Source organism: Pseudomonas spirodelae (assembly GCF_034653255.1).
Classification (GTDB): domain Bacteria; phylum Pseudomonadota; class Gammaproteobacteria; order Pseudomonadales; family Pseudomonadaceae; genus Aquipseudomonas; species Aquipseudomonas spirodelae.
Map to the genome: position 1 here is coordinate 1 of NZ_JAYEET010000033.1, position 48140 is coordinate 48140.

General features: G+C 57.9%; 32 protein-coding genes. 15 read left to right on the plus strand and 17 right to left on the minus strand.

Translation table 11 applies throughout. From position 1 onward, the window contains the following. A partial coding sequence (ppsA, locus tag SOP97_RS09580; RefSeq protein WP_322949070.1) for a phosphoenolpyruvate synthase occupies positions 1 to 1352 on the minus strand: 1352 nt, incomplete at its 3' end. Between the two features lie 180 nt (positions 1353 to 1532). Here ppsA and ppsR point away from each other — a divergent pair. After that, the gene (gene ppsR / locus SOP97_RS09585) at positions 1533 to 2351 is read left to right on the plus strand and encodes a posphoenolpyruvate synthetase regulatory kinase/phosphorylase PpsR (protein ID WP_274086702.1); all 819 of its coding nucleotides are present in this window, start codon (positions 1533 to 1535) and stop codon (positions 2349 to 2351) included. 67 nt (positions 2352 to 2418) lie between these two features. On the opposite strand, the gene prpF is transcribed toward ppsR, so the two are convergent. The 5 genes from prpF to SOP97_RS09610 all read right to left on the minus strand — a co-directional run bounded on the left by prpF (position 2419) and on the right by SOP97_RS09610 (position 9215). Further along, positions 2419 to 3606 (minus strand): 2-methylaconitate cis-trans isomerase PrpF, encoded by a 1188-nt coding sequence (prpF, locus tag SOP97_RS09590; protein ID WP_274086703.1) that lies wholly within the window; start codon positions 3604 to 3606, stop codon positions 2419 to 2421. Between the two features lie 131 nt (positions 3607 to 3737). Further along, a complete protein-coding gene (gene acnD, locus SOP97_RS09595) occupies positions 3738 to 6359 on the minus strand; it encodes a Fe/S-dependent 2-methylisocitrate dehydratase AcnD (protein WP_274086704.1) in 2622 nt (873 codons plus the stop codon). 2 nt (positions 6360 to 6361) lie between these two features. Beyond that, positions 6362 to 7525, minus strand: a complete 1164-nt coding sequence (gene prpC, locus SOP97_RS09600) for a bifunctional 2-methylcitrate synthase/citrate synthase (protein WP_274086705.1) — start codon at positions 7523 to 7525, stop codon at positions 6362 to 6364. A gap of 71 nt (positions 7526 to 7596) precedes the next feature. Beyond that, entirely contained in the window at positions 7597 to 8481 is an 885-nt protein-coding gene (prpB, locus tag SOP97_RS09605; protein ID WP_274086706.1) for a methylisocitrate lyase, read from the minus strand. Further along, positions 8478 to 9215 carry a GntR family transcriptional regulator gene (locus SOP97_RS09610; RefSeq protein ID WP_274086707.1) on the minus strand — a complete coding sequence of 246 codons (738 nt, stop codon included), beginning with the start codon at positions 9213 to 9215 and terminating at the stop codon, positions 8478 to 8480. Before SOP97_RS09610 ends, prpB begins: the two co-directional genes overlap by 4 nt. A 301-nt stretch (positions 9216 to 9516) precedes the next feature. Between SOP97_RS09610 and rloA the strand changes: the two genes are divergently transcribed. The 4 genes from rloA to pabB all read left to right on the plus strand — a co-directional run bounded on the left by rloA (position 9517) and on the right by pabB (position 14175). Further along, positions 9517 to 10053: a retropepsin-like aspartic peptidase RloA gene (rloA, locus tag SOP97_RS09615; RefSeq protein WP_274086708.1), complete on the plus strand. Its 537-nt coding sequence runs from the start codon at positions 9517 to 9519 to the stop codon at positions 10051 to 10053. Positions 10054 to 10058: 5 nt separating this feature from the next. Beyond that, positions 10059 to 11585 (plus strand): osmotic stress tolerance membrane protein RloB, encoded by a 1527-nt coding sequence (gene rloB / locus SOP97_RS09620; RefSeq protein ID WP_274086709.1) that lies wholly within the window; start codon positions 10059 to 10061, stop codon positions 11583 to 11585. Between the two features lie 4 nt (positions 11586 to 11589). Then, positions 11590 to 12576: an alpha-L-glutamate ligase-like protein gene (locus tag SOP97_RS09625; protein WP_274086710.1), complete on the plus strand. Its 987-nt coding sequence runs from the start codon at positions 11590 to 11592 to the stop codon at positions 12574 to 12576. Positions 12577 to 12819: 243 nt separating this feature from the next. Next, a complete protein-coding gene (gene pabB / locus SOP97_RS09630; protein ID WP_274086711.1) occupies positions 12820 to 14175 on the plus strand; it encodes an aminodeoxychorismate synthase component I in 1356 nt (451 codons plus the stop codon). A 186-nt stretch (positions 14176 to 14361) separates the two neighbouring features. Here pabB and SOP97_RS09635 read toward each other — a convergent pair whose 3' ends face one another. The 3 genes from SOP97_RS09635 to SOP97_RS09645 form a co-directional block, all read right to left on the minus strand. After that, positions 14362 to 15315 (minus strand): L,D-transpeptidase family protein, encoded by a 954-nt coding sequence (locus SOP97_RS09635; RefSeq protein WP_274086712.1) that lies wholly within the window; start codon positions 15313 to 15315, stop codon positions 14362 to 14364. A gap of 75 nt (positions 15316 to 15390) precedes the next feature. Beyond that, the gene (locus SOP97_RS09640) at positions 15391 to 15672 is read right to left on the minus strand and encodes a hypothetical protein (protein ID WP_274086713.1); all 282 of its coding nucleotides are present in this window, start codon (positions 15670 to 15672) and stop codon (positions 15391 to 15393) included. A 195-nt stretch (positions 15673 to 15867) separates the two neighbouring features. Next, a complete protein-coding gene (locus SOP97_RS09645) occupies positions 15868 to 16473 on the minus strand; it encodes an arylesterase (protein WP_274086714.1) in 606 nt (201 codons plus the stop codon). A gap of 10 nt (positions 16474 to 16483) precedes the next feature. Between SOP97_RS09645 and SOP97_RS09650 the strand changes: the two genes are divergently transcribed. The 4 genes from SOP97_RS09650 to mnmC all read left to right on the plus strand — a co-directional run bounded on the left by SOP97_RS09650 (position 16484) and on the right by mnmC (position 22241). Then, entirely contained in the window at positions 16484 to 17167 is a 684-nt protein-coding gene (locus SOP97_RS09650; protein WP_322949071.1) for an ABC transporter ATP-binding protein, read from the plus strand. Further along, entirely contained in the window at positions 17167 to 19665 is a 2499-nt protein-coding gene (locus tag SOP97_RS09655) for an ABC transporter permease (RefSeq protein WP_322949072.1), read from the plus strand. The genes SOP97_RS09650 and SOP97_RS09655 overlap by 1 nt, the downstream gene beginning before the upstream one ends. 87 nt (positions 19666 to 19752) lie before the next feature. Then, the gene (greB, locus tag SOP97_RS09660; RefSeq protein ID WP_322949073.1) at positions 19753 to 20250 is read left to right on the plus strand and encodes a transcription elongation factor GreB; all 498 of its coding nucleotides are present in this window, start codon (positions 19753 to 19755) and stop codon (positions 20248 to 20250) included. 11 nt (positions 20251 to 20261) lie between these two features. Next, positions 20262 to 22241: a bifunctional tRNA (5-methylaminomethyl-2-thiouridine)(34)-methyltransferase MnmD/FAD-dependent 5-carboxymethylaminomethyl-2-thiouridine(34) oxidoreductase MnmC gene (gene mnmC / locus SOP97_RS09665; RefSeq protein ID WP_322949074.1), complete on the plus strand. Its 1980-nt coding sequence runs from the start codon at positions 20262 to 20264 to the stop codon at positions 22239 to 22241. 33 nt (positions 22242 to 22274) lie between these two features. Here the strand turns inward: mnmC and rlmKL are convergent, their stop codons facing one another. Then, positions 22275 to 24548, minus strand: a complete 2274-nt coding sequence (gene rlmKL, locus SOP97_RS09670) for a bifunctional 23S rRNA (guanine(2069)-N(7))-methyltransferase RlmK/23S rRNA (guanine(2445)-N(2))-methyltransferase RlmL (protein WP_322949075.1) — start codon at positions 24546 to 24548, stop codon at positions 22275 to 22277. A 425-nt stretch (positions 24549 to 24973) separates the two neighbouring features. Here rlmKL and rmf point away from each other — a divergent pair, with 425 nt between their 5' ends. Continuing rightward, a complete protein-coding gene (gene rmf, locus SOP97_RS09675) occupies positions 24974 to 25189 on the plus strand; it encodes a ribosome modulation factor (protein WP_274086720.1) in 216 nt (71 codons plus the stop codon). A 95-nt stretch (positions 25190 to 25284) separates the two neighbouring features. Here the strand turns inward: rmf and SOP97_RS09680 are convergent, their stop codons facing one another. Further along, positions 25285 to 26319, minus strand: coding sequence for a quinone-dependent dihydroorotate dehydrogenase (locus SOP97_RS09680; protein WP_322949076.1), 1035 nt, complete (start codon positions 26317 to 26319; stop codon positions 25285 to 25287). A gap of 81 nt (positions 26320 to 26400) precedes the next feature. Further along, positions 26401 to 26622, minus strand: coding sequence for a DUF2835 domain-containing protein (locus tag SOP97_RS09685; RefSeq protein WP_274086722.1), 222 nt, complete (start codon positions 26620 to 26622; stop codon positions 26401 to 26403). A 150-nt stretch (positions 26623 to 26772) separates the two neighbouring features. On the opposite strand from SOP97_RS09685, the gene SOP97_RS09690 reads away from it, so the two are divergent. Continuing rightward, entirely contained in the window at positions 26773 to 27660 is an 888-nt protein-coding gene (locus SOP97_RS09690) for a DUF6685 family protein (protein WP_322949077.1), read from the plus strand. Between the two features lie 84 nt (positions 27661 to 27744). On the opposite strand, the gene SOP97_RS09695 is transcribed toward SOP97_RS09690, so the two are convergent. After that, entirely contained in the window at positions 27745 to 38217 is a 10473-nt protein-coding gene (locus SOP97_RS09695; RefSeq protein ID WP_322949078.1) for a retention module-containing protein, read from the minus strand. 426 nt (positions 38218 to 38643) lie between these two features. On the opposite strand from SOP97_RS09695, the gene SOP97_RS09700 reads away from it, so the two are divergent. From SOP97_RS09700 to SOP97_RS09710, 3 genes are read left to right on the plus strand one after another with little or no spacing between them, the layout of a single operon-like run. Continuing rightward, positions 38644 to 39999 (plus strand): TolC family outer membrane protein, encoded by a 1356-nt coding sequence (locus tag SOP97_RS09700; RefSeq protein ID WP_322949079.1) that lies wholly within the window; start codon positions 38644 to 38646, stop codon positions 39997 to 39999. 24 nt (positions 40000 to 40023) lie between these two features. Beyond that, positions 40024 to 42183 carry a type I secretion system permease/ATPase gene (locus tag SOP97_RS09705; protein WP_322949080.1) on the plus strand — a complete coding sequence of 720 codons (2160 nt, stop codon included), beginning with the start codon at positions 40024 to 40026 and terminating at the stop codon, positions 42181 to 42183. 8 nt (positions 42184 to 42191) lie between these two features. Continuing rightward, on the plus strand, positions 42192 to 43550 hold the full coding sequence (locus SOP97_RS09710) for an HlyD family type I secretion periplasmic adaptor subunit (RefSeq protein WP_322949081.1): 1359 nt from the start codon (positions 42192 to 42194) through the stop codon (positions 43548 to 43550). Positions 43551 to 43576: 26 nt separating this feature from the next. Here SOP97_RS09710 and SOP97_RS09715 read toward each other — a convergent pair whose 3' ends face one another. The 4 genes from SOP97_RS09715 to SOP97_RS09730 all read right to left on the minus strand — a co-directional run bounded on the left by SOP97_RS09715 (position 43577) and on the right by SOP97_RS09730 (position 47819). Continuing rightward, the gene (locus SOP97_RS09715; protein ID WP_322949082.1) at positions 43577 to 44191 is read right to left on the minus strand and encodes a tRNA-uridine aminocarboxypropyltransferase; all 615 of its coding nucleotides are present in this window, start codon (positions 44189 to 44191) and stop codon (positions 43577 to 43579) included. 92 nt (positions 44192 to 44283) lie between these two features. Beyond that, entirely contained in the window at positions 44284 to 45849 is a 1566-nt protein-coding gene (locus SOP97_RS09720) for a methyl-accepting chemotaxis protein (RefSeq protein WP_322949083.1), read from the minus strand. Between the two features lie 237 nt (positions 45850 to 46086). After that, positions 46087 to 46245: a PA1414 family protein gene (locus SOP97_RS09725; RefSeq protein WP_411912048.1), complete on the minus strand. Its 159-nt coding sequence runs from the start codon at positions 46243 to 46245 to the stop codon at positions 46087 to 46089. A gap of 74 nt (positions 46246 to 46319) precedes the next feature. Further along, the gene (locus SOP97_RS09730) at positions 46320 to 47819 is read right to left on the minus strand and encodes a TonB-dependent receptor family protein (protein ID WP_322949085.1); all 1500 of its coding nucleotides are present in this window, start codon (positions 47817 to 47819) and stop codon (positions 46320 to 46322) included. A gap of 79 nt (positions 47820 to 47898) precedes the next feature. On the opposite strand from SOP97_RS09730, the gene tnpA reads away from it, so the two are divergent. Further along, on the plus strand, positions 47899 to 48140 hold a 242-nt coding region (gene tnpA, locus SOP97_RS09735), incomplete at its 3' end, for an IS66-like element accessory protein TnpA (protein ID WP_322949086.1).

Sequence of the window (48140 nt, forward strand, 5' to 3'; positions counted from 1 at the left end):
CAGGATACGGTGACGCCCATGCCGTCTTTCAGCACCTGGGTGGCGTTGCCGCAGCCGACGACTGCAGGAATACCCAGTTCGCGGGCAATAATCGCAGCGTGACAGGTACGCCCGCCACGGTTGGTGACAATGGCGCTGGCGCGCTTCATCACCGGCTCCCAGTCTGGGTCGGTCATGTCGGAAACTAACACGTCGCCTGGCTGGACCTTGTCCATCTCAGAAACGTCATGGATCACCCGTACGCGACCCGCACCGATCTTCTGCCCGATCGCGCGACCCTCAACCAGCACGGTGCCGGTTTCCTTGAGCAGGTAACGCTCCATTACATTGATGTTAGAGCGGCTCTTCACGGTTTCAGGGCGCGCTTGAACGATGTACAGCTTGCCGTCGTCACCGTCTTTAGCCCATTCGATGTCCATCGGACGACCGTAGTGCTTCTCGATGATCATGGCTTGTTTGGCCAGCTCGCTGACCTCAGCATCGCTCAGGCAGAAGCGCGCACGTTCGGCGCGATCAACGTCGACGACCTTGACCGACTTACCGGCCTTGGCTTCGTCGCCATAGATCATCTTGATGGCTTTGCTGCCCAGGTTGCGACGCAGAATCGCTGGGCGACCGGCTTCCAGGGTCTGCTTGTGCACGTAGAACTCATCGGGGTTCACAGCGCCCTGCACCACGGTTTCGCCAAGGCCATAGGCGCCGGTGATAAACACCACGTCACGGAAGCCGGATTCTGTATCCAAGGTGAACATCACCCCGGCGGTACCGGTTTCCGAGCGCACCATGCGCTGCACGCCGGCAGACAGAGCGACCAATTTATGATCAAAGCCCTGGTGTACGCGGTAGGCGATGGCGCGGTCGTTGAACAGCGAGGCAAATACCTCTTTAGCAGCACGGATCACATTGTCCACGCCACGGATGTTCAGGAAGGTTTCTTGCTGACCGGCAAACGAAGCGTCTGGCAGGTCTTCGGCGGTGGCCGAGGAGCGCACGGCTACGGCCATGTTGTCGTTGCCACCGGCCATTTCGGCGAAGGCAATACGAATCTGCTTGTCCAACTCGGCGGGGAACGGTGCATCCATGACCCACTGACGGATCTGCGCGCCAGTCTTGGCCAAGGTGTTGACGTCATCAACATCAAGGGCATCAAGGGCCGCATGAATCTGCGCGTTCAGGCCGCTCTGCTCGAGAAAGTCTCGGTAAGCCTGGGCTGTTGTGGCGAAACCACCGGGCACTGAAACACCGGCACCAGCAAGGTTGCTGATCATCTCGCCCAGGGAGGCGTTCTTGCCCCCTACGTGCTCAACATCGTGATTGCCGAGCTTATCGAGGGAAACTACGTACTCTACCAAGGTGATCTCTCCACTAAGGTGTTGGAAAAGCTCAAGGGGCTGGGGAAACTCGCCGGCATACATGCCCGCACGATTGTGGCCTGGCCCTGGAAAATAAGTAACAATGCCGGCCAGATCGGCCCTGCAAAGGCGGGCCTATGATAGCCAAGATTCGTCCTCAGCTTAAGGCCCATGGCACAAATGAAACGAACCGCTTTTTTCATCTCCGATGGCACCGGCATCACTGCCGAAACCCTGGGCCAAAGTCTGCTAGCCCAATTTGAAACTATCGACTTCACCAAACTCACGCGACCCTACATCGATAGCGTGGAAAAAGCGCGCGCAATGGTACAACAAATCAACAGCGCAGCCGAGAAGGACGGCTCTAGACCGATCATTTTCGACACCATCGTCAATCAGGACATACGCGACATCCTGGCTGAGTCCGAAGGTTTTATGATCGATATCTTCTCGAGTTTTCTGGCCCCTCTGGAACAGGAACTGACCTCACATTCCTCTTACTCCGTCGGCAAGTCACACTCCATCGGCCACAACTCCAACTACATGGAGCGTATTGAAGCGGTCAACTTCGCCTTGGATAACGACGACGGTGCACGCACTCATTACTACGACAAAGCTGATTTGATCCTGGTCGGCGTATCACGCTGCGGTAAAACCCCAACCTGCCTATATATGGCCATGCAATATGGCATCCGCGCCGCCAACTACCCGCTGACCGAAGACGACATGGAGCGTTTGCAGCTGTCGCCGGCCTTGAAAAAGTACAAGGACAAGCTGTTCGGCCTGACCATCGATCCGGATCGCCTCACCGCCATTCGCAACGAGCGCAAACCCAACAGCCGCTACGCCAGTTATGCCCAGTGCGAATTTGAAGTACGCGAAGTGGAAAACCTGTTCCGCCGCGAAAACATCAATTTCATCAATTCCACGCATTTCTCGGTAGAAGAAATATCGGCCAAGATCCTGGTGGAAAAAGGTGTTGAGCGCCGCTTTAAGTAAACGCTATAAACACTTGATATAAAAGAAAAAGGCCCGACAACTTCGAGCCTTTTCTCAGGCTGCTGATTTAGATCGAGTCGCCAGGAACCCGCACCCAACCTTCCATCAGAATCCGCGCACTACGCGACATAATCGCCTTAGTCACCGTCCACTGGCCGTCAACCAGCGCCGCCTGAGCGCCAACGCGCAATGTCCCGGATGGATGACCAAAGCGCACCGCTTCGCGTGCACTGCCACCCGCAGCCAAATTAACCAGCGTGCCCGGAATCGCCGCCGCCGTGCCGATAGCCACAGCACAGGTGCCCATCATCGCGTGGTGCAGCTTGCCCATCGACAGCGCGCGCACCAGTAAATCGACATCAGCCTCCTGCACTGTTTTGCCGCTGGACGAGAGGTAATCCTTGGGCTTGGCGACGAAGGCGATCTTCGGCGTGTGCTGCCGGGTAGCCGCTTCTTCTGCAGTTTTGATCAGGCCCATGCGCAAGGCACCTGCCACACGAATCTTCTCGAAGCGCGCCAATTGCTCCGGATCACCGTTGATCTGCTCGCGCAGCTCGCTGCCGCTGTAGCCAATGTCTTCGGCGTTGACGAACACGGTGGGGATACCGGCCGTGATCATGGTCGCTTTGAAAGTACCGACGCCCGGCACGTCCAGATCATCGATCAGGTTACCGGTGGGGAACATCGAACCGCCTTCCTCACCATCGTCAGACGGATCAAGGAACTCCAGCACAATCTCGGCAGCGGGAAAGGTCACCCCATCCAGCTCGAAGTCGCCGGTTTCCTGCACCTGGCCATTGCTAACCGGCACATGGGCAATGATGGTTTTCTGGATATTTGCCTGCCAGATACGCACCTCGCACATACCGTTCTGCGGAATGCGCGACGGGTCAACCAGGCCGGCGTGCAGGGCAAACGCGCCAGCGCCCGTGGACAGATTGCCGCAGTTACCGCTCCAATCGACGAAGGCCTTGTCGATCGACACCTGGCCGTAGAGGTAGTCGACATCGTGATCCGGCTGGCTGCTCTTCGACAGAATCACGCATTTCGAGGTCGAGGATGTCGCCCCACCCATGCCATCAATTTGCGCGGCATAAGGATCGGGGCTGCCAATCACCCGCATAAACAGCTTATCGCGCGCCGCTCCTGGCACTTGGCAGCTCTGCGGCAGGTCTTGCAGGCGGAAGAACACGCCCTTACTGGTACCGCCACGCATATAGGTGGCGGGGATTTTGATCTGGGGTAACTGAGACATGGTGATTACCTGGCCTTATAAACCCTAGGGTGGATAGTGTTTTTCCATCCACCGCTCAACGTTGTCATGGTGGATCGGTGAAACGTGATCCACCCTACGAAAGACCGGGGCGTTAACGCCCCGGTGGTCAATCAGCCCTTGGTGGACTCCAGGAAGTCCTGAGCAAAGCGCTGCAGCACACCGCCCGCCTCGTAGATCAAGACTTCTTCGTTGCTGTCCAGGCGACAGGTCATCGGCACTTCAACGCGCTCGCCATTGCGACGTGTGATCACCAACGTCATGGTTGCGCGCGGCTTGCGCTCACCGATCACGTCATACACTTCAGTGCCGTCGATACCCAGGGTCAGGCGTGTAGTGCCTGGTTTGAACTCCAGCGGTAGCACGCCCATGCCGATCAAGTTAGTGCGGTGAATACGCTCGAAACCTTCGGCGGCAATCACCTCAACACCGGCCAAGCGTGGCCCCTTGGCGGCCCAGTCACGCGAGCTGCCCTGGCCATAGTCGGCGCCGGCAATGATGATCAGATTCTGCTTGCGCCCCATATAGGTTTCGATGGCTTCCCACATGCGCATGACCTGGCCTTCCGGCTCAACCCGCGCCAGCGAACCCTTCTTCACCTGCCCATCCACCACGGCCATTTCGTTGACCAGTTGCGGGTTGGCGAACGTGGCGCGCTGCGCGGTCAGGTGATCGCCGCGGTGGGTGGCGTAAGAGTTGAAGTCCTCTTCCGGCAAGCCCATTTTGTGCAGGTACTCGCCCGCTGCCGAGTTCAGCAGAATGGCGTTGGAGGGCGACAGGTGGTCGGTGGTGATGTTGTCCGGCAGCACCGCCAACGGCCGCATGCCCTTGAGCGTGCGCTCACCGGCCAGCGCACCTTCCCAATACGGCGGACGACGAATGTAGGTCGACATCGGGCGCCAGTCGTACAACGGGCTTTCAGCCTCCTGCACAGCACCCAGGTCAAACATCGGGATGTAAACCTGACGGAACTGCTCCGGCTTGACGCTGGCCGCGACGATGGCATCGATCTCTTCGTCGCTCGGCCACAGGTCTTTCAGGGTGACCGGATTGCCCTGCTGGTCATGCCCGAGCACGTCTTGCTCGATGTCGAAACGCATGGTGCCGGCAATGGCATACGCCACCACCAACGGCGGTGAAGCGAGGAACGCCTGCTTGGCGTAAGGGTGAATACGCCCGTCGAAGTTGCGGTTGCCCGACAGTACGGCGGTGGCGTACAGATCACGGTCGATGATCTCCTGCTGGATCAGCGGATCCAGCGCACCGGACATGCCATTACAGGTGGTGCAGGCGTAGCCAACAATGCCGAAACCGAGTTGTTCCAACTCGGACAGCAGGCCTGCGTCCTCCAGATACAGCTTGGCGACCTTGGAGCCTGGTGCGAACGAGGTCTTGACCCAAGGTTTGCGCAGCAAGCCGAGCGCATTGGCCTTCTTCGCCAGCAAGCCCGCAGCCACCACATTGCGCGGGTTGGAGGTGTTGGTGCAGCTGGTGATGGCCGCGATAATCACCGCGCCGTCGGGCATCAAACCGTCAGCTTCCTCAACCTTGCCGGATGCCAGCTTGGCTTCGTCTGCAATGCCGCGCTCGTGCAGTGCCGAGGTTGGCAGGCGGCGATGCGGGTTGCTCGGTCCGGCCATATTGCGCACCACAGACGACAGGTCGAAGCTCAGCACCCGCTCGTATTCGGCAGTAACCAGCGCATCAGCCCAGAGACCGGTGGTCTTGGCGTAATGCTCGACCAACGCCACCTGCTCCGGTTCGCGGCCGGTGAGTTTGAGGTAATCGATGGTCTGCTGGTCGATGTAGAACATCGAAGCAGTGGCACCGTATTCCGGGCACATATTGGAAATGGTCGCACGATCGCCAATGGTCAGGCTGTTGGCACCCTCACCGTAGAACTCAACCCAGGCACCGACCACGCGCTCAGCACGCAGGAACTCGGTGATGGCCAGGACGATGTCGGTAGCGGTAATACCGGGCTGACGCTTGCCGGTCAGCTCGACACCGACGATATCCGGCAGGCGCATCATCGATGCGCGGCCCAGCATCACCGTCTCAGCTTCCAGGCCACCAACACCCACGGCGATTACGCCCAGGGCATCGACGTGCGGAGTGTGGCTGTCCGTGCCGACGCAGGTGTCCGGGAAGGCCACGCCGCCACGCGCCTGAATCACCGGGCTCATTTTCTCCAGGTTGATCTGGTGCATGATGCCGTTGCCGGCCGGGATCACGTCGACGTTCTTGAATGCAGTCTTGGTCCACTCGATAAAGTGGAAGCGGTCTTCGTTGCGACGGTCCTCGATGGCGCGGTTCTTATCGAACGCGTCCGGGTCGAAGCCCGGCGCTTCGACAGCCAGCGAGTGATCGACGATCAGCTGAGTCGGCACCACCGGATTAACCTTGGCCGGGTCACCGCCCTGCTCGGCAATCGCATCACGCAGGCCAGCCAGGTCGACCAACGCGGTCTGGCCAAGAATGTCGTGGCACACCACGCGGGCCGGGTACCAGGGGAAATCCAGGTCGCGCTTACGTTCAATCAGCTGCTTCAGCGACTCAGTCAAGATCGCCGGATCACAGCGCCGCACCAACTGCTCGGCCAGCACGCGCGAGCTATACGGCAGCTTGGCGTAGGCACCGGGCGCGATAGCATCCACCGCCTCGCGGGTGTCGAAGTAGTCCAACACGGTGCCGGGCAACGGCTTACGGTGTTGGCTGTTGAGGGTAATGGTCATGGTTATGGACGCTCCTTGAGCGGCACGAACTTGACGTCTTCCGGGCCCACGTAGTTAGCGCTCGGGCGGATAATCTTGCCGTCGATGCGCTGCTCAATCACGTGGCTGGACCAGCCTGAGGTGCGCGCGATGACGAACAATGGGGTGAACATCGCGGTCGGCACACCCATCATGTGGTAGCTGACGGCGCTGAACCAATCGAGGTTGGGGAACATCTTCTTGATTTCCCACATGGTCGATTCCAGGCGCTCGGCAATGTCGTACATCTTCATGTTGCCCTGTTCGGCAGACAGCTCGCGCGCAACGTCCTTGATCACCTTGTTACGTGGATCGCTGACGGTGTAGACCGGGTGACCGAAGCCGATCACCACTTCCTTCTTCTCGACGCGCGCACGGATATCGGCCTCGGCCTCATCCGGATTGTCGTAGCGCTTCTGAATTTCAAATGCCACTTCGTTGGCGCCGCCGTGCTTCGGCCCGCGCAACGCACCAATACCGCCCGCGATGCACGAGTACATGTCCGAACCGGTGCCGGCGATTACCCGCGAGGTGAAGGTGGAGGCATTGAACTCATGCTCGGCATACAGGTTGAGCGAGGTGTGCATGGCACGCACCCAGGACTCGCGCGGCTTTTCACCGTGCAACAGGTGCAGGAAATGGCCGCCGATGGAGTCATCGTCGGTTTCCACCTCGATGCGCTTGCCGTTGTGGCTGAAGTGATACCAATACAGCAGCGCGCTGCCCAAGGAAGCCATCAGCTTGTCGGCAATATCACGGGCACCCGGGTGGTTGTGGTCGTCTTTCTCCGGCGACACACAACCGAGCACCGACACCGCGGTGCGCATCACGTCCATCGGGTGCGCCGACGGCGGCAGCTGCTCAAGACTGACCTTGAGGCTTGCCGGCAAGCCACGCAGGGCCTTGAGTTTGGCTTTGTAGCCTGCCAGTTCAGCGACGTTAGGCAGTTTGCCGTGCACCAGCAGGTGAGCGATCTCTTCGAAGTCGCAGCGATTGGCAAAATCGAGCACATCATAGCCACGGTAATGCAGGTCGTTACCGGTACGGCCAACGGTGCACAGGGCGGTATTACCGGCGGCGGTGCCGCTCAGTGCCACTGACTTCTTCGGCTTGAAGCCCGGGGTGGTGGTTTCTGGGGTCGCACTCATCGCTTCTATCTCCTCATCCGATCCGGTCGGGTGGTTCTTTTTATTGGCAGGCGCGCTGGCCCGCATTCCGGTTATTTCTTGGCGGCGAACAACGCATCCAGACTCTGCTCGAACGCGTGGTAGTTGATGCGATCGTAGAGCTCCATACGCGTCTGCATGGTGCCGACCACATTCTTCTGCGTGCCGTCGCGGCGCACGGCCATGTAGACGTTTTCAGCCGCCTTGTTCATCGCACGGAAAGCCGACAGCGGGTACAGCACCAGGCCGACATCCACCGAGGCCAGCTCTTCAGTGGTGTACAACGGCGTGGCACCAAACTCGGTGATGTTGGCCAGAATCGGTGCCTTGACCCGATCGGCGAAAGTTTTGTACATCGCCAGCTCGGTGATCGCTTCGGGGAAGATCATGTCGGCACCGGCCTCGACACAGGCGGCGGCGCGGTCCAGCGCCGAGTTCAAGCCTTCAACCGCCAGCGCATCGGTGCGCGCCATGATCACGAAGCTGTCGTCGGTACGCGCATCAACGGCAGCCTTAATACGGTCGACCATCTCCTGCTGGGAAACGATTTCCTTATTAGGGCGATGGCCGCAACGCTTGGCACCGACCTGGTCTTCGATATGAATCGCCGCGGCGCCGAACTTGATCATCGATTTGACCGTACGCGCGACGTTAAAGGCCGAGCTGCCAAAACCGGTGTCGACATCAACCAACAGCGGCAAGTCGCACACATCGGTAATGCGCCGTACATCGGTGAGCACGTCATCCAGGCCGGTGATGCCCAGGTCCGGCAAGCCGAGTGAACCCGCCGCCACGCCACCGCCAGACAGGTAGATCGCCTTGAAACCGGCACGCTTGGCCAGCAATGCATGGTTGGCATTGATGGCGCCGATAACTTGCAGCGGATGCTCTTCGGCAACCGCATCGCGGAAACGCTGACCGGGACTTTTCATGCTCATGACTCACCTCGGGTTTTGGCTGTTTGGGTGGGTGCGCCCTGCTCTTTGCTGATAGCAAAGTGGCGCTCGATATTACGTTTGGAGGCGCTGATATGGCGGCGCATCAATAACTCGGCCAGCTCACCATCACGCTCGGCAATGGCATCGAGAATACGGTGGTGCTCGGCAAACGCCTGCCGTGGCCGATTGGGCGTTGCGGAAAACTGCAGGCGGTACATGCGCACCAACTGGTACAGCTCACCACAGAGCATCTGGGTCAGGGTCTTGTTGCCACTGCCCTGGATGATCCGGTAGTGAAAGTCAAAATCGCCTTCCTGCTGGTAGTAGCCGACACCGGCCTTGAAAGCCGCGTCCTGCTCATGCAGGTCCAGAACGCGGCGCAGCTCGTCGATTTCGGCAGCGCTCATGCGCTCGGCCGCCAGTCGACAGGCCATGCCTTCCAGGGACTCGCGAATTTCGTAAAGCTCAATCAACTCAGCGTGACTGAGGGACACCACCCGCGCGCCAACATGCGGAATGCGTACCAACAAACGCTGGCCTTCGAGGCGGTGAATGGCTTCACGCAGCGGCCCACGGCTGATGCCATAGGTGCGCGCCAGCTCCGGCTCGGAGATCTTGCTACCGGGGGCAATCTCACCTTTGACGATCGCAGCCTGAATACGCCGAAAAACCTGCTCGGAGAGGGTTTCAGAATCTTCCTGACTGGACTCGGGCGACTCAATCACATCAGTCATATTGTCGACACTGTTTAAATTAACTGCCGTAAAACTAACTATATACCCCATAAATGTCAAACACGCCCGCAGATTGTTGACAGTTGCTCATCAGCCTTTAGTCGATAACCGCCGCGACCTTACTTGCATAAACGTCTATAAGCGCCTGTGCTGACTGAAAAAGCGCATGGTAGAATGCCGCCCGCTTAGCACCCGCAAAGGAATTTTGCCGGCCTACCAGACTCCAAGCGCAAGCTCGCTCACGGCGATACGCGTTACACGCTTTTATTTACCCCCTATCAACAGCACACCGCCCGGACTTATGACACTCAAGCCCTTCCTTCTATTGTTATGCCTGTTACTGACTCCCGGCCTGAGTCTCGCCGCGGAGAAGACGGTTTATGGGCTTAATGAGTACGTGCGTTTATTCGACCTCGACCTCAAGCTCGCCGCCAAACTCGATACCGGCGCAAAAACCGCATCGCTGAGCGCCCGCGACATCGAACGCTTCAAGCGTGATGGCGAAACGTGGGTGCGCTTCTACCTGGCCATCGATGAGGCACATAACAGCCCGATCGAACGCCCCCTGGCACGCATCAGCAAAATCAAACGGCGCGCGGGCGACTATGATCCAGAGGAAGAAAAAACTTACACAGCTCGCCCGGTGATCGAAATGGACGTCTGCATGGGCCATGCCCTGCGCACTATTGAAGTGAACTTGACCGATCGTAGTGCATTCCAATACCCGTTATTGATAGGCTCCGAAGCACTCAAACGCTTTTCGGCGCTGGTCGATCCGAGTCTTAAATACGCAGCAGGCAAACCTGCTTGCACCCCTGACGCAAACCCTGGCGAGTAATTCCCATGCGCTCTCTTACGCTCCATCTGAAAGTCCTAGTCACGCTCCTTGTGAGCCTGGGCATTCTGATTACGGCTTATCAGATTTTCATCCTCGGCATCCCCATGACCGAAGACGAGACTGACGATCTGTGGAACATCGACGCCAAAGTCGAGTTCCTGGCCAACCCGCGCGAGCCGGTTAAACTGCAGATGTTTGTACCGCCACTGGCTCAGGATTACGTCAGCCTGAACGAGAGCTTTATCTCCAATAACTACGGCGTGAGCATCAACCGCACTGACGGCAACCGCAAAGTCACCTGGTCCGCACGTCGCGCCAGCGGCAAGCAAACCCTCTACTACCGCCTGGTGCTGACCAAGCGTTACAGCGGCGAGCAAACCAAGGCCAAAGGCCCCATTTTCCGTGACAGCATCCCGGTAGAAGGTGCCGAGAAAATTGCCGCTGAAGCGCTGCTCGCACCGATTCGCCAACACTCGGCAGACGTCGAAACCTTCATCAGTGAAACCATCAAACGCGTCAACAACAGCAACGACGACAACGTCAAACTGCTGCTGAGCGGCGACACCTCCACTGCCAACAAAGCCACGGCGATCGAGCTACTGCTGTCCATCGCCCACGTGCCGATGCAGCGCGTTCACACCATCCGCCTCGCCAGCGAAATCCAGCAAAGCCCAGAGCTGTGGCTGCGCAGCTTCAACGGCGAAAAATGGCTGTACTTCAACCCGGAAAGTGGCGAGCAAGGCCTGCCGGCTGATCGGCTGGTCTGGTGGACCGGTGATGAAAGCTTGGTCACCCTCGAAGGCGGCAAACAGGCGCAAGTCAGCTTCAGCCTGAACAACAGCGAAATGAACGCCATTCGCCTGGCCAAGCTGACCGACGAAAACACTGACGCCGACTTCCTCGAATACACCCTGTATGGCCTGCCGCTGCAAACCCAGCAGACCTTTATGATCATGGTCATGATCCCGATTGGCGTGCTGGTGATTCTGATCCTGCGTAACCTCGGCGGCCTGCAGACACTCGGTACCTTTACCCCGGTACTGATCGCCCTGGCCTTCCGCGAAACCCAACTGGGCTTCGGCATTATCCTGTTTACCGTGATTACCGCTCTTGGCCTGTCGCTGCGCTCTTATCTGGAACACTTGAAACTGCAGATGCTGCCTAGGCTTTCGGTAGTACTGACCTTCGTCGTGGTACTGATCGCGGTGATCAGCCTGTTCAGCCATAAACTTGGCCTGGAGCGCGGCTTGTCGGTAGCGCTGTTCCCGATGGTGATTCTGACCATGACCATCGAACGCCTGTCGATCACCTGGGAAGAGCGCGGCGGCGGCCATGCCTTCAAAGTGGCCATCGGTACCCTGTTCGCCGCAACCTTGGCGCATCTGCTGATGAGCGTACCGGAGCTGAACTACTTCATCTTCACCTTCCCGGCCGTGCTGATGATTCTGGTGGGCTTCATGTTGGCGATGGGTCGCTACCGCGGTTACCGCTTGACCGAACTGTTCCGCTTCAAAGCCTTCCTCAAGGACTAATGCCATGTTCGGTCTGATCAAGACGTGGAAAGCCCTTGAAGCCAAAGGCATCATGGGCATCAACCGACGCAACGCGGACTACGTGCTGAAGTACAACAAACGGCACCTGTACCCGATCGTCGATGACAAGATCATCACCAAGCAGCGCGCGATCGAAGCGGGCATCGATGTGCCGGAAATGTACGGCGTTATCGAGACCGAGAAAGGCATCGACAAGCTGCGCGAGATTATTGGTGACCGTCCGGACTTCGTGGTCAAGCCAGCGCAAGGCGCTGGCGGTGACGGCATCCTGGTGATTGCCGATCGCTTCGAAGACAAATACAGAACCGTCTCGGGCAAAATCATCAGCCACGAAGAGATCGAGCATCAGATCTCCAGCATTCTCACCGGCCTCTACTCCCTCGGCGGCCACCGTGACCGTGCGCTGATCGAATACCGCGTGACCCCGGACCAGATCTTCAAAAGCATCAGCTATGAAGGTGTACCGGACATTCGCATCATCGTACTGATGGGCTACCCAGTGATGGCCATGTTGCGCCTGCCCACCCGTCAATCCGGCGGCAAGGCCAACCTGCACCAAGGCGCCATCGGCGTTGGTGTGGACATGGCCACCGGGGTGACCTTGCGCGGCACCTGGCTGAACAACAAAATCAGCAAGCACCCGGACACCACCAACGCGGTGGACGGCGTGCAACTGCCAAACTGGGACGGCTTTATGAAGCTCGCTGCCGGCTGCTATGAGCTGTGCGGGCTGGGCTATATCGGCGTGGACATGGTGCTGGACCAGGACAAAGGCCCGTTGATTCTTGAACTCAACGCCCGCCCAGGCCTGAATATCCAGATTGCTAACGACTGCGGGCTCACTCACCGCGCCCATGCGGTTGAAGCACGTATCGCCGAGCTGAAAAAGAAAGGCATTGTGGAAACACCTGAAGAGCGCATGCGCTTCTCGCAAGGGCTGTTTGGTCACATAGCACCGGTCAAGGGCTGATCGACAACAGATGAGTCCGGACATTCCGGGCTTATCAAATAGCGACCCAACACCCTGCCAGGGCTTTGTTCTGGCGGGGTGTTTTGTTTTCAACCCTGCCTGGCCGTATGTTGTTTGAGACACATCGCACCACCCGACGATGCGCCCACTAAACCTCTCAGTAACAGAGCAAAGCAATGCACTGCTCTAGGACGAATACCGGCGACGCTCTACAATCGCCATCCGCGCACTCGAAGCTGTCATATGCCTACTTGCCTTGTACTGCCACTGCCCTATCAAGCAGACCCTTCTCACTATTTCAGCAGCATCCTGGATGCCCCGGGCGCCGTGCTGCTGGATGCCGGACGGCCGACCGCACAACGCGGGCGCTACGACCTTATGAGTGCCTGGCCACTGGCTGAATTGCTGCCAACGCCTGACGAAACGGCCGAGGCCTTCCTACAACGCCTGCGCCAGAGCCTCAACGCGCTGGGTAAAGCCGAAGCACCCGCCGACACGCCCCTGCCATTCGTTGGTGGGCTAATCGGCTACTTGAGTTATGACTTCGGCCGCCGACTGGAGCACCTCCCGAGCGAAGCTTTCGATGACCTCGACCTGGCCGACGCCCGCTTTGGTGTTTATGCCTGGGCCCTGGTGACCGATCACCAACAGCAGCGCAGCCAATTGGTATTTCACCCAAACCTGCCGGCAGCCGAACACCAGCGCCTGAGCCTGTTGTTCACCCAGCCATCAGCGCCGACACCCGAGCCGCAACCGTTCAAGCTGCTGCAACGCTTCCAGCACGACATCACCGAAGAGCAGTACCTGCAGCGCCTGGCGCGAATTCAGGCCTACATCCAGGCTGGCGACTGCTACCAGGTGAACCTTACCCAGCGTTTTCGGGCGAACTACCAGGGCTCGACGTGGACTGCCTACCAGGCACTGCGCGCCGCCTGCCCGACACCGTTCTCGGGCTATCAAACGCTGCCGAACGGTGGGGCAATCATCAGCCTGTCACCGGAGCGCTTCTTGCGCCTCAGCGAAGGCCAGGTCGAAACCCGCCCCATCAAGGGCACCCGCCCTCGCCATACAGATCCGCAGCAGGACCAAGCCGAGGCCGACGCCCTGCTCGACAGCAGCAAAGACCGCGCAGAGAACCTGATGATTGTCGACCTGCTGCGTAATGACCTGGGGCGCAGCTGCAAAGTCGGCTCGGTGCGAGTGCCGGAACTCTTCGCCTTGGAGAGCTACCCCAACGTGCACCATTTGGTCAGCGCCGTCACCGGCGAACTGGCACCGGATAAAGATGCGCTGGACCTGATCGCCGGCAGCTTCCCCGGCGGTTCGATTACCGGCGCGCCAAAGATTCGCGCAATGCAGATCATCGATGAGCTCGAGCCCACGCGCCGTGCACTGTATTGCGGCTCACTGCTGTACCTGGATGTGCGCGGCGAAATGGACAGTTCCATCGCCATCCGCAGCCTGCTGGCCAAAGACGGTCAGATCAGCTGCTGGGGCGGCGGCGGCATCGTCGCTGACTCTGACGGCCACGCCGAATATCAGGAGTCCATCACCAAGGTCAAAGTGCTGCTGCAAACCTTGGAGCGTTTCTGCGATTGAACGCAATACAGGACAGGCTTTTGCTTGCCGAGTCTTTGCCGATAGCAGTCGTTCGCCACAGAAGCGCGCCGATGATGCCCAGCAAAAACTAAACACCCTGCGAAGGCCTAGCCCTCGCAGGGTGTTTGGGTATCCGCCTAATTAACCCGCCAGCGCGCGGCATGGCGGGCTTTTGAATGCAGTCGATTAGATTGCCGGCTCGCCAGCCACGACAGCCTCACCAGGCTGGGCGATCTCAACCGGCAGGCCATCTTCCGCAGCAACCACTTCACGCAGCACTTCCCAATCCAGACGCAGATCGGCAAATTCGTCGTTTTTCAGCAGCGCATTGATCACCGCGGTGTGCTTATCGACGACCGAAACCTCTCCAGTCTCATCCAGCGGCGCGTGCGCCTCCAGATAGACCTTGCCGCCACTGCGGCCAAACTTGTAAGGCTCGTTGATGATGCGCACCGGCGTACCGACCGACACCATCGACGCCAGTTTCAGCACGTTATGGTTAAGCATGCGGAAACAACCGTGGCTGACGCGCATACCGATACCGAACTTTTTGTTCGAGCCGTGGATCAGATAGCCCGGCACCGACAGGCCCAGTTTATAGGGGCCCAGCGGGTTATCTGGTCCAGGCGGCACATAGGCCGGCAGCGGGTCACCTGCTGCCGCATGCTCTGCCAGAATCGACTTGGGTGGCGTCCAGCCCGGGTTCGGCGTTTTGGCTGTAATGCGCGCATCAGCCACCGGCGAACTCCAGCCCTCGCGACCAATACCCAGCGGATAGGTGTGCACCACATTGCCGCCTTTGGGGTAGTAGTACAGACGGTACTCAGCCAAGTTGATCACCACACCTTCACGCGGGCCTGGCGGCAGGATAAAACGCGTCGGCAGAATGATCTCAGTCCCTTCACCCGGCAACCAGGCGTCAACACCCGGGTTGGCGATCACCATTTCCAGATAACCCAGGTCATTGACCACACCTAAATCGGCAAAGGTGTCCTCATATTTGGCCTTGATGACCTGCACCTCGCCAACGATGTCCTCGCCAGGCGGCGGCAAAGGAAGCTCAAGCGCATTGGCAGACGCTACCGCGAAGACAGCAGCGAGAGGCAGGCAGCGGGTAACGGCAAAAGCACGCGACAACATCCGAGAATTCCTGACGAAAATAGTGGGTGAAGGTAAATGGCGAGTGTACACCGGTTGATCAACTGCCGGGATACCTCAGCTCACGGGCAACGCAGGACGATCACCGCGCTTCTGCGCATCCAGCCTCGCGCGACAAGCCGGGCACAAGCGTTTATCACGCAGCACGGCTTTGCTCAGATCACGCCATAACGGCTGCGCAGGCAGTAAACCACCACACAGCGTTCGGTCGGCGAACTCGCCTAATTCAAGCTGACGCGCGAGCAGGTGCACGCGCGCCTCTCGGCAGGCGAACAAGTCGAGCTGCTCGTCAGGTTCGATCAGTTGATAGGCATGCAAGGACCAGGCAGGACGCGGCATTGAGGGCTCCAGTGCGGGGGCGCCACATTAGCCGAAAGGCAGCCTACAGAAAAGCCTCTCAGACAAAGGTTTTAGGGCTAACCAGGCTTATTCAGCCGCGTGAAGTAGAGCCCAGGTAACTGGATGACATGATTTAGCATCGCGGCATGCCCACTCAGTACAATCGGGCCTTCCTGATCCTCTCTAGGGTGTACGTCAAAGCATCGGTTTTAGCAGCGGCCAGACGTTATCTAACAGTCGAGGCTGGGCTTCAGCGGTCGGGTGAATACCATCACTCTGCACCATGGAAGGCACGCCACCGATGCCCTCCAGCACAAAAGGCACCAACTCAGCACCAGTCTCAGCGGCGACTTGGGGAAACACCTCAGCGAACGCCGTGGTGTAGCGCACACCGTAATTAGGTGGTAAGCGCATGCCCAAAATCAGCACTTTGGCTCCTACCTTTTGTGATTGCTCAACCATGGCCGCAAGGTTTTGTTGCAATTGCATCGGCGGCTGACCACGCAGGCCATCGTTCCCCCCCAGCTCGATAATCACCAGCTCCGGCTGATGCTCTGTAAGTAGCGCAGGCAGCCGCGCGGCACCGCCTGCACTGGTATCGCCACTGATCGAGGCATTGACCACTCGATGGTCAAAACCCTGCTCAACCAGGCGTTTTTCCAGCAAAGCGACCCAGCCCTGGCGGGTATCCAGGCCAAAAGCCGCGCTGATACTATCGCCGACGACCAGTACGGTATCCGCGAACGCCGCCGGCCCCCAAAGCAGCAGGCTCAGGGCAGTACCGATCAACCACTTACGCATTGGATTCTCCATGAGCTCAAGTATTCTCACCGCGCGAAACCTTAGCAAAGTGGTCCCCAGCACGGAAGGCGAACTCACCATACTCCATGACCTGTCACTGGAGCTTGCCTCTGGTGACAGCTTGGCGATTGTTGGCAGCTCTGGCTCGGGTAAATCCACCCTACTCGGCCTACTTGCCGGCCTTGACCTGCCCAGCAGCGGCAGCGTTGTGTTGGCCGGTAACGACCTCGCTAGCCTCGACGAAGACCAGCGCGCCCGCGTGCGCGCCGAGCACGTCGGCTTTGTCTTCCAGTCTTTCCAGTTGCTCGACAGCCTTAATGCCCTGGAAAACGTCATGTTGCCGCTCGAACTCGAAGGCCGTGCCGATGCCCGCCAGCGCGCGCGAACCCTGCTGGAACGGGTTGGTCTGGGCCAGCGCCTGACTCACTACCCACGTCAACTCTCGGGGGGGGAACAACAGCGTGTGGCCATCGCCCGCGCCTTCGCCGCAGAACCGGCGGTGCTGTTTGCCGACGAACCCACCGGCAACCTCGACAGCCATACCGGTGAACGCATTAGCGATTTGTTGTTCGAGCTGAACAAGGAGCGCGGCGCGACCCTGGTCCTGGTCACTCATGACGAGCGTCTGGCGCACCGCTGCCATCGCCTGATCCGTCTTGAAGGCGGCCACTTGGTCGACCACGTGGAACCCTGATGAACCACCTGCCGTTTACCCGCCTGCTCTCCCTCGCCAGCCGCCAATTGCTACGCGATGCCCGCGCGGGCGAGCTGCGCGTACTGTTTTTCGCCCTGCTGATTGCGGTCGCCGCCAGCACGGCCATTGGCTACTTCAGCGCACGCCTGAATGACGGCATGCTGCTGCGCGCCACCGAGTTTCTGGCGGCAGACCTGCGCCTGACGGGCAGCTCGCCCAGCTCACCCGAGCAAATCAGCAGCGGTAAACAACTGGGGCTTGAGCATGCCCAGTTGGTCGAGTTCTCCAGTGTGATCGTCAGCGACTCCGGTATTCAGCTGGCCAGCGTCAAAGCGGCGGACAGCGCCTATCCATTACGCGGCGAATTGAAAAGCGCCGCCGCGCTCTACGACGCCGAACAAACCGGTCCTGGGCCGCAGCCCGGCGAAGCCTGGGCCGAAGCCCGGCTGTTTGTCGCGCTTAACCTTAAACCCGGCGACAGCGTGGAAGTCGGCGCGAAAACCCTGCGCCTGACCCGCGTGCTGACCTTCCTGCCAGATGAAGCCGGCGACTTCTATAGCCTGACCCCGCACCTGCTGATGCACCTCGATGACCTGGCCGCCACCGGCGTAGTGCAGCCCGGCAGCCGCGTGCGCTATCAAGAACTGTGGCGGGGCGACAGCGATGCCTTGGCGCAGTATCGCCAGAACATCACCCTTGCCGCCAACCAGCGCCTGGAAGATGCCAAAGATGGCAATCGCCAGGTCGGCAACGCCTTGGGCCGCGCGGAACGTTATCTGAACCTCGCCAGCCTCGCGGCCGTATTGCTCGCTGGGGTTGCCGTAGCCTTGTCGGCCGCCCGCTTTGCCGCCAGGCGTTTCGATGCCAGCGCGCTGCTGCGCTGTCTCGGGCTGTCACGTAAGCAGGCACTCAGCCTGTTCAGCCTGCAACTGGCGCTGCTAGGCATAACGGCCAGCCTGATCGGCGCGGGGCTGGGTTGGCTTTCCCAGCTGGCACTCTTCAACCTGCTGCAGGACCTGCTGCCCGCGCAGATTCCCCCTGGCGGTCTGTGGCCCGCCGTGGCCGGCATGGCCACAGGGCTGGTCGCCCTCGCTGGCTTTGCCTTGCCGCCCTTGGCCGCACTGGGCCGCGTACCGCCGCTGCGGGTTCTGCGCCGCGACTTGCTGCCCGTACCCGCCAGCTCCTGGCTGGTGTATGGCGCCGCCTTGCTGGCCCTAGGCCTGATCATGTGGCGCTTGAGCCTCGACCTGCAATTGACCTTTGCCCTGCTCGGCGGCGGCCTGGTGACCGCGGCGGTACTCGGCGGTTTAATCCTGCTCAGCCTACAAAGCCTGCGTCGCCTGCTGGCCGGTGTCTCGCTGCCCTGGCGACTGGGGCTGGGCCAACTGCTGCGTAACCCACTCGCCGCAGCGGGCCAGACGCTGGCGTTTGGCTTGATCATCCTGTCCATGGCGCTGATTGCCCTACTACGCGGTGAGCTACTCGACACCTGGCAAGATCAACTGCCCGAACAAGCACCCAACCACTTCGCCCTGAATATCCTACCGGCGGATAAAGATGCCTTCAGTGCTCGCCTGAGCGAACTGTCACCCCACCCCGCACCGCTCTTCCCGGTGGTGCCCGGCCGCCTGGTGATGATCAATGGCGAACCGGTACGGCAGATCGTCAGCAAAGAGTCGCAAGGTGAGCGCGCGATTCGCCGTGACCTTAGCCTGACCTGGGCAGCAGACCTACCCGCGGACAACACCCTCGTCGCGGGCAGCTGGTGGCGCGAGGCCGACAGCGGCGAGTTTCCAGGCGTATCGGTGGAGTCTGAGCTGGCCGAGAGCCTGCAACTGAAACTCGGCGACCGCCTGAGCTTCAGCGTCGGCGGCCTCAACCGTGATGCGGTGGTCAGCAGCCTGCGCGAAGTCGACTGGAACAATTTCCAGCCCAATTTCTACATGATCTTCCAGCCCGGCACCCTGCAGGACCTGCCAGTCACTTACCTGACCAGCTTCTACCTGCCGCCGCAGCAGGAGCAGCAACTGGTGGCGTTGTCACGCGCCTTCCCGGCCGTGACCTTGCTGCAGGTCGAAGCCCTGTTGGCACAGCTGCGCAGCATCCTCGCGCAGGTCACCCTGGCCATCGAGTTCGTTCTGCTGTTCGTGTTGGCGGCCGGGCTTGCCGTGCTGTTCGCTGGGCTGCAGTCCACGCTGGATGAGCGCATTCGCCAGGGCGCGCTGCTGCGCGCCTTGGGGGCCGAGCGCAGACTGCTGATCAAGGCGCGCCGCGCCGAATTCGGCCTGTTAGGTGCTTCGAGTGGGCTGTTGGCGGCATTTGGCTGTGAGCTGATCAGCTTCCTGCTCTACCGCTTTGCCTTCGATCTAGCCTGGCAGCCGCATCCCTGGTTGCTGTTGCTGCCGTTAATTGGCGCCTTACTGGTGGGCGGCGCCGGTATTCTCGGCACACGCCGGGCGTTAAATATCAGCCCGCTGACGGTGTTGCGCGAGGGCTGATAGACTCGCGCCTCACTTTTCTCTGCCGTCTGCGAGCCTGCTTTTAACCCAGCAGGCAGACACACAGCAGACGTTAAACAGGTTCTTATGAGTCGCTACCGCCCACCCCGCTCCGCTGGCACACCGTTGATTACCCCCGAGGGCGAGGCGCGCATGCGTGCCGAGCTGCATGAGCTGTGGCATGTGCGGCGCCCGCAGGTCACCCAATCGGTCAGCGAAGCCGCTGCGCAAGGCGATAGATCGGAAAACGCCGAGTACACCTACGGCAAGAAAATGCTGCGCGAGATCGACAGCCGCGTCCGTTTTTTGACCAAACGCCTGGAAAACCTCAAGGTCGTCAGCACCCGCCCCAGCGACCCGGATAAGGTCTACTTCGGCGCCTGGGTCACCCTGGAAGATGAAGAAGGCAGCGAGGCGCGCTACCGCATCATCGGCCCCGACGAGCTGGACCTGAAAAACAACCTAATCAGCATCGACTCCCCCCTGGCCCGCGCCCTGATCGGCAAAAGTCTGGACGCCGAAGTGCGGGTAAACACCCCGACTGGCGAGAAGACCTGGTACATCGTGGCCATCGACTACCCGTGAACGAGCCAAGCATGCCCTCCACCGCTGATACCCCCACCCAGCAAGCTTGCCTTGAATGGGATGAGCAGGGTCAACCGCTGTCCAGCCATTTCGCTGACGTGTACTTCTCCAATGAGAATGGACTGGCCGAAACACGCTACGTATTTCTTGCCAATAACCAGCTGCCTGAACGCTTCGCGGCGCTGCAGGCGCACGAGCACCTCGTCATTGGCGAAACCGGTTTTGGCACCGGGCTGAATTTCCTCTGCGCCTGGCAGCTGTTCGAACAACAGGCTGTAACAGGTGCCCACCTGCATTTTGTCAGCGTGGAAAAATACCCGCTAAACAAAGCCGACCTGCAGCGCGCCCTAGCCCTGTGGCCTGAACTGGCGCCCTACGCCGAGCAGCTGCTGGCGCAATACGTGGCGCTGCACCCAGGCTTTCAGCGCCTGGTGTTTGCCGGCGGGCGCGTCGTGCTCACCCTGCTGATTGGTGATGCGCTGGAGCTGCTGGGCCAGCTGGACGCCAGGGTCGACGCCTGGTTTCTCGACGGCTTCGCCCCAGCGAAGAACCCGGACATGTGGACGCCGGAGCTGTTTACTGAGCTGGCGCGGTTGTCGCACGCCAGCACCACGCTGGGCACCTTTACCAGCACCGGCTATGTGCGCCGCAGCCTGAACGATGCCGGTTTCAAAATGAAGCGCGTACCAGGCCTGGGGAAGAAATGGGAAGTGCTCAAGGGAACGTATGTCGGCAGCGTAGCCGTGCAGCACAAACCCTGGTTTGCCCGCCCCACACCACCAACCGAGGAGCGCAGCGCGCTAGTCATTGGTGCAGGCCTGGCGGGCTGCGCCACTGCTGCCAGTCTGGCCCAACGCGGCTGGCAGGTCACCCTACTGGAACGCCATAACGCCATCGCCCAGGAAGCCTCGGGTAACCCGCAAGGCGTGCTTTATCTCAAGCTCTCGGCCCATCACACCACGCTCTCGCGTCTGATTGTCAGCGGTTACGGCCACACCCGCCGGCTGCTGGAGGGCCTGCAGAAAAAGCAGCACTGGGATAATTGCGGCGTGCTGCAACTGGCTTTCGATGACAAGGAAGCGCAGCGCCAGAACCAACTTACTACGGCGTTCCCCGCCGACTTGCTGACCAACCTGGACAAAAACGCTGCCGAAGCCAAAGCCGGTATTGCCCTGCCTGCCGGCGGCCTATTCTACCCTGAGGCGGGATGGGTTCACCCTCCAGCACTGTGTGAACTGCTCAGCCAGCAGCCGACGATTCAGCTGCAACTGCACCAGGAAGCGCTAGAACTGCGCCGTGACGGTGACCGTTGGCAGGCCTGGAATGGCGAACAGCTACTGGCCAGTGCCAGCGTGGTGGTGCTGGCCAGCGCCGCCGAGATCAAGCGCTTTAGTCAAGCCGCGCACTTGCCCCTGAAACGTATCCGCGGACAGATCAGCCGCCTGCCCGCTACAGCAGCCAGTCGCTCGCTAAGCACCGTGGTGTGCGCAGAAGGCTATGTCGCCCCCGAACGCCAGGGCGAGCACACCCTAGGCGCAAGCTTTGACTTCAACAGCGACGACCTGGCGCTAAACAGCGCCGATCACGCGAGCAACCTGCAGTTATTAGAAGAGATATCGCCTGAACTGGCCAAGCAGCTTAATGCCGCTGAATTAGCGCCTGATCACCTACAAGGCCGCGCCGCGTTTCGCTGCACCAGCCCCGACTACCTGCCGATTGTCGGCCCGCTCGCCGATACAGCAGCTTTTAGCGAGGCCTATGCGGTGCTGAGCAAGGATGCCCGCCAAAACCCAGATACACCCTGCCCCTGGCTCGACGGCCTGTATATCAACAGCGGGCATGGCTCACGCGGGTTGATCACCGCACCGCTGTCAGGCGAGCTGATTGCCGCCTGGCTGAACGACGAGCCACTGCCAGTGCCTGCCGATGTGGCGCAGGCCTGCCATCCCAACCGCTTCGCCTTGCGTACGCTAATCCGCAACAAGCCATAACGCTTGTGCGCCTGCGAGCAGGCGCACAGCTCATCAACCGCGCAGGGTAAGGCGCCAGGCGCGGTGGATTTTCGGGTTGCGGGCAAAGTCAGGGTCGAGGGTTGATTCGCTGATGTCTTCCACCTGATAACGCGCAGCCAGGCTCGCATCGAGCTCGAACTTGCGGAAGTTATTGGAGAAATACAGCACCCCATCTTTGGCCAGGCGGGCCATGGCAAGGTCGAGCATCTGCACATGGTCGCGCTGGATGTCGAAGATGCCTTCCATGCGCTTGGAGTTGGAGAAGGTAGGCGGATCAATAAAGATCAGCTCGTACTCGCCACGATCCTCGGCCAACCAGGCCATCACGTCACCTTGTTCGAGCTTGTTCTTATCCGAATAGCCATTGAGCGAGAGGTTGCGGCGCGCCCAGTCCAGATAGGTTTTCGACAAGTCAACGCTGGTGGTGGTGCGCGCGCCGCCCTTGGCCGCATGCACGGTGGCCGTGGCGGTGTAGCAGAACAGGTTGAGGAAACGCTTACCAGACGCCTCTTTCTGAATGCGCAAACGCAGCGGACGGTGATCGAGGAACAGACCGGTATCCAGGTAGTCGGTGAGGTTAACCAGCAGTTTTACGCCGCCTTCGTTGACCTCCAAAAACTGCCCTTGGGTGGCCTGACGCTGGTACTGCTTGGTGCCGCTCTGGCGCTCGCGACGCTTGACCACCACCTTGCTCTTGTCGACACCCAAGGCCTGCGGAATTGCGGCGATGGCATCAAACATGCGCGCCTTGGCTTTCTCCGGATCAATCGACTTGGGCGCCGCATATTCCTGCACATGCACCCAATCACCATACAAATCCACTGCCATGGAATATTCCGGCATATCGGCGTCATACAGGCGGTAGCACTCAACGCCTTCCTTGCGCGCCCACTTGCCCAACTGCTTGAGGTTCTTCTGCAAACGGTTGGCAAACATCTGCCCGCCTTCGCTTAGGCGCGCCTGCTCGACCACCGGAGCAGGTGCAGGGGTCGGTTTGATTGGGTTGCCGTTCTTGTTGTACTGGCGCTCCACCGGCTCAAGCGGTGCCTTATCAGCCTCAGCCTGTTCCCGCTCGCGCTCACGCTGCTCAGGGGTACGACGCTCGCCCGTGACGAACTGCTCAGGCTGGACTTTGATGAGTAGCAACTTGCACGGCAATGCGCCGTTCCAGAAGGCATATTGCTTGTGGCTGCGAATGCCCATGCGCTTGCCCAAGTCCGGCGCGCCGGTGAACACCGCCGCTTCCCAGCCCATGCATGCCTGACGCAGGCGCTCACCGAGATTCTGGTAGAGGTAGAGCAGGCTCGCCTCATCACCCAGGCGCTCGCCGTAGGGTGGGTTACAGATCACCAGACCTTTCTGGTTCTGATCAGGACGTGGCTCAAAGGTCGCCACTTCGCCCTGGTAAACCTTGATCCAATCGCTCATTCCAGCGCGCTCGATGTTATTGCGTGCCGGCTGAATCAGGCGTGGGTCGGCTTCGTAACCGCGAATCCACAATGGCGGTTTGGCCATACCGGCGGCGGCGCGCTCTTCGGCCTCGGCATGCAGCTTTTTCCACAAGGCCGGTACGTGGCCCAGCCATTTGCTAAACCCCCATTGCTCGCGGGTCATGTTCGGCGCGATATCGGCGGCAATCATCGCCGCTTCTACCAAGAAGGTGCCGACACCGCACATCGGGTCGGCCAGCGCGCCGCCTTCAGCAGCAATGCGCGGCCAACCGGCACGGATCAGCACAGCGGCCGCGAGGTTTTCCTTCAGTGGCGCAGCGCCCTGCTGCAGACGATAACCGCGCTGGTGCAGGCTGTGGCCTGAGAGGTCGAGGGAGAGAATGGCCTCGCCGCGATCCAAACGCAGATGCACGCGCAGATCCGGGTTGATCTTATCGACCGATGGCCGTGTGCCGTCTTTCAGACGCAGCTTGTCGACGATGGCGTCCTTGACCTTCAACGCACCGAAATGCGTGTTGTCGATACCCGAACCATTGCCGCTGAATTCCACGGCCAGGCTGCCGGTGGACTCCAGGTGCTCGAACCAGTCGACCTCCAATACGCCCTCATACAGGCTCTGCGCGTCCTGCACGCTGTAGCGTTTGAGCACCAACAACACGCGGTTGGCCAGACGCGACCACAGGCACAGGCGATAGGCCGTTTCCATATCAGCCATGCCACGAATGGCCGACGTGTGCTCACGCGCCTCTTCAAGGCCGAGGCTGCTGGCTTCTTCGAGCAGCAAGCCTTCAAGGCCCTTGGGGCAGGTGAGGAAGAGTTCGTAACGATCCGACATGGGGGGTTCCAGTGCCTAAGGCAATCAACGGTGTACAGAAAAGTCAGCACAGCCAAAATAAGTGACAAAGCGTCGCAGCGCGACCCTTCGTCGGAATAAACAACAGTCTCAATCGCACTTAATTCGCGATAGCAAAATACCAGTACATACAGCGCCTATGCCCACAGCATAGGCGTTACAGCATTAAAACAGGACGCCTGGCACCGCCCTTATGGCTTGACCCTCAAAAAGGTTACGGCCTTATGACGAAACGGTCATTCACAGGCACCCGCGCATTGGTTAGAAATCACCTCAGGCCAATACCACAACGGTACTTGGCAAGGAGGCTCGCGACGCCGGCAGCGAACTCCGTCGGCAGATTATTTCTGCCTGACCTTGCGACAAGGTCTAAGGGACATAACAGTCAACATTGAGGGCTTCACCCTATGAGAAGACTTAAGCGTGATCCGTTAGAAAGAGCTTTTTTGCGCGGCTACCAATACGGCATCAGTGGTAAATCCCGCGAACTCTGCCCCTTCACCCTCCCCTCTGTGCGCCAAGCTTGGATAAACGGCTGGCGCGAAGGCCGCGGTGACAACTGGGACGGCATGACCGGCACGGCCGGCATCCATCGACTCAACGAACTTCACGCTGTCGGCTGATAAAGGAACCTACCGACTCACCAAGCACGCTCCACCCGAGCGGCGGGCGCGAGCCCAGGGGCTCCCTTAGGGAGCCCTTTTTTCATCTGCCAATTTTAGCTAAGGGGTTTGTGCGGTAGCGCGGCTATTGCATCGACCGCTTCGCGGATCAACGCCGGCCCTTTGTAGATAAACCCGGAATAAATTTGCACCAGACTAGCACCGGCGGCGATCTTCTCAGCCGCATGCTTACCTTCGGTAATACCGCCCACCGCAATGATCGGCAAACGCCCTTTCAGCTCGCGGGCCAGTACCTGAACAATATGAGTGCTCCTATCACGCACCGGTGCGCCGGACAGCCCGCCGGCCTCATCGGCACACTCCAGCCCATGCACCCCTTCACGGCTCAAGGTGGTATTGGTGGCAATCACCGCATCCATACCAGCTTCAACAAGCGCATTAGCCACTTCGATGGTTTCTTCATCACTCATGTCCGGGGCAATTTTGATCGCCAGCGGCACACGCTTGCCATGTTGCGCCGCCAGGTCTTCCTGACGCTGACGCAAGGCTTCGAGCAATTGCTTGAGCGAGTCACCAAACTGCAGGCTGCGAAGCCCTGGGGTGTTCGGCGAGCTGACGTTAACGGTGACGTAGCTGGCGTGCTGATAGACCTTGTCCAAGCACAGCAGGTAGTCATCCACTGCGTTCTCGACCGGGGTGTCGAAGTTCTTGCCAATGTTGATGCCCAGCACACCCTTGTATTTGGCCGCGTCTACACGAGCCAGCAAGTGATCAACACCGTGGTTGTTGAAACCCATGCGATTGATGATCGCCTCAGCTTCAGGCAAACGGAACAAACGCGGTTTGGGGTTACCTGGCTGCGGACGCGGCGTCACCGTACCAATTTCAACAAAGCCAAAGCCCAGCTGAGCAAAGCCGTCGATGGCGTCGCCATTCTTGTCCAGCCCAGCAGCCAACCCGACCGGGTTAGGGAATTCCAGCCCCATCACCTTAACTGGCAGAACCGCGGGTCTTTTGGTCAGTAAACCGTTAAGCCCCAAACGACCGCCGGCACCGATCAGGTCGATGGAAAGTTCGTGGGAGGCTTCAGGGGAGAGTTTAAACAGCAGCTCGCGGGCCAGGGTATACATGGGCAGGCTTAGCTCGATAAAGTAACAAAGGCCGCGATTATAGCTGGCCGCACGCCCGATAGGCGAGGCGCCTCGGCAGCATCAGCCCAAACGACGCAAACTGATTAACTCACCAGCCGCGCTGAACTCAAGCTCGAAGGAACCATAGACACCTTCGTGGGCTAGAAACGGCCGAAAATGGTGGGCTGGCACACTGACGCTGCGGCCATCGCGGCTTTTCACAAGTACCCGATTGGCACGTCCCTGATAGACGGCCCGCAAGCGTTCGGCCGATAACGCAATATCAAACACCAGACTGGGCATGGAGGCACCTTTGCAACTCATTGCAGTAATCTTGCCATACGCGGCGCGCATGCTAGGGGAAAAACCTGCCGATACCGCCGATAAAGCTTGTGCAGCGGTCGGCGGGCTCTGCCACACTTGCTATGGCGATTTTGGAGTTATTACCCGGTCATGAGTCTGCCTGAGCAACCCTCCACCCTTAGCTCACGCCTCGGTGCCCTGGCGCAACGACTGGGTTTTATTGGTCGCGGGCAACGCCAAATACTTGAACGCGCCAGTCGCTTACAACTGCCCTTTACCCCGTTGCCACCACTGCGTGAAACAATCTGCTGGCAAGACGGCCCACCCCTGCAGCGCCTGCTAGACCTGCCACGCAGCGCACTCTCCGGCCCGGTACAGGAAGACAAAGCCCAAGCGCATGCCATGCTGGTTGGGGTAATTGAGGCACAAGAACAACAGCTGACAGCATTCGACCTGCGCATGATCGATGGCGTATCCAACTGCGATCCTAAGCAAGCGAGCTACACCAGCTTTGAGGCCTTCGCCGCCAGCGAGTTGTGCCGCCAGGTACGCATCATCAGCTATAAGGACTTCGTCAAAACCATCAGCCTGGCGCTACCGCGCTTTCTTGCCGGCGAACGCATCATCCTGCGGCAAGCCAGCTGGCGCGGTGAGCGTATATTCTGGTCTGGTGATCACCACAATGAAGCGTTTGCTTGCGCCATTGCCTACGCCCGCCGACGCGAACTAGACGTCAACTTGCCTGCCGCACTGACCCAATACCGGTTGAGCAAACAAGGCCTGGCCAACTTACAGCAGCACTACCATGTACTGGCCATGCCGAGTGCGTCGTGGAGCGACGCTACATTTATGGCGTTGCTACTGGATAAGGGCCTGCCTTATGCGCGCCTATCTTTGCTCGCTGCCCCTGGTTCACCTGAGTTTCTGCTGCTGCCCAAGCATTCAACTGAAGCCACCGCCCTGGGGGAAGGTCTGCGCCTGGCGGGGGCGCCGGATGTGGTTGGGTATTTGCACCGACTTGCACATAACGAGCAATAACAAAGTACTGAGTTGTACTTAAAAGAAAGGGCCCGCTCATAAATCATAAATGAACGGGCCCTTTCGGTTACAACTACAGCAAGATCAAGCCGCTAGCGTCCCATTACCTAGCATGTTGTCGATGATATCGGCTGTCGACAGGCTGCCTCCCGCCGACAAGTCGACGCCAGCCAACGTGATCGTTTGATCTGCACCTGAGCTACCCAGATCACCCGTACTCGACACTTCAACCAACGTATTACCACCAGAAAAGCTCATATCGATGTAAGAGCCCAGCAGATTGGCTGAATTCGCGGTGCCACTAAAATCGAGTAATTCAGACAGGTTTAGCGCATCCATATCACCGGCAGTCTGGCCAAAGTCCATAACCACATCATGCCCCGTATCACCGGCCTTCCAGATGAAGGTGTCATTTCCGGCTCCGCCCGTTAGGGTGTCGTCCCCAGCCCCACCTATCAAGAAGTCATCATCAAGACCGCCCAATAGATTATCTGAGCCATTGCCACCCTCTAAGCGGTCAGAGCCGGCACCGCCATCCAGCGTATGCCCACCATCGCCAGCGATCAGCACATCACTGCCATCGGTGCCAACAAGATCGCCGGAGCCGGTCACAACATTGGGCGCAACATAGGCAGAGCCGCCAACCTTGACAACCAAGTGTGCAGAGGCTGTATCACCATCAGGCTGGGTCAGCATGTAGCTGAACATATCCTCTTTACCGATATTGCCCATGTCAGCATCAGGGGTATAGGTGTACGAACCGTCGTCGCTGATCACCAGGCTACCGTACGCACCCGCAATCGCCGTTCCAACACCGATAGCGACATAGCTTGAACCGTCCCAGATACTCAGTGCTGCGCCTTCTGCCCCTTTATCATCCACGGCTCCCCAAGGGTCGCTGCTAGCTATGTAGTTGTTGGGATCGGTCAGCACATTGCCACTTACTGCGCTGACATGAGTCACCAGCGTGGCAGCAGCCAAGGTCATCAGCGTGATGTTATCTAACTTGATGCGGTAGCTATCATTGTTATTTGAGCGATCATTCGCCTGGAAGTACATGCGATACACCCCACTTCCAAATGAAGCGGTATTGATCGTAACGTCCGTACTGCCAGTGTTTATGCTGTGCGATCCATCTTGGACGCTATCCCAGCTACTCGTGCCCGAGTTGTAGCGGAGCAGCTCCCAGTCAAATCGATCACCGTTACCGAAGTTATCCACTTCATCAATTTCAAATGACAACGTAGCTGTATCGCCCGCATCAACAGTAAATGTTGGTGTCGCGACCTTGGTACTGGTTGAGTTGCTGCTCGAACTGTCCGTCAAGCGCAGTTCACCGCTGTTCACTTCAACCCCGTTACGCCCTAGAGCCGTCACCCCCCACTTATTACCCGCAACGGATAACACGTCAGAATTGACCAACACACTCTGCCCGGTATTTGAGGTGTCAAACGTCCACGGATTGTAGCCAGCGCCGCTGTTACTACCATTGGTAGTGTCAGAGAAGTTAGCCAACACCCTACTGGTTTCAGCGCCCGGCACTTCCACCTGGCTGACAATGGCCTGGTTGTAGCTGTCAAAGGCGCCCACTTCACTGCTGTCAGTCGTGGTCAAGGACAGGGTAGCCGTTGACTGATCACCATCGGCGTCTTGAATGGTGTAGCTAAAGGTCTCAGTCAGATCGTCAGCCACATCTTGGCCCAAGTTGTAGGTGTAGACGCCCGTGCTGAAATTGATCGACAACGAGCCACCCGCTTGGGTATCGATGGTTAAGGTATCTCCAGAGAACTCTAATGAGGCAGTCGTATAGACCACTCCATTATGAGAGACAGCTACGATCGGTTGACTAGCAGGACCGTCGGCACCGAAGGCATCGTCAGCGTTGACGCCTACGCCACCCAAAGCATTGTCGTCACCCAATAGAACATTGCCGCTGAGCCCCCCACCAGTGATCTGACCAAGCAAGGCATCAATCAAGTCATCAAACTCATTGACCAGAATCGGGGTTTTGTCAGGGTCGCTGTCCAGATCCACATCCTCGAGGCGGTCCTCATTAACACCGCCACCGACGCCTATGGTGGTGACATTGATGCCACCGCTGGCCAGGAAATCAGCCCAGTCATCGGCCACATCATCTTCCAGCGAATTACCACCGGTCCCAGTCTGCTGATTAGGATTACCGTCGCTGATGAAAAACACTTGGTTATCCCAACCCGGTGTTGGGCTAAATGACACCATGGTCTGTTCAACAGCATCGGTGAAATCGGTCGAGCCACTGAATGGACGGTTAGCAATGATGTTATCCACCAGCGCTTCGAAGGCTGCCAATGTAGTCACAGGTGCATAAGCCAGCGAGTCCGAAGAAAAGGCTACGATGGTGATTTTCACATCACCGCTGGTGCCGTTAAACAGCGCCTGCCCTCCGGCCATAACAGCGTTCATCATGGTGGTGAATTCGCTGTTACTGATACTGCCGCTGGAGTCCAAGACAAAGGCAACATTGAAGTCCCCACCGCTCCCCTCGACCACGGTAGCAGTGTCGTTTTGGGCCAGCGGTGTATCGTCGTCGACGTTGATCGACAGCGAACCCTCGGCTTTGTCGCCGTCCTTGTCGGTTACCTGATAACTCAGGGTAAAGGACTGGTTGTTTTCCAAATCGGCATCGGCATGCTGGATCGGTTCGTTCTGGGTGACGGTGTAAACACCGGTAGCGGTGTTCAGCGTCAACGTCAGAACGGTGGTGGCGCCCTGCTTGACCAGCAGTTGTGAGCCATCCGCACTTGCATGGTAGGTGAAGCCGCCCGGCGCGCCCGAGTCCAGCCATTTCACCGTACCGGCACCGTCTGCACCAAAGTTGTGGTTCAAAGTGCCACCAGTGTTCACCGAATCGGCATCATCGGTACCATTTGGACCACCAGCTATGCCACCCGCCAGAGCGTCATCGTCCAATTGCACAGGCGCATTGGCACTGACGTTCGGCACATCGTCCTCTATCTGTACCAAGAAGCTGCCTGCCAGTGACACAGGATCAACCCCGTTACTGGCCTGCAGAATACTGGCGAAGTCCATCACCAACAGTTCGCCGTCATCGCCATTGCCCAGCGAATGGTCCAGTGGTTTGAGCAGGGTAAAGGTGTAATCGCCGTCACTTTCCACTTGTAAAGTGAATACGGTAACCGCACCGGCCTTGGCGCTCAGGGTATCGCCGACCACGCTGTACACCAGAGGCGTACTGCCAGATGAAGCACCAGCTAAGCCGCTGGTATTGCCGGACAAAATGAACTGTACGCCGGTAGACGGCCCGACCACCAAACTGCTGACGCTACCAGTTGCGATGGTGGTTTCTCCATCGTTATCGGTGATACCTCCAGACAGTTCATCCTCATCAACTTTAGCGATGACCGGACTGATGTCATCCACATACACCGATAGAGTCGCTTGAGACGGATCACCATCTTTATCGATGATGACATAATTGAATGTCTCGACTTGGTCACCACCGCCACTACTTGGAGCCCGATAGGTCCATGCACCTGTGGCGAAGTTGAAGTCCAATTTACCGCCATGGGTAGTGGGGATGTCGCTCAGTACCTGGTCGCCATCGAGTACACCATCCCAGTTGTAGGTGGTGCCATTGATCTCGATGGACATAATCCGGCCTGGGCCGTCAGCGCCATAGCCATCATCGTCACCAGTGCCACCGTTATCGACACCGTCGCTACCATGCAGCACATTGCCATTGACCAGACCGCCAACCACGTTATCCAACAGCGTATCGACTAGGTCGTCAAAGTCGTCGGCCCGCAGCGGGTCGTTGTTCGGCCCGGCATCCATGTCAACGTCTTCTAGGCGCTGATCAATGATGCCGTTGCCTACACCTACTGTGGTGACAGTGATCCCGTTAGTGTCGACAAAGGTATTCCAGGCCGCCGCAGTTGCGTCAGTCAGCGAATGACCTCCTGTGCCTGTCTGCTCGTTGGGGTTGCCATCGCTGATAAACACAACCTGATTGTTCCAGCCGGGCTGTGGTGCATAGGAAACCATGGTCTGCTGGATCGCATCGGTGAAGTCAGTAGTGCTGTCTAGAGGCCGAACCCCACCTGGCTCCAACGGGTTGAGGGAGTTCACCAAATTAGTGAACGCAGTGATGTCGCTGGTTACCGGGTAGCCGATCGAATCGTTCGAAAAAGCCACAATCTGAATCTGCACTGCACCGGCGGCATTATTGAACAGCGTCTGACCGGCTGTACGTACAGCATCGAGCATCAGATTTAGCTCGGCATTATCAATGCTGCCGCTAAAATCGAGGACGAACACCATGTTGATGTTCTGAGTCTGACCGGTGCCGACATAGGCCACATCGTCCTGTGCCTCAGGGGTATCGTCATCAACATTGATGGCCAAGGTCCCGTCGGCTACATCTCCATCTTTATCGGTAACCCGATAGTTGAGAATGAAGGCCTGATTATTCTCCTGATCAGCATCAGCATGCAGGATTGGCGCGTTCTGAGTAACAGTGTAAGCACCGCTCGTACTGTTCAATGTCACTGTCAGAACAAGGGTTGCGTCCTGACTGATCAATAGAGAACCGCCAGGCCCTGACGCGTATGTGAAGTCTGCTGGCGCACCACTGGTAAGCCACTGCACGCTCCCTTCGCCATCAGCACCGAAGTCCAGACCAAGCGTACCGCTAATATTCAAATCGTTGCCGTCATCACCAATGCCGTCCGGGATGCCATTGGCCAGAGCGTCGTCGTCCAGTTGCACCATGTTATTAGGTAGCACGCTTGGGCCATCATCTTTGAAGCTAATGGCGGTACCAATATCAATGTTTGCACTGGCTTGGTCACCATCACCATCAGTCACGGTAGCGCCCAAACTGACGTGACCAGCGCCAAGGAATTGGGCTTCGTCAGGATCGCCCGTGGGATGAACGATAGCGCGTAACTGATCCAACTTGACCGTGCCTGTCGCATCGACGCTCAGAGTAAAAACGAGTTCGTCGCTCACCGAAGTGCGGCCTTCAATAACACCGGCATTGAAACTGAGGACCACAGCCTCATTGGTTTCTGTATCAACCAAGCCGGTGTTGGCGTTCTGCACACTCAGTTCGTAAGTCAGACTCTGCTGGCCGTCCGCACCCGGTTGCACATTGAACACACCACTGAAGTTAGCTGTGGCATCAATGCTGAAGTCGGATTCATCGACCTGCAGCGAGGTACCCCAGGTGACATTGGTGCTGACATCGTTGTAGTCGTAATCCGAGGTGAGTGTTTTGTCTTCCCAGTTCTGGTTACCAGCGTTACCAGTGTCCTGCAAATGCGAACCACCAGGGTTCAGGCTGGCATCACTGAACAGCACATTGGCGCCGTCTGCACCTACCAGTGGCACACCACCCAGCTGCGCCTGCCACTGGCCGGCGACAAACTCAAAGGTCACTACCGAACCATTAGCCAGAGCTGCATTGGCTCCGCCGTTAGGGATGATAAAGAAGCCGGTATTGGCAGGGTCCAAGCCACTGAGATCACCCACATCACCAACGGACTGGGCATGCACATTGGCCCAGATCACTTTACCGTCTACTGGTGAACCATCTGGTGCCTTGTTGTAGTAGCCATAGGAATTGCTGAAGCCGGCATCCGTTCCTTGGAAGGTTACAAAAGAGCTGACGCCGAGACTGCCCGCTTGGATGGTCGGCGTATCGTCATCAATGGCTACTACCAGCGACCCAGTTGCAGAGTCGTTATCGCCATCAGTAACGGTGTAGCCAATGTTCAAGATGATGTCATTTTCATCACCGCCTGGCAGATGCATCAATGGCTGCAACAGGTTGACGGTGTAGGCTCCACTCTCTAGATCAGTGAGCTGAACGGTGATCAGCGCACCACGAGCTGAGCTGATGGTTAGCGTCTTACTGCCGGCTGCCCAAGTGGATGTAACATCCTCGGAACCAAGTATTGCCGGCCCGCTGAGAACAATGGATTTAAGCCCATCAGCACCTGCAGCAAATACCAAGTTTCCACTGGTGCTGGTTTCGGCACCAGTAGCATCGCCAAGACCGCCATTGATACCACCAGCAAGGCCTTCATCATCGAGAACAACAGCTGCAATAGTCTGACCTGCAGTTGGAGCATCGTCCTCGAAACGGATCAGATGCCCAATATCGACCTTGTCGACTGCTACGTCACCGTCACCATCGGTAATCGTTAGCACTGCTTTGATTTTTCCGCTGAGATCCAACGCCTCATCGGCACTGCTACCGTCAGGGTGCCGAAGCGACATGTACTGCGCCACGCTCAGCTTGCCATCACCGTCGATGGCTACAGCAAACGCAGCTTTGCCAAAACCATTCACACGCCCGACGATTAAATCGCCCTCCAAGAACAGGCGAATGATGGTGCCATCGGTAGTTCTCAACCCCGAATTCATACCATCGCCACCTTGCAAGGCCAGGCTTAGCTCACTTGTTGCACCCTCATCATCTTGCCCTGTACTGCTACCTGCAGCGCTGACCACTGAACCGCTACTTTGCGCATAACCAATTGGATCTAAATCAGTACCAAGCGAATTTATATCGGTGCCAAGAGTGTCTAGCGACGCAAAGAGTGCTGACAGATCTGCCACGTCATTGTCGTTGGCGTCACCGGGGATAAGTGGCGTTTCAGTTGCATTCTGCAGCCCATGGGACTCATCGTGGGTGACACCTGCATTGCTGACCACACTGAGTAAAGCTGTAGGACCATCGTCCTCAAAGCGAATGGCGCTGCCAATATTGACTTTATCGACCGCCACATCGCCGTCACCATCCGTCACGGTCACAACCGCCTGTATCTTGCCCGCCAGGCTTATGGCCTCGTCATAGTTGCTGCCACTGATCGGATGTTGCAGCGAGACGTATTGCGCCACGCTGACCGTGCCATCATCACCAATAGCAATGGCAAACGCAGCCTTGCCAGCATCCGGCCCGCCAACGACACGGCCTACAACTAAGTAGTTTTCCACAGAAAGGTTGATGGCATACCCAGCGGTGGTCATCAGGCCCGAAGCAACGCCGTTACCGCCTACAACGGCTAGACTAAGGACCGAAGTTGCGCCCTCTTGATCCTGCCCAGAATCGCTGCCTGCTGTACTGACCAAGGGCTCACTGCTTTGCGCGTACCCCTCGGGCAAAAGATCGCCACCTTTGTTAGTAACACTGCTAAACAGCGTGGCAATGTCTCGGACGTCATTGTCATTAGCATCTCTAGGGGGGGTTGGTGTGGCCGTGGCATTCTGCAAGCCCTGCGACTCGTCATGCACAACACGAACACCACTCACAATTTTAATGTCGGCAACAGGGCCGTCATCTTCAAAGCTGAATACACCTGCCGCGCCGAGGTCTATCGAGACGCTGTCGCTGTCACCATCTCCGTCGGTCACGGTCTGGGTCAGCAGCAGTACGTCGTCGCCCAAGGACAGCACTTCACTGTCGTCCGCATCCGCGGTGTCGTCATGCCAAATGTTGTCCAGCAGATCTAGGGTCACTTCGCCACTGACTGGGTCGATGGTCAGGGTGAAATACGCCACGCCACCGGCACTGCCGGTGATCACGTTGCCCAACTGGTTCAGGACAATCTGCGCCCCTTGACCCAGCGGCGCACTGGCATCTACCGCATACAAGCCGCTCGGCACATTCGCGCCGCTCAACTCCAGGCTGTACACCGTGGCGTCATCACCTGCCGCCGCACCGTCGGCACCAAACGCACTGTCAAACTGCGACTGCACTATCGCGGCGCTCAGCACGGCTGAAGGGATGCCATCGCCCTGGACTCCGTTCAAGCTCACCAGGCTTTCGTCCACACGCACGGAGCCCAGCTCGCGAGGTTGTTCGCTGAGTTGCGCCAGTGGGCCATCGTCTTCGAAGCTGAAGGCCCCTGCTGCACCGAGGTCAATGGAAACGCTGTCGCTGTCACCATCTCCGTCGGTCACGGTCTGGGTCAGCAGCAGTACGTCGTCGCCCAAGGACAGCACTTCGCTGTCGTCCGCATCCGCGGTGTCGTCATGCCAAATGTTGTCCAGCAGATCCAGGGTCACTTCGCCACTGACTGGGTCGATGGTCAGGGTGAAGTACGGCACACCACCGGCGCTGCCGGTGATCACGTTGCCCAGCTGGTTCAGGACAATCTGCGCCCCTTGACCCAGCGGCGCACTGGCATCCACCGCATACAAGCCGCTCGGCACATTCGCGCCGCTCAACTCCAGGCTGTACACCGTGGCGTCATCACCTGCCGCCGCACCGTCGGCACCAAACGCACTGTCAAACTGCGACTGCACTATCGCGGCGCTCAGCACGGCTGAAGGAATGCCATCGCCCTGGACTCCGTTCAAGCTCACCAGGCTTTCGTCCACACGCACGGAGCCCAGCTCGCGAGGTTGTTCGCTGAGTTGCGCCAGTGGGCCATCGTCTTCGAAGCTGAAGGCCCCTGCTGCACCGAGGTCTATCGAGACGCTGTCGCTGTCACCATCTCCATCGGTCACGGTCTGGGTCAGCAGCAGTGCACCCTCGGCCAGGGACAGCACTTCGCTGTCATCGGCATCGGCGGTGTCGTCATGCCACACGTTGTCCAGCAGATCCAAGGTCACTTCGCCACTGACTGGGTCGATGGTCAGGGTGAAGTACGGCGCACCACCGGCGCTGCCGGTGATCACGTTGCCCAGCTGGTTCAGGACAATCTGCGCCCCTTGACCCAGCGGCGCACTGGCATCTACCGCATACAAGCCGCTCGGCACATTCGCGCCGCTCAACTCCAGGCTGTACACCGTGGCGTCATCACCTGCCGCCGCACCGTCGGCACCAAACGCACTGTCAAACTGCGACTGCACTATCGCGGCGCTCAGCACGGCTGAAGGGATGCCATCGCCCTGGACTCCGTTCAAGCTCACCAGGCTTTCGTCCACACGCACGGAGCCCAGCTCGCGAGGTTGTTCGCTGAGTTGCGCCAGTGGGCCATCGTCTTCGAAGCCAATGCGTGAACCCAGCTCAACAGTCGTGGAGGTTGCCGAGTCCCCGTCATTATCATAAACCTTGACCGTCACCCCTATCAGGTCTTCGCCAATAACGGCCATGTTGTCGTGGTTGTTACCATCACTGCCATGGTCGACAGCAGCATATTGGGTGACAGAAACAGCACCCGTGCTCGGGTCGATGCTGATTCGGAATACAACTAAGCCACCGTCGGCAATCCCCAGAATGTCGCCAGCATCGGTACCGTCGCCGCCCACAAACGATAATAAGATAGGGCCGCCAGCTGTAGCGGTAAGGCCAGAATCGACTCCGTCTTCTGACAAGGTCAGCGAGAATTCTCTGGCCTCAAGGTTCTCACCATCAGCTCCAGGGTCGACAGCCAGCGAGAAAATGCTTTCCAGATTGAAGCTGGCGTAGCCAATAACGCCCGTTTCGCTTCCGGCATAACCGCTTTCATCGTTGTTTTGAGCTTGGCCTGGCTCATCTTTGATTGAACCACCCGTACCGACTGACTCATCCACAACAAGCAGACTACTCTGCTCGGAAATATCAAATCGCAGGATGCTTGGGCCATCGTCATAGATCGCAATCGTAAGTGGAGTCGCTGGTGACACATCACCATCACCGTCAACCACACGCACAGAAAACGGGTCGAGAATCTGATCATCAGCCCCAACCGCATCTGGAATCGAATGATTGAGCGTGTTATCGGCCAGGATGTAAGTCCAGTTGCCGGCAGCATCAAACACCAATTGCCCATAAATGCCCTGGACCACACCGCCGCCCTGCACGTTGATCCACACCCCATCCTTATCTAGCACCTGAATAGCAGAGATACCGTCGGGGGAATTGATGACCAATGAGCCGGACACGTTTTCAGCATTGCTGCCAGGGTTCGAACCGGCTTGGCCATCAAGGTTAGTTGGCGCATCAGGATTGAGCGCGGCTTCCTCGACTACACCTGGCCCGGCAACCACTGAGCCTTCTTGATCGAAGTAAATGATCCCAACCGTGGGCGAAAATTCAGGAGCGTCATCAGCCACCGCAGGCTCAGGATCTGGAAACTCCGGCCCACTACTCAGCCCTGCGGTCGGGAAGCCAATAATTGGCTCGAGCGCACCAGCGGTTTCACCCAAGAGTACAAACGAGTGACCGCCACCCGCGGCACCTGGCGCCCCACCAGCCCCGGGACCAGCAGCAGTTGCCTCGCCTTCAAGTGTTGGGTCGACACCCGCCTCAATAGCCGCTTGCAACCTTTCGACATAAGTCAGATCACTATCGCTGGGCGTTTCTGCTGGCACTTGCTCTGAGGGGGATGACTGATTGGAGCTGTCTGCAAGCATTTGTTCATTAAGACTGAGACTGCTTTCGCGCCCAAGGGTTAGCAGCTGCCCATTACTCATGGCGACAGAGATCGCTCCTGACGGCCCTGTGACAATTCGCTCCCCTGCAAAAACTCGATCACCTTCACTAAGTGGCCGACGCGTTCCGTCGCCAGCTACTGCATAGACTTCGCCGATAACTTGGCTGACGACACCAATCAAAGTAGCCATGATTCCATCCTCACTACAACTGCCGACCACCGTCGACACGTATGTCAAAAGGATCAAACACACCTACAAGGAAGAATAGAAACAGCTGTTTGATAATTAAGACGTTTTTCTCAAATAACTAAACGACAAAAAAATGTCACCAAAACCACGTCGCCTATCAAACCAATACATCCCGCCCCTAAATGCATCTGACCATCTGTTTAAGGCATGCGCACGCACCGCTGGAGAGCACCCAAAGCCTGATTTAACAGTGGTCCAAATCGCCAAGGCTGCATAAGATTTTTTTCTTATAGGCCTTGTTACATTTTTATCTTAGCTATGCTGGAAAGTGTTCTTAGCTTTGATCTTATAGAGCGAGAGTAATCTCAAGAGCATTAAAGCCATTTTTTTGGCGGCATTAATAAGCGTTTATAAGGAGATGTACAAATGCGCGTACTAAACCCTTTATGGAGCAGCATTGTGCTGGCGGCAGTGTGCTCTCAGGCACAAGCCATCACCTTATCCGAGGCAATCCAAAGCACATTGGATAACCACCCGGAAGTGCATGCCGGGGCTAACAGTCGCCTTTCATCGGACGAAGAAGTCAAGATTGCTAAAGGCGGCTATCTACCAACTGTTGACCTACTCATGGGCTACGGTCGAGAAAACACTGATAGCCCCAGCACCCGGGCACTGGGTAACCACAACACCGAAACGCTGAATTACGGCACTTCCGAGCTGCGTCTGCGGCAAATGATTTTTGATGGTTTCAATACGCCCAATGAGGTGGAGCGTACTAAAGCGGTGGTCAATTCTAGGGCTTACCGCCTACTAGGCACTTCAGAAAGCCTGGCGCTGCGAACTGTCGAGGTGTACCTCGACTTATTGATGCGTCGAGAAATGGTGGCCCTTGCTCGCAACAACCTACAGGCTCACCAACGGATTAATGATCAAATCGGCCTACGCAGCCAACAAGGCGTGGGGAGTACCGCAGACTTGGATCAGTCCGAAGCACGCTTGGCGCTGGCAGAAAACAACTTTTATACAGAACAAGTGAATCTGGCCGATGCCGAAGCCAATTTCTTCAGTGCTGTTGGCCGTATGCCCAATGAGCTGACCGCACCCGCATCACTCAAAGGCTCACTGCCTGAAACCCTTGTCGAAGCTCGGCAAGCGGTCGAGAGTAACAACCCCTTTTTGAAATCAGCGCAGTCCGATGTACAAGCAGCCGAAAAGCAATATGAGGTTGCCAAATCAACCTTCTACCCACGCGTTGACCTTGAGTTGGCCACCAATGCCGATAACAACACGCAAGGTGACCAGGGCCATAACAATGGCTGGCGTGCGGCAGTGGTGATGAACTACAACCTGTTCAATGGCATGCGCGACAAGGCGCGGCTGCAATCGACTGCCTATCAAATCAATGAGTCGATGGACATCCGCAACAATGCGTTGCGCGTACTCAATGAGAACCTCTCGCTGGCGTGGAATGCCATGGAGAACGCCCGCCTGCAAACGCCTAAAGCACGCGATTACGCCGACTACACGGCGAAAGTTCGTGAAGCCTATCAACAACAGTTCGGTCTGGGCCAACGCACCTTGCTCGACCTTTTGGACAGTGAAAATGAACTGTTCACCGCTAACCGACGCTACAGCGAAGTGCGCTATAGCGAAGAGTTCTCCATGTACCGGGTATCCGCAGCAATGGGCGATTTGTTGCGTCAGCAGCAAGTAGTAGTACCGGCAGAAGCAGTCGCCCTTAGCGAAGTGAAAAGCGAGGCACGCCTGCCGGCAATGAAGTAGAACGACCATAAGGAGTAGCAGCCCTTGACCAGCATGGAGCGGCCAGAAACATCCAGCGACCCGCGTCTAAATCATGACGACCCTTTGCTTGATGGCTTATTGATTCTATGCAAACTCCACGGCTGCTCAGCCAGCCGTGGCAGCTTAAGTGCAGGGCTGCCGCTGCCAGAACAGCGCCTGACCGCAGAACTGTTATCCCGCGCTGCGGCGCGGGCTGGTTTGCAGGGGCGTTTACTGCACCGTGACCTGGCCAGTATTTCAGCGCTCAATCTGCCAATACTGTTGCTGCTTAAAAATGGCCGCAGCGCTGTATTGCGTCAATGGGGGGCAGATAACCAGGCACAGATACTGCCCTGCGAAGCTGATGGCGGCGAGCAATGGGTCAGCCGAGAGCAACTAGCCAGCGAGTACAGCGGGCAAGCCTTCTTTGCCCGCCCACGCCATGAACTGGAAGAAACACGCTCCCCGCTCATACCGCGGATAGAAGCCTGGTTTCGCGACACCCTGAAACTGTCACGGTGGTTATATACGGATGCGATTCTCGCCAGCCTGCTGATCAACCTGCTCGGCTTAATGGTGCCGCTGTTTGTGATGCAAACCTATGACCGCGTAGTCCCCAACCAAGCCACCTCGACCCTTTGGGTACTGGCCATCGGATTATTTGTAGGCATGGGCTTCGAGTTACTGCTGAAAATCCTACGTGCGCATCTACTTGATACGGCGGGCAAGAAAACTGATGTGGTGTTGTCAGCAACACTGTTCGAACGTATCACCGGTATGTCGATGACTGCACGCCCGGCTACGATCGGCGGCTTTGCTCAAAGCATTCATGATTTCCAGGGCCTACGAGAGTTTCTCACGGCGGTCACTCTCACCAGCCTGATCGATCTACCCTTCTCATTTTTGATGATCGCGGTGATCTGGCTGGTCGGCGGCTGGCTGGTGATCATTCCCCTGCTGGCTTTCCCGATCACTGCGCTCTTTGCCTTTATTATCCAGGCGCGCTTACGCGACACCGTCGAAAAGAGTCTGCAACTGGCCTCGCAGCGCCAAGCACTGCTAATCGAAACCCTTGGCGGCCTGGAAACTCTTAAAGCCTGCGGCGCAGAGAGTGAGCGCCAGCATCAATGGGAGAAAACCCACGGGGCGCTCACCCGCCTGGATATCCACGCGCGTTCATTGGCTGCAATCGCCACCAACGGCACACTATTTCTGCAGCAGTTTGCCGGCATGGCCACCATCGTCGCGGGGGTTTATATCATCATTGCCGGTCAACTCAGTGTGGGGGCGCTGGTGGCCTGTTACATGCTGGGTAGCCGAATCCTCGCCCCTCTTGGGCAAATTGCCGGGCTGATCACCCGCTACCAACAGGCACGTCTGACCATGACCAGCACTGACGCGCTAATGGCCCTGCCACAAGAGCGTCAGGCCAAACAACGGCCACTGGAACGTACGCAACTGCATGGCGCGCTGGATGTGCGTGATGTCACTTTTAGCTACCCAGGCCAGAGTACCCCGGCGCTTGACGGTGTGAGCCTGCGAATGAGTGCTGGAGAGCGCATCGGCATCATCGGCCGCAGCGGCTCAGGTAAGAGCACGCTGGCGCGATTGGTAATGGCGTTTTACAGCCCTGACAAGGGGCAAATCCTGCTGGACAACCTGGACTTGCGTCAGCTTGACGTGTCCGATTTGCGTCACCAAATTGGCTACGTCGCCCATGACCTGCCACTACTGGCCGGCAGCCTGCGCGATAACCTGACGTTAGGCGCACGCTATGTCAGCGATGCACGCATGCTCGAAGTCGCTGAGTTGACTGGGGTGATCGACCTGGCGCGGCAACACCCACAAGGCTTCGACCGTCCCGTAGGCGAACGCGGCCAGCTGCTTTCTGGCGGTCAACGTCAGGCTGTACTGTTGGCCCGCGCACTGCTGCTTGACCCGCCTATTCTGCTGCTCGATGAGCCCACCAGCGCGATGGACAACACCAGCGAAGATATCCTGCGCAACCGCCTGCATACCTGGGCCCAAGGTAAGACCATGCTGTTGATCACGCACCGTGCCTCCATGCTCAGCCTGGTGGACCGCTTGGTGGTATTGGATAACGGCCATATTGTTGCCGATGGCCCCAAAGAAGCCGTCATTGAAGCGCTACGCAAAGGTCGAGTTGGCCCCGCAGCGGTATAGGAGCGCTCATGCAAAAGAACCATTCAATTAGCCAATACTTCGCCAGTATGCGGCAGCGCAAACAAGACACCGAGTTTATGCCAGAGGTCGACGGCGCCATTCTCGAAGACTCGCCCTGGTTCACGCGCATCACCGTTTGGGTGGTCAGCGCCTGCCTAATAACAGCGCTGGTCTGGGCCAACTTTGCGGTACTGGAGGAAGTCACCACAGGCGAAGGCAAAGCCATACCTTCTAGTAAAATTCAGGTCATCCAGAACTTAGAGGGCGGCATCGTCAGCGAGATATTTGTTCGCGAAGGGCAGATTGTTGAGCAAGGCGCCGTATTACTGCGTCTGGACGATACACGCTACCTCTCTAATCGCGGGGAAGCTGAAGCCGATCGTCTAGCCCTGGTGGCACGAGTCGAACGCTTGACGGCTGAAGCGGAAGGCCGCCCGATCAGTATGCCTGAAGAGATCCTACGCCTTGCCCCGCAGTTGGCTGAAGACGAACTGGCGGTTTATCAGTCTCGACAAAAACGCCTGCAAAGCGAGCAACGCACACTGGGCGAGCAACTGCGGCAAAAAACTCAAGAACTTGCCGAGTTTCGCGCCAAAGCCCAGCAATACCGTTCCAGCATGGGCCTGTTACAGCAAGAGCTGAATATGTCACAACCACTGGTTGCCGCAGGCGCAATCTCCCAAGTTGAGATCCTCCGTTTACGCCGCAGCTTGGTTGAAGCAAGCGGCTCACTAAACGCCACCAACTTGGCAATCCCCAGGGCTGAATCGGCGATGGATGAAATCAAAAGCAAAATTGATGAGTCCGAGCTAAGTTTCCGCTCTGATGCCTTCAAGGAGCTCAATGAAGTTCGTACAGAACTACAGAAAATTACCGCCAGCAGCGTCGCTATTGATGATCGTGTCACCCGTACGACCGTGGTCTCGCCTGTACGCGGCATTATTAATCAGCTCAAAGTCAACACCATTGGTGGCGTGGTGCAGCCCGGCAGTGACATGCTGGAAATCGTACCGCTGGACGACAGCCTGTTAATCGAGGCCAAGGTAAGGCCACAGGATGTTGCCTTCCTCCATCCAGGGCAGAAGGCCATGGTCAAATTCACCGCCTACGACTACACCATCTATGGCGGGCTCAAAGCCAACCTTGAGCTGATCAGCGCCGACACCATTACCGATGAGGAAGGCAACAGTTTCTACCTCATTCAGGTGCGCACCGATAAAAGCCACCTAGGCAGCGAAAAGCACCCACTGCTAATCATCCCCGGCATGGTCGCCAGCGTAGACATCATTACCGGTGAGAAGAGCGTTCTCGACTACTTGCTTAAACCCGTGCTGAAGGCGCGCTCAGAAGCCATGCGCGAACGCTGAAACGTCCTATAGCGGGCTCATATTTTTCAGGATGATGCGTCCTGCTTGCCATGATTACGTTGGTAGGTGTGCTCCCCCATCGCCTCAATCTGCCCATCAATCAACACCTCAAAGGGTTTGAGCAGCTCATCGAAACAGGCAGGTGCTTCGACAGTATTCAGCGCGGCAACAATCGCTTCGATAGTTGATATCGCACCAGGCACTGGTGCTTTGCGCAGGCGATAACGTGACTGCAACCCCTCAGGCAGCGCCACCCTGGGCAAAGCCGCCAATAGCGGATTCAGGTACAGCAATTTGCGCGCCTTACGCCAGGTACCGTCAGGCACCACCAAGAGCAGCGGCAGTTCGTTGCGCTGCTCAGCAAACTGCACCAGAGGTTGCGCCTGCTCCCCCGGAAACAGTAAACACGCATGGTGGCTGGGCTGTTGTAACAGCGCAGCGAGCGACTCGAAGACCTCACCAATCAGTAATTCAGCGTTACTCAAGCCAAGCGCAGCCAAGCGGGCGGTATTCAGCGCATGCTTAACCTCACTCGGGTGTTGCAGAATCAACACCCGAGTGCGACTCGGTAAGTTCGGGATAAGCGCACACAGGCAGCGCTCGGATGGACGGCTACAACGTGGGCATTGCGCGCGCGACATGGGTTTCTCCTTAGCCGCGCAGTTTGCCATACCCCATAAAAAATCGGCCCCCTGTCACGTGCCAGGTAGGCCGATAACTGTGCAGTTTTCACTCAGCGGTTGAAGCGCTCCGCCAGGCTGTGCAGGTAATCCGCCATGTCTTCCAGCTCCTGCCCAATTGCTACACCTTGATGGGCCTGCTCAGCACTGCGGTCCGAGAGCTGAGCAATCTGAGTGATCTGCCGGCTGATGTCCTCTGCCACATGGCTCTGTTCTTCGGATGCCGAGGCCATCTGTTGGCTCATGCCGGTAATCCGGCTGACCGCCGCGCTGATACCATCCAGAGCGCTGCGTACAGACTCCACGCTCTCGACGCTCTGCTTGGAAATGGCTTCGCCTTTGCCCGCTGTAACCACCGCACGTTCGGCCCCCGCTCGCAGCGACGCGATGATCTGATGGATCTGCTCAGTCGACTCCCGCGTGCGTGACGCCAGCGAGCGGACCTCATCGGCCACCACGGCAAAACCTCGTCCCTGCTCACCCGCACGCGCCGCTTCGATTGCCGCATTAAGCGCCAGCAGGTTGGTCTGTTCGGCAATGGAGGTAATCATATCGGCCACGCTACCGATTGACTGAGTGGAGTTGGCCAGGTCATTAACCGCCTGCCCAATATCCACCACAGCTTTCGCCATGTGATGCATAGAATCCAGACTGCCGCTTGCCAACTCTAAACCCTGCATAGCCAGACGATCCGCTTCCTCAGCGGCATGTGAAGTGCTCTGGACGTTGTGCGTAACTTCCTGAATGGTTGCAGCCATCTCGTTGATAGCCGTCGCTGACTGATCCGTCTCACTGCGCTGCTGATCAAGCATTTGCGCACTGGCTCGCGACAGGTCGGCCGAGCGCCCCGCATGCTTTTTAACGTTGTTACCCGCATCCTCAATACGCGTCAGCGCCGTCTGCAAACGAGCTTCTTCGCTGATCATGGCCATATCAAGCAACGCCTGCGCACCACGGTTGTTGGTGTACGTTAGGGCAACCAGGGCACTGGTAAACGCCTTGGGGTGCTCAGCAAGGGTCTGCCTGATCAGGCGGCGTTTAGCTGCTAACTGATACGAGCCGAGTCCAAACATTACGGCGACAATAAAGCCCCATAACCAAGGCCCACTAAGCACAAATTGTGCTCCAAGAATCAGCAGGGCAACCAGGATCACCGGCCATGACTGGATAATATCGAGTGTCCAGTACTCAAGCTTTGGCACAGGTGGCTTACCTTCACGTAAGCGCGCATAGAGTTTTTCAGCGCGACGTTTCTGCGCTTCATCCGGCAGAGAACGTACGGATTCATAACCCGCTACGCGGCCAGCCTCATAAATGGGCGTGACATAGGCGCTAACCCAGTAGTAGTCACCGTTTTTCGAGCGATTCTTGACGATGCCCATCCAGGGTTTACCCTGCTTGATGGTGTCCCACATGTGCGCAAACACGGCAGGAGGCATATCAGGATGACGCACCAAGTTATGCGGCTGGCCAATTAACTCCTCCCGGGTGAAGCCGCTCACCTCAACAAAGGCGTCATTGCAATAGGTGATATTGCTATTCAGGTCGGTGGTGGAAATCAACCGCTCATGCTGGGGGAAGGTTTTCTCTCGCTGAGTTACTGGAAGGTTCTGGCGCATTGTGAGCTATCCCTGTCTGAGCGACGTGTGGGTGTACAGGTAAAGTTCTAGCACAGTCCGAACAACTCGCTAGCAAATGCGTGCATGAGTCATTCATCAGGCCCAAAACCACTGCCTTGTAGGGTGAAAGGCAGCCAGCGCAACAGCAGGAATTTCAACGTGAGAGGAAGTAGCCTAGGTACACACCTCGGCTACTGGCGTTACAGCTTGGATGTTTGAGTAAGCAGCACAGGAGTATTAGCGGCGTCGACGGTCTTCAGGCTGAGGGGCTGGTTTAGTGCTGCGTACAGGGATGGGTTGCAATGTTGGCCGCTCAAGCAGGCCAAGGGTTCTCAACAGATCAAGCAGGGCGTGCTGTAACTTGGCGTTCATAAAATAGCCTCCAACCAAGATCATCGAACAGGTGCTTATGCATCTCTTTTCATCTTAGTTCACGTCAGCTGAAACTGCCGCAGCGGCGCTGTTACACGCTAAAACAGCAGGCGCAAGCCCGCATACAGGGTTCGCTCCGGCCCCGGCTCAAAATAGCGAGCGCTGCCATCGTTAATCCGCAGGTTGTCGAAGTACTCACGCCCCAGCAGGTTATCGATACCCAGGTAAGGTTCCAGGCTTTGCTCGCCGAGCTGCAAGCGCTTGCCTAGGCGCAGGTTAAGCAAGGCATAACCGGAGGCTGACTGAGTATTGGCATCGTTGGTGTATACGCGCGCCTGGGCTGTAGCGCCCAAGCGTATGTATGCACCTTGGTTTTCATAGGCCAATTCAGTGAAAAGGGTTTGCCTTGGAATACCAGGACTATGCTTGCCAGCAAAGTCGCCTGCAGACGTTTGATACTCGGTAAAACGATAGTGGTTGTAGGCATAGGCCACGGACCAGCGCCAGGCATCGTCAAGCTGCCAGTCCAGGCTCAACTCAACGCCATCACGGCGCGACTGCCCGGCATTGCGATAGAAGTTACGCCCCGGCTGAGTGGGCAGGTTAAACGCCACCAGCTCATCCTTCAGGTCGATCCGGTACAGCGCCAAGGCATAACGCAGCGAGGTCCACTCACCTTTCAGACCGAGCTCACGGCTTACTGCCTGAGCCGGCTGTAACACTGCATTGAAACCACCCCCTTGCGGGTTTGCCAGCTCATTGATGGTCGGCGTTTCGAATGAACTGGCCAGCCGTGCGTAAAGCGACTGTTGCGGCGTCAGGCGATAACTCAGACCAGCACTGTAGTTCCAGTCGGCCAGGCTGCGCGAACCTGAATCATCGCGACTGTCGACCAGGTAAAGGTCATCCACTGCTAGGCGCACGTGGTCATAGCGCAACCCTAGGGTGGCCTGCCACTGCTCAGTCAGGTTGATCTGATCCTCGATAAACAGTCCTTGGCTAAGCGCGGACTCATCTTGCTGCTGGCGCAACTGCCCGCGTTCGCCGAACAAATTGTCATAGCGCCGCCGATCATCTTGCTGGGCTTCCAGGTCGAAACCTGTGGTGATTTTATGTGGCACGCCAATTAATTCGCGGTAATGACTGTATTGCCCGCCTACACCGCTGAAATAGCGTTTAAAGGTCGTTTGGCCGCTCGTGGCAAACCCCAGCTGATTACCGAACTCACGGTGCCCCAGATAGCTGCGCAGTTGGTACTGGTCGGCTCCAGCAGCGTAGCCATCCCAAACCAATGCCAGGCGTTGCTGACGAATAAACTCATCGGCATCGAAGCGCAGGTTGTTCGGCGCCGCTTGCCGGCGATCCACGTCGACTTGGGCCGCCGTTAAACCACCGGGATCCTCGGCGCGGTTATCGATCGCATTGAAACTTAGGCGTAAGCGCCCCGCCGGCGCATACCAACGCAACTTGGCGGTCAGGCTGTTGGTTTGCGCTGCGCCGTGCTGGCGATACCCATCTAAATGAGTGCTGTTAAACGCCAGCAACGCGCCCAAGTCGCCGTCACTGCCTGCCATTTCGTAAGCGTCCAGCCAAGTCACCTTCCGAACACCAGCATTAAGGGCGATGGTGTCCGCGTATTTTTAAGCGGACGCGATAGCCCTTATCGCCGGGATTTCCATGCGCCAACGAAGCTCTTACCCCAAACCATTCAAGGCCCAGGTTGTTCAGGAGTGCCTGCAACCCGGTGCGAGCGTATCCCGCGTGGCCATCCGCCACGGCATCAACGCCAACGTCATTCGCAAGTGGTTACCGCTTTACCGAGATCAACTGCCAGCTGCGTTGCCGGCGTTCGTTCCGGTGAAGGTGACGCCCAAACGACCGACTGAAGCATCGGTGATTATCGAGCTACTGCTTGGCAA

Bases quoted from the DNA above. Each gene is read 5' to 3' on its own strand.
- prpC (WP_274086705.1), bottom strand. From the start codon at position 7,525: ATGAGTGCGACCCCAGAAACCACCACCCCGGGCTTCAAGCCGAAGAAG.
- prpF (WP_274086703.1), bottom strand. From the start codon at position 3,606: ATGTCTCAGTTACCCCAGATCAAAATCCCCGCCACCTATATGCGTGGC.
- SOP97_RS09700 (WP_322949079.1), top strand. From the start codon at position 38,644: ATGCGCGTACTAAACCCTTTATGGAGCAGCATTGTGCTGGCGGCAGTG.
- SOP97_RS09710 (WP_322949081.1), top strand. From the start codon at position 42,192: ATGCAAAAGAACCATTCAATTAGCCAATACTTCGCCAGTATGCGGCAG.
- SOP97_RS09610 (WP_274086707.1), bottom strand. From the start codon at position 9,215: ATGACTGATGTGATTGAGTCGCCCGAGTCCAGTCAGGAAGATTCTGAA.
- rlmKL (WP_322949075.1), bottom strand. From the start codon at position 24,548: ATGTCGGATCGTTACGAACTCTTCCTCACCTGCCCCAAGGGCCTTGAA.
- SOP97_RS09635 (WP_274086712.1), bottom strand. From the start codon at position 15,315: ATGTTGTCGCGTGCTTTTGCCGTTACCCGCTGCCTGCCTCTCGCTGCT.
- SOP97_RS09695 (WP_322949078.1), bottom strand. From the start codon at position 38,217: ATGGCTACTTTGATTGGTGTCGTCAGCCAAGTTATCGGCGAAGTCTAT.
- ppsR (WP_274086702.1), top strand. From the start codon at position 1,533: ATGAAACGAACCGCTTTTTTCATCTCCGATGGCACCGGCATCACTGCC.
- SOP97_RS09640 (WP_274086713.1), bottom strand. From the start codon at position 15,672: ATGCCGCGTCCTGCCTGGTCCTTGCATGCCTATCAACTGATCGAACCT.
- rloB (WP_274086709.1), top strand. From the start codon at position 10,059: ATGCGCTCTCTTACGCTCCATCTGAAAGTCCTAGTCACGCTCCTTGTG.
- SOP97_RS09645 (WP_274086714.1), bottom strand. From the start codon at position 16,473: ATGCGTAAGTGGTTGATCGGTACTGCCCTGAGCCTGCTGCTTTGGGGG.
- SOP97_RS09685 (WP_274086722.1), bottom strand. From the start codon at position 26,622: ATGCCCAGTCTGGTGTTTGATATTGCGTTATCGGCCGAACGCTTGCGG.
- SOP97_RS09650 (WP_322949071.1), top strand. From the start codon at position 16,484: ATGAGCTCAAGTATTCTCACCGCGCGAAACCTTAGCAAAGTGGTCCCC.
- SOP97_RS09690 (WP_322949077.1), top strand. From the start codon at position 26,773: ATGAGTCTGCCTGAGCAACCCTCCACCCTTAGCTCACGCCTCGGTGCC.
- SOP97_RS09725 (WP_411912048.1), bottom strand. From the start codon at position 46,245: ATGATCTTGGTTGGAGGCTATTTTATGAACGCCAAGTTACAGCACGCC.
- SOP97_RS09715 (WP_322949082.1), bottom strand. From the start codon at position 44,191: ATGTCGCGCGCGCAATGCCCACGTTGTAGCCGTCCATCCGAGCGCTGC.
- greB (WP_322949073.1), top strand. From the start codon at position 19,753: ATGAGTCGCTACCGCCCACCCCGCTCCGCTGGCACACCGTTGATTACC.
- SOP97_RS09625 (WP_274086710.1), top strand. From the start codon at position 11,590: ATGTTCGGTCTGATCAAGACGTGGAAAGCCCTTGAAGCCAAAGGCATC.
- acnD (WP_274086704.1), bottom strand. From the start codon at position 6,359: ATGACCATTACCCTCAACAGCCAACACCGTAAGCCGTTGCCCGGCACC.
- pabB (WP_274086711.1), top strand. From the start codon at position 12,820: ATGCCTACTTGCCTTGTACTGCCACTGCCCTATCAAGCAGACCCTTCT.
- mnmC (WP_322949074.1), top strand. From the start codon at position 20,262: ATGCCCTCCACCGCTGATACCCCCACCCAGCAAGCTTGCCTTGAATGG.
- SOP97_RS09655 (WP_322949072.1), top strand. From the start codon at position 17,167: ATGAACCACCTGCCGTTTACCCGCCTGCTCTCCCTCGCCAGCCGCCAA.
- rloA (WP_274086708.1), top strand. From the start codon at position 9,517: ATGACACTCAAGCCCTTCCTTCTATTGTTATGCCTGTTACTGACTCCC.
- SOP97_RS09720 (WP_322949083.1), bottom strand. From the start codon at position 45,849: ATGCGCCAGAACCTTCCAGTAACTCAGCGAGAGAAAACCTTCCCCCAG.
- SOP97_RS09680 (WP_322949076.1), bottom strand. From the start codon at position 26,319: ATGTATACCCTGGCCCGCGAGCTGCTGTTTAAACTCTCCCCTGAAGCC.
- rmf (WP_274086720.1), top strand. From the start codon at position 24,974: ATGAGAAGACTTAAGCGTGATCCGTTAGAAAGAGCTTTTTTGCGCGGC.
- prpB (WP_274086706.1), bottom strand. From the start codon at position 8,481: ATGAGCATGAAAAGTCCCGGTCAGCGTTTCCGCGATGCGGTTGCCGAA.